Annotated in this window: 50 protein-coding genes and 2 pseudogenes (1 of these 52 only partly in view); 42 read left to right on the plus strand and 10 right to left on the minus strand. The window is 58.1% G+C overall.

Annotated elements, in window-relative coordinates; genetic code table 11:
* Window positions 1-91 precede the first annotated feature (91 nt).
* A complete protein-coding gene (locus CFter6_RS03390) occupies window positions 92-796 on the minus strand; it encodes a glutathione S-transferase N-terminal domain-containing protein (protein ID WP_061538727.1) in 705 nt (234 codons plus the stop codon).
* Window positions 797-921: 125 nt separating this feature from the next.
* On the minus strand, window positions 922-1,545 hold the full coding sequence (locus tag CFter6_RS03395; protein WP_061538728.1) for a trimeric intracellular cation channel family protein: 624 nt from the start codon (window positions 1,543-1,545) through the stop codon (window positions 922-924).
* Window positions 1,546-1,753: 208 nt separating this feature from the next.
* Between CFter6_RS03395 and CFter6_RS03400 the strand changes: the two genes are divergently transcribed.
* The 5 genes from CFter6_RS03400 to CFter6_RS03420 all read left to right on the plus strand — a co-directional run bounded on the left by CFter6_RS03400 (window position 1,754) and on the right by CFter6_RS03420 (window position 8,762).
* The gene (locus CFter6_RS03400; protein ID WP_061538729.1) at window positions 1,754-4,477 is read left to right on the plus strand and encodes a TonB-dependent receptor plug domain-containing protein; all 2,724 of its coding nucleotides are present in this window, start codon (window positions 1,754-1,756) and stop codon (window positions 4,475-4,477) included.
* Between the two features lie 82 nt (window positions 4,478-4,559).
* The gene (locus CFter6_RS03405) at window positions 4,560-6,134 is read left to right on the plus strand and encodes a thioredoxin family protein (protein WP_061538730.1); all 1,575 of its coding nucleotides are present in this window, start codon (window positions 4,560-4,562) and stop codon (window positions 6,132-6,134) included.
* A 91-nt stretch (window positions 6,135-6,225) separates the two neighbouring features.
* Entirely contained in the window at window positions 6,226-6,897 is a 672-nt protein-coding gene (locus CFter6_RS03410; protein ID WP_061538731.1) for a glutathione S-transferase, read from the plus strand.
* Window positions 6,898-6,979: 82 nt separating this feature from the next.
* Window positions 6,980-8,518 (plus strand): AMP nucleosidase, encoded by a 1,539-nt coding sequence (locus CFter6_RS03415; RefSeq protein ID WP_205631439.1) that lies wholly within the window; start codon window positions 6,980-6,982, stop codon window positions 8,516-8,518.
* A gap of 13 nt (window positions 8,519-8,531) precedes the next feature.
* Window positions 8,532-8,762, plus strand: coding sequence for a hypothetical protein (locus CFter6_RS03420; protein WP_061538733.1), 231 nt, complete (start codon window positions 8,532-8,534; stop codon window positions 8,760-8,762).
* A gap of 3 nt (window positions 8,763-8,765) precedes the next feature.
* Here the strand turns inward: CFter6_RS03420 and CFter6_RS03425 are convergent, their stop codons facing one another.
* Together CFter6_RS03425 and CFter6_RS03430 are read right to left on the minus strand one after the other, a co-directional pair.
* Window positions 8,766-9,974, minus strand: a complete 1,209-nt coding sequence (locus CFter6_RS03425) for a YbfB/YjiJ family MFS transporter (protein ID WP_061538734.1) — start codon at window positions 9,972-9,974, stop codon at window positions 8,766-8,768.
* On the minus strand, window positions 9,971-11,065 hold the full coding sequence (locus CFter6_RS03430; RefSeq protein ID WP_061538735.1) for an NAD(P)H-dependent flavin oxidoreductase: 1,095 nt from the start codon (window positions 11,063-11,065) through the stop codon (window positions 9,971-9,973). Before CFter6_RS03430 ends, CFter6_RS03425 begins: the two co-directional genes overlap by 4 nt.
* Before the next feature lie 125 nt (window positions 11,066-11,190).
* Between CFter6_RS03430 and CFter6_RS03435 the strand changes: the two genes are divergently transcribed.
* The 27 genes and pseudogenes from CFter6_RS03435 (at window position 11,191) to tatC (ending at window position 35,967) form a co-directional block, all read left to right on the plus strand.
* Window positions 11,191-12,066, plus strand: coding sequence for a LysR family transcriptional regulator (locus CFter6_RS03435; RefSeq protein WP_061538736.1), 876 nt, complete (start codon window positions 11,191-11,193; stop codon window positions 12,064-12,066).
* A gap of 92 nt (window positions 12,067-12,158) precedes the next feature.
* Window positions 12,159-12,881, plus strand: a complete 723-nt coding sequence (locus CFter6_RS03440) for a transposase (RefSeq protein ID WP_061538737.1) — start codon at window positions 12,159-12,161, stop codon at window positions 12,879-12,881.
* Between the two features lie 179 nt (window positions 12,882-13,060).
* Window positions 13,061-17,748, plus strand: a pseudogene (locus tag CFter6_RS03445) (glutamate synthase-related protein).
* Window positions 17,749-17,848: 100 nt separating this feature from the next.
* The gene (locus CFter6_RS03450) at window positions 17,849-19,312 is read left to right on the plus strand and encodes a glutamate synthase subunit beta (protein WP_061538738.1); all 1,464 of its coding nucleotides are present in this window, start codon (window positions 17,849-17,851) and stop codon (window positions 19,310-19,312) included.
* Between the two features lie 214 nt (window positions 19,313-19,526).
* Window positions 19,527-20,330: an ABC transporter ATP-binding protein gene (locus CFter6_RS03455; RefSeq protein ID WP_082814995.1), complete on the plus strand. Its 804-nt coding sequence runs from the start codon at window positions 19,527-19,529 to the stop codon at window positions 20,328-20,330.
* The gene (mlaE, locus tag CFter6_RS03460) at window positions 20,330-21,130 is read left to right on the plus strand and encodes a lipid asymmetry maintenance ABC transporter permease subunit MlaE (protein WP_014004497.1); all 801 of its coding nucleotides are present in this window, start codon (window positions 20,330-20,332) and stop codon (window positions 21,128-21,130) included. Before CFter6_RS03455 ends, mlaE begins: the two co-directional genes overlap by 1 nt.
* A gap of 163 nt (window positions 21,131-21,293) precedes the next feature.
* Window positions 21,294-21,767 (plus strand): outer membrane lipid asymmetry maintenance protein MlaD, encoded by a 474-nt coding sequence (gene mlaD, locus CFter6_RS03465; RefSeq protein ID WP_014004498.1) that lies wholly within the window; start codon window positions 21,294-21,296, stop codon window positions 21,765-21,767.
* Window positions 21,764-22,498, plus strand: coding sequence for an MlaA family lipoprotein (locus CFter6_RS03470; RefSeq protein ID WP_061538740.1), 735 nt, complete (start codon window positions 21,764-21,766; stop codon window positions 22,496-22,498). Before mlaD ends, CFter6_RS03470 begins: the two co-directional genes overlap by 4 nt.
* A gap of 105 nt (window positions 22,499-22,603) precedes the next feature.
* Entirely contained in the window at window positions 22,604-23,236 is a 633-nt protein-coding gene (locus CFter6_RS03475) for an MlaC/ttg2D family ABC transporter substrate-binding protein (protein WP_061538741.1), read from the plus strand.
* A gap of 21 nt (window positions 23,237-23,257) precedes the next feature.
* The gene (locus CFter6_RS03480) at window positions 23,258-23,551 is read left to right on the plus strand and encodes an STAS domain-containing protein (protein WP_061538742.1); all 294 of its coding nucleotides are present in this window, start codon (window positions 23,258-23,260) and stop codon (window positions 23,549-23,551) included.
* A 164-nt stretch (window positions 23,552-23,715) separates the two neighbouring features.
* Entirely contained in the window at window positions 23,716-24,669 is a 954-nt protein-coding gene (locus CFter6_RS03485; RefSeq protein ID WP_061538743.1) for an ABC transporter ATP-binding protein, read from the plus strand.
* Window positions 24,669-25,424, plus strand: coding sequence for an ABC transporter permease (locus CFter6_RS03490; RefSeq protein ID WP_041742945.1), 756 nt, complete (start codon window positions 24,669-24,671; stop codon window positions 25,422-25,424). Before CFter6_RS03485 ends, CFter6_RS03490 begins: the two co-directional genes overlap by 1 nt.
* 33 nt (window positions 25,425-25,457) lie before the next feature.
* Window positions 25,458-25,700, plus strand: a complete 243-nt coding sequence (locus tag CFter6_RS03495; protein ID WP_061538744.1) for a BolA family protein — start codon at window positions 25,458-25,460, stop codon at window positions 25,698-25,700.
* A 101-nt stretch (window positions 25,701-25,801) separates the two neighbouring features.
* Window positions 25,802-27,052 (plus strand): UDP-N-acetylglucosamine 1-carboxyvinyltransferase, encoded by a 1,251-nt coding sequence (gene murA / locus CFter6_RS03500; RefSeq protein WP_061538745.1) that lies wholly within the window; start codon window positions 25,802-25,804, stop codon window positions 27,050-27,052.
* A complete protein-coding gene (gene hisG, locus CFter6_RS03505) occupies window positions 27,049-27,696 on the plus strand; it encodes an ATP phosphoribosyltransferase (protein WP_014004506.1) in 648 nt (215 codons plus the stop codon). Before murA ends, hisG begins: the two co-directional genes overlap by 4 nt.
* A gap of 22 nt (window positions 27,697-27,718) precedes the next feature.
* On the plus strand, window positions 27,719-29,041 hold the full coding sequence (hisD, locus tag CFter6_RS03510; protein ID WP_061538746.1) for a histidinol dehydrogenase: 1,323 nt from the start codon (window positions 27,719-27,721) through the stop codon (window positions 29,039-29,041).
* Window positions 29,042-29,072: 31 nt separating this feature from the next.
* On the plus strand, window positions 29,073-29,873 hold the full coding sequence (locus tag CFter6_RS03515; RefSeq protein ID WP_061538747.1) for a DNA-methyltransferase: 801 nt from the start codon (window positions 29,073-29,075) through the stop codon (window positions 29,871-29,873).
* 233 nt (window positions 29,874-30,106) lie between these two features.
* The gene (gene hisB / locus CFter6_RS03520; RefSeq protein WP_061538748.1) at window positions 30,107-30,703 is read left to right on the plus strand and encodes an imidazoleglycerol-phosphate dehydratase HisB; all 597 of its coding nucleotides are present in this window, start codon (window positions 30,107-30,109) and stop codon (window positions 30,701-30,703) included.
* Between the two features lie 48 nt (window positions 30,704-30,751).
* Window positions 30,752-31,390: an imidazole glycerol phosphate synthase subunit HisH gene (gene hisH, locus CFter6_RS03525; RefSeq protein WP_061538749.1), complete on the plus strand. Its 639-nt coding sequence runs from the start codon at window positions 30,752-30,754 to the stop codon at window positions 31,388-31,390.
* A 79-nt stretch (window positions 31,391-31,469) separates the two neighbouring features.
* Complete coding sequence (gene hisA, locus CFter6_RS03530; RefSeq protein WP_061538750.1) at window positions 31,470-32,294, plus strand: 1-(5-phosphoribosyl)-5-[(5-phosphoribosylamino)methylideneamino]imidazole-4-carboxamide isomerase; 825 nt, start codon at window positions 31,470-31,472, stop codon at window positions 32,292-32,294.
* Window positions 32,291-33,055 carry an imidazole glycerol phosphate synthase subunit HisF gene (hisF, locus tag CFter6_RS03535; RefSeq protein ID WP_061538751.1) on the plus strand — a complete coding sequence of 255 codons (765 nt, stop codon included), beginning with the start codon at window positions 32,291-32,293 and terminating at the stop codon, window positions 33,053-33,055. The genes hisA and hisF overlap by 4 nt, the downstream gene beginning before the upstream one ends.
* Window positions 33,052-33,447, plus strand: coding sequence for a phosphoribosyl-AMP cyclohydrolase (hisI, locus tag CFter6_RS03540; RefSeq protein WP_061538752.1), 396 nt, complete (start codon window positions 33,052-33,054; stop codon window positions 33,445-33,447). The genes hisF and hisI overlap by 4 nt, the downstream gene beginning before the upstream one ends.
* Window positions 33,448-33,471: 24 nt before the next feature.
* The gene (locus tag CFter6_RS03545; protein ID WP_061538753.1) at window positions 33,472-33,849 is read left to right on the plus strand and encodes a phosphoribosyl-ATP diphosphatase; all 378 of its coding nucleotides are present in this window, start codon (window positions 33,472-33,474) and stop codon (window positions 33,847-33,849) included.
* Window positions 33,850-33,884: 35 nt separating this feature from the next.
* Window positions 33,885-34,256: a histidine triad nucleotide-binding protein gene (locus tag CFter6_RS03550; protein WP_041741129.1), complete on the plus strand. Its 372-nt coding sequence runs from the start codon at window positions 33,885-33,887 to the stop codon at window positions 34,254-34,256.
* Window positions 34,257-34,351: 95 nt separating this feature from the next.
* Window positions 34,352-34,561: a Sec-independent protein translocase subunit TatA gene (gene tatA, locus CFter6_RS03555; RefSeq protein WP_041741130.1), complete on the plus strand. Its 210-nt coding sequence runs from the start codon at window positions 34,352-34,354 to the stop codon at window positions 34,559-34,561.
* A gap of 61 nt (window positions 34,562-34,622) precedes the next feature.
* Complete coding sequence (gene tatB / locus CFter6_RS03560; RefSeq protein WP_061538754.1) at window positions 34,623-35,123, plus strand: Sec-independent protein translocase protein TatB; 501 nt, start codon at window positions 34,623-34,625, stop codon at window positions 35,121-35,123.
* Window positions 35,124-35,196: 73 nt separating this feature from the next.
* Window positions 35,197-35,967, plus strand: a complete 771-nt coding sequence (tatC, locus tag CFter6_RS03565) for a twin-arginine translocase subunit TatC (RefSeq protein WP_061538755.1) — start codon at window positions 35,197-35,199, stop codon at window positions 35,965-35,967.
* 31 nt (window positions 35,968-35,998) lie between these two features.
* Here tatC and CFter6_RS03570 read toward each other — a convergent pair whose 3' ends face one another.
* The gene (locus tag CFter6_RS03570) at window positions 35,999-36,685 is read right to left on the minus strand and encodes a DUF2461 domain-containing protein (RefSeq protein ID WP_061538756.1); all 687 of its coding nucleotides are present in this window, start codon (window positions 36,683-36,685) and stop codon (window positions 35,999-36,001) included.
* Between the two features lie 33 nt (window positions 36,686-36,718).
* Window positions 36,719-37,885 (minus strand): S1C family serine protease, encoded by a 1,167-nt coding sequence (locus tag CFter6_RS03575; protein WP_061538757.1) that lies wholly within the window; start codon window positions 37,883-37,885, stop codon window positions 36,719-36,721.
* A gap of 28 nt (window positions 37,886-37,913) precedes the next feature.
* Between CFter6_RS03575 and CFter6_RS03580 the strand changes: the two genes are divergently transcribed.
* The 7 genes and pseudogenes from CFter6_RS03580 (at window position 37,914) to CFter6_RS03610 (ending at window position 46,499) form a co-directional block, all read left to right on the plus strand.
* Window positions 37,914-38,690 carry a Nif3-like dinuclear metal center hexameric protein gene (locus CFter6_RS03580; protein WP_061538758.1) on the plus strand — a complete coding sequence of 259 codons (777 nt, stop codon included), beginning with the start codon at window positions 37,914-37,916 and terminating at the stop codon, window positions 38,688-38,690.
* A gap of 3 nt (window positions 38,691-38,693) precedes the next feature.
* Window positions 38,694-39,080: an RNA-binding S4 domain-containing protein gene (locus CFter6_RS03585; RefSeq protein WP_061538759.1), complete on the plus strand. Its 387-nt coding sequence runs from the start codon at window positions 38,694-38,696 to the stop codon at window positions 39,078-39,080.
* A gap of 346 nt (window positions 39,081-39,426) precedes the next feature.
* A pseudogene (locus CFter6_RS03590) lies at window positions 39,427-40,097 on the plus strand (TetR/AcrR family transcriptional regulator).
* 26 nt (window positions 40,098-40,123) lie between these two features.
* On the plus strand, window positions 40,124-41,914 hold the full coding sequence (locus tag CFter6_RS03595; protein WP_061538760.1) for an acyl-CoA dehydrogenase C-terminal domain-containing protein: 1,791 nt from the start codon (window positions 40,124-40,126) through the stop codon (window positions 41,912-41,914).
* A gap of 86 nt (window positions 41,915-42,000) precedes the next feature.
* The gene (locus CFter6_RS03600; RefSeq protein WP_061538761.1) at window positions 42,001-44,388 is read left to right on the plus strand and encodes a 3-hydroxyacyl-CoA dehydrogenase/enoyl-CoA hydratase family protein; all 2,388 of its coding nucleotides are present in this window, start codon (window positions 42,001-42,003) and stop codon (window positions 44,386-44,388) included.
* Window positions 44,389-44,405: 17 nt separating this feature from the next.
* A complete protein-coding gene (locus CFter6_RS03605; protein ID WP_061538762.1) occupies window positions 44,406-45,599 on the plus strand; it encodes an acetyl-CoA C-acyltransferase in 1,194 nt (397 codons plus the stop codon).
* Between the two features lie 135 nt (window positions 45,600-45,734).
* Window positions 45,735-46,499, plus strand: coding sequence for an enoyl-CoA hydratase (locus CFter6_RS03610; RefSeq protein WP_061538763.1), 765 nt, complete (start codon window positions 45,735-45,737; stop codon window positions 46,497-46,499).
* A 276-nt stretch (window positions 46,500-46,775) separates the two neighbouring features.
* Here the strand turns inward: CFter6_RS03610 and CFter6_RS26150 are convergent, their stop codons facing one another.
* The 4 genes from CFter6_RS26150 to CFter6_RS03625 form a co-directional block, all read right to left on the minus strand.
* Window positions 46,776-47,501, minus strand: a complete 726-nt coding sequence (locus CFter6_RS26150; protein ID WP_205631440.1) for an SLATT domain-containing protein — start codon at window positions 47,499-47,501, stop codon at window positions 46,776-46,778.
* The gene (locus CFter6_RS03615) at window positions 47,464-49,221 is read right to left on the minus strand and encodes a phospholipase D-like domain-containing protein (protein ID WP_061538764.1); all 1,758 of its coding nucleotides are present in this window, start codon (window positions 49,219-49,221) and stop codon (window positions 47,464-47,466) included. The genes CFter6_RS26150 and CFter6_RS03615 overlap by 38 nt, the downstream gene beginning before the upstream one ends.
* A complete protein-coding gene (locus CFter6_RS03620; protein WP_061538765.1) occupies window positions 49,218-52,784 on the minus strand; it encodes an AAA domain-containing protein in 3,567 nt (1,188 codons plus the stop codon). Before CFter6_RS03620 ends, CFter6_RS03615 begins: the two co-directional genes overlap by 4 nt.
* A 388-nt stretch (window positions 52,785-53,172) precedes the next feature.
* A complete protein-coding gene (locus CFter6_RS03625) occupies window positions 53,173-53,889 on the minus strand; it encodes a hypothetical protein (RefSeq protein WP_061538766.1) in 717 nt (238 codons plus the stop codon).
* A 262-nt stretch (window positions 53,890-54,151) separates the two neighbouring features.
* Here CFter6_RS03625 and CFter6_RS03630 point away from each other — a divergent pair, with 262 nt between their 5' ends.
* The 3 genes from CFter6_RS03630 to CFter6_RS03640 all read left to right on the plus strand — a co-directional run.
* Window positions 54,152-54,424: a SymE family type I addiction module toxin gene (locus CFter6_RS03630; RefSeq protein WP_150118617.1), complete on the plus strand. Its 273-nt coding sequence runs from the start codon at window positions 54,152-54,154 to the stop codon at window positions 54,422-54,424.
* Window positions 54,425-54,799: 375 nt separating this feature from the next.
* A complete protein-coding gene (locus tag CFter6_RS03635) occupies window positions 54,800-57,415 on the plus strand; it encodes a type VI secretion system Vgr family protein (protein WP_061538768.1) in 2,616 nt (871 codons plus the stop codon).
* Window positions 57,415-57,671 carry the 5' portion of an esterase/lipase family protein gene (locus tag CFter6_RS03640; RefSeq protein WP_061538769.1) on the plus strand. Its footprint extends 1,588 nt past the window's final position, so 257 of the gene's 1,845 nt are visible here — the first part of the coding sequence; its start codon is at window positions 57,415-57,417; its stop codon lies beyond the right edge, outside the window. Before CFter6_RS03635 ends, CFter6_RS03640 begins: the two co-directional genes overlap by 1 nt.

The following is a 57,671-nucleotide window of genomic DNA, read 5'->3' on the forward strand; positions in this document are numbered from 1 at the left end:
TCCAAATGTGATGGGATGGGCAATTTTATCGCACCATCCCCGCTTTGAGTAGCCGCCAGGTTCCGCCGGGCTGCGATCTGCCGGGTTGGGCTCAGCCGCGCTGCGGAATCGTCAAGCCTTTTGCCACCGCCGGCCGCGCCACGAATGCCTGGAGCGCCCGCGTGACATGCGGGAAATCCGCAATGCCCACCAGGTCGCCCGCTTCGTAGAAGCCGATCAGGTTGCGCACCCAGGGGAAGGTGGCGATGTCAGCGATGGTGTAAGCATCGCCCATGATCCAGCTGCGCTCGGCCAGGCGCTGGTTGAGCACCGCCAGCAGGCGCTTCGATTCCGCCACATAGCGGTCGCGCGGACGCTTGTCTTCGTAATCCTTGCCGGCGAATTTATTGAAAAAGCCGAGCTGACCGAACATCGGTCCGATGCCGCCCATCTGGAACATTAGCCACTGGATGGTTTCATAGCGGCCGGCCGGGTCCTTCGGCATGAACTGGCCGCTCTTGTCGGCGAGGTAAATCAGGATCGCGCCGGATTCGAACAGCGGCAGCGGCTTGCCATCCGGGCCGTCCGGATCGAGGATGGCCGGGATCTTGTTGTTCGGATTGAGCGACAGGAACTCAGGCGAGGTCTGGTCGTTGCTGTCGAAGCTGACCAGATGCGGCTCGTAAGGCAGGCCGGTTTCTTCCAGCATGATCGAGACCTTGACGCCATTGGGCGTCGGCAGGGAGTACAGCTGGATCCGCTCGGGATGCTGGGCGGGCCATTTTTTGGTGATGGGGAAGGAAGAAAGGTCGGTCATGAAAGCTCCTGGTTTTGATCTGTTTGGAAATGTGCCGGCGCCGGGCGCGGAAAACAGCCAGTCTAATGCAAGCCGGGTAAAGCCGCTCTCAAGGCGGCCGGTGTTTGCCGGGAGCATGCACACTGCTATTCAAAACCGCGGATGCCGCTGCCGTTAAAGCTGGGCAGTTTCCAGTGGAAGCGCAGGGCCAGCAGGCGCACCAGGAAACCTGCGCCGATCGCGATCAGGGGCGCTGCCGACGGATCGACATCCCACCGTAACAATCCGACATACAAGGCGCCGGTAAACAATGCGATGGTCGCATACAGCTCGCGCTGCAGCACCAGCGGAATCTCGTTGCACAGCACGTCGCGCAGCAGGCCGCCGAAGACGCCGGTGATCATGCCGGCCAAGATCACGATGCCGGGCGCCATGCCGGCGGCGCGGGCGACGTCGCAGCCGATCACGCTGAACGCCACCAGGCCGAGGCCGTCGACCACCAGGAACACGCTACGCAAATGGTGCAGGAAACGCGCCACCAGGGCGGTGACTACGGCGGCGCCGATGGTGAACAGCAGGTACTCGGGATGGGCGATCCAGCCCAGCGGATAATTGCCCAGCAAGATGTCACGCATGCTGCCGCCGCCCAGCGCGGTGATGGTGCCGACCACGCAGATGCCGAACAGGTCCATGTCGCGCCGCATGCCCATGATGGCGCCGGACATGGCTTCCGCCACGATCGCTATCAGATAGATGGTGTGTAGCAGCATAGGGCTGGCCTCCGGAAAAAAACAATTTCAGAATCGGCCCGCGCGCCTGCGCCAGCCGAGGACGGAATACACCTTGTTGCATGCATCCAGCGCATATGGATATGTAAAACCATCAGTTTGTATTGCCGCCTGTCTACTATATTCTCGTCTCCCATTAAAGAGCGCAACAGTTCTTTACAAAAGAATACATGGGAAGGAATGGCACTACATGCACAGATTCAAAAACCTGCAGGCGCAAACCGCGCTGTCTCTGCTGATCGCTTATGCAATACCGAGTTTTTGTCAAACAGCTTATGCCCAGGCCGCGGATGAGAGCGCGGCAGCTAGTGACACCAAAGCAGTGCTGGTAACAGGCTCCCGCATTCCGCGCGCCAGCAAGGAAGGACCGACCAGCGTCACGGTGATTACCGGCGAAGATATCGAGAAGCAAGGCTACCGCAATGTGTTCGATGCCCTCAGTTCGCAGACCCAGAATACCGGCATGACCCAGGGCGCCGACTTCGGCAATACCTTCACGCCGGCAGCGAACACCATCAGCCTGCGCGGGCTGGGGCCGAACCATACGCTGATCCTGCTCAACGGCAGGCGCATCGCCGACTATCCGGTGGCTTATGACGGGTCGGTCAACTTCGTCAACCTGGCCAACATCCCGTCGGCGCTGGTGGACCGCATCGAGATATTGAACAGCGGCGCCTCCGCCATCTACGGCTCGGATGCGATTGCCGGCGTGGTCAATATCATCACCAAAAAACAGGTCAGCGGCATCGATTTCAACATCAAGGCCGGCGGCACCCAGCATGGCGGCGGTTCCAACCAGCGGATCCAGCTCACCGGCGGCGGCAGCAGCGGCAACCTGAGCGGAGTGTTCGGGGTAGAACTGAGCCGCACCCAGCCGGTCTGGAGCCGCCAGCGCGATTTCATGTCGTCGACCTCGTCCGACGGCACTGCGCCGACGCGCATATTGTCGCGCCAGAACGTCGACAGCGGCAAGTACGTCGATCCGGGTGCGACCTGCAGCCAGCTCGGCAACCTGTTCTACGACAGCGTAGTCAGGGTGCAGTCGAAATCCGGCGCGTATTGCGGCAGCGGCAAGGCGCAGCCCGCGTTCTGGACCACCATGACCCAGAACGAAAGCGAAAACCTGTTCGGCAGCCTGAGTTACCAGCTAAGCGCCAAGACCGAAGTGTTCAGCGACCTGATGCTGGGTTTTAACGCCACGCAAAACAATACGCGCGGCCCCAGCTGGACTTCGGAAGCAGTCGGCAACAGTTATTTTTTCAACCAGAACAGCGGCGCCAACGAAAGCTGGTCGCGCCGCATTTCACCGGAAGAAATCGGCGCGGCGACACGCTATAATCGCAAATGGAACGACGTCGCGGCCAACCTGACGGTGGGCATACGCGGCGATATCCCGTCGACCAGCAGCTGGAATTATGAAGCGGCTTACAACATTTCCGCTTACACCAGCCGCAAAACCACGCCTTTGCTGCTCAACAGCGTCGACAGCTTTTTCCTCGGCCCGCGCCTTGGCTACGACGCCGACGGCGTCGCCATCTATGCGCCCGATCCCAGCCGGCTGTCCCGGCCCTTGACCCCGGACCAGTTCAATTCGATCACCGGCGAAGCCATCAGCCGCGACAAATCCTGGACTCAGACCCTGAGCCTGAGCGCCAACGGCGAGCTGTTCAACCTGCCGGCCGGACCGGTGCGGCTGGCGGCGGTGACCGAATTCGGCAGCCAGGGTTTCAGCAACACGCCCGATCCGCAGATCAACCAGGGCGTGTTCTACAACCAGGCAGCCGCCAACGGCGCCAGCGGCTCACGCCAGCGCTATGCCTTGGGAACGGAACTGAATATCCCTATCCTCAAGCAGCTGGTTGCCACCGTCGCCGGACGCTACGACGAATACAGCTTCGCCGGCCGCAACGACGGCAAATTCACCTATAACACCGGGCTCGAATTCCGTCCTGCCAAGACCCTGCTGTTCCGCGGTAACTATGCGACCAGTTTCCGCGCACCCGACATGAACTACATCTACTCGTCGACCACCCGCGGTTATTATTCGTCGACTACCGACTATTACCGCTGCCAGCAGGCAGGTCAGCCTTTGGCCGGCTGCGACTACAACAATTATTCGCCGGGCGCGAACTACATCCAGACCGGCAGCAAGGACCTGAAATCCGAGAACGGCAAATCGTGGAGTTATGGCGCAGTATGGTCGCCAAGCTCGAACTTCGACATATCGGCCGATTTCTGGCGCATCCAGATCGACAACCTGGTGACCAATCTGGATCCGGACACCATCCTGCACAACGAAGCCAACTGCCGCAACGGCGAGCTGGACCCCAATTCGCCGACCTGCGTCGACGCGCTGCGGCGGGTGCAGCGCAATCCGGCCAATGCGATCTTCAATCCGAACGCGATCCAGAACATCCTGGTCAATCCGATCAATGCGGCGCAGGAGCGCACCAGCGGCCTGGATATCAGCGGCAAATGGCGCATCAAGGCGGGCGGCGCCGGCGATTTCCTGCTGAAGGCCAACTACACCAAGGTGCTCAGCCACCACTACAAGCAGTTTTCCAACGATCCTGACACGGATGAGCTGAATTCGCTGACCAATGCCGACTGGGGCTCCAAGGTCAATGCCAGCGTCACCTGGCTGCGCGACAAATGGACCAGCACCGTGCAGGTCACGCGCTACGGCAGCTTGCCCAACGCCGACCAGACCGCGCGCGTTTCGCCGTTCGCACTGGTCAACCTGAGCGCCAGTTACCAGATCAGCCCGCAGGCGTCGATCACGCTGATCGTCAACAATGTGTTCAATTCGGTGAAGCAAGACAACAGCGCCGGTTGGCCGTATTATCCTGTAGGTAATTACAACCCCTATGGCCGCCAGGGCTGGGTGGAATTCAATTACCACTTTGGTTCGTAGCAGATATCTGATGGCTGCAACCGGCTAAGGGTCTGTCCCTAAACCGGTTGCGGTTTTAACTGTTTGTTTATATGAGTACAAGATGAAGACTCTACCCGCTACCGCCGCCATGTTGGCGGCCCTGCTGTGCGCTGCCGCGCCGGGCGTCGCGCTGAGCGCGGCCCAGTCCAGGCCGGGAACGGCAGCGACGGCCGCCGCGGTGGACGGCATCAACTGGTACGACGGCGACGTCGATGCTGCTTTCGCCTTTGCCAAGGCGCATAACAAGCCGCTGTTCCTGTACTGGGGCGCGACCTGGTGCCCGCCCTGCAACCAGGTCAAGGCGACGATTTTCAACCGCCAAGGATTCATCGAGCGCTCGCGGTTTTTTGTGCCGGTGCATATCGACGGCGACAGCGCCGGCGCCCAGAAACTCGGCGAGCGCTTCAAGGTGCGCGGTTATCCGACCATGATCCTGTTCAAGCCCGACGGCACGGAAATCACCCGGCTGCCTGGCGAAGTCGACGCCGACCGTTATCTGCAGACGCTGACGCTCGGCATCAGCGCCAACCGGCCGGTCAAACAAACCTTGCAGGCCGCGCTCGGCGGCGGCAAGCTGAGCGCAGACGAGTGGCGTTTGCTGGCTTATTACTCCTGGGATACCGATGAACAGCAGCTGGTCAGCGGCAAGGAACTGGTGCCTGCCTTGAACAAGCTGGCGGCAGCCTGCCCGCCGGGCGACAGCGCCAATCGCCTGGCCCTGAGCGCGCTGGTGGCGGCCGCGACCAAGGGAGGCGATGCAGCAGCCGGCGTCGACAAAACGGCGGCCGCGGCGCAGCTGACCAAGGCGGTGAGCGATGCCCATACCGCGCGCGAGAATATGGATATCCTGACCAACTACCCGGCTGAGCTGGTGCAGCTGGCGACCGTGCCGAAATCGCCGTCCCGCACCAAGCTGATCGCAGCCTGGAACAGCGCCGTGCAGCGTTTGTCCGGCGACAGCACCTTGTCCAAGACCGATCGCCTGGGAGCGCTGGCGGCGCAAGTGTCGTTGGCCCGCATCGATACGCCGGACGGCGCGCTGGCGTCGGCCTTGCTGAAAGATGTGCGGCAGCGGGTGGCGCAAGCCGATACTGCCACTACCGATGCCTATGAGCGGCAATCGGTGATCAATGCCGGCGCCCATGCTTTGAGCGACGCTGGTTTGCTGGACGATTCCGACAGCTTGCTGAAAGCCGAGCTGAAGCGTTCGCATGCACCTTACTATTTCATGCTGAGCCTGGCGTCGAATGCCAAGAAGCGCGGCGACAAGAGCGGCGCCGTCAACTGGTATGAGCAGGCTTACCAGGCAGCGCAGGGACCGGCGACGCGCCTGCAATGGGGCGTGGCGTATCTGTCGGGCCTGCTGGAACTGGCGCCGCAAGATGAAGGACGCATAGAAAAGGTCGCGCATGGCGTGCTGCAGGAACTGGGCGGCACCCAGAATGCATTCTACGAGCGCAATCGTTCGGTGCTGGAGCGTCTTGGGCAAAAACTCAATGCCTGGAACGGCGACGGCAAGCACCAGGCCGTGCTGGGGCGGCTGCGGCAGCAGCTGGACACAGTGTGCGGCAAGCTGCCGGCAGCCGATGCGCAGCGCGCGACTTGCCAGGGTTTGCTGAGTCCGACGCGGGTTTAGGGAGCGTCAGCAAAAACGGGATCATTGGCGGCAAATCGGTTACGCTAGCGGGATTGCAGTTCTTCCCTCCACCTGACCGGGCTTGCCGACCATGATCATCGTTCACCATCTCAACAATTCCCGTTCGCAGCGCGTGCTGTGGCTGCTCGAAGAGCTGGGGCTGGATTATGAAATCAAGCCCTATCAGCGCGATCCCAAAACCATGTTGGCGCCGCCGTCGCTGAAGGCGGTCCATCCCTTGGGAAAATCGCCGGTCATCACTGACGGCGACAATACGATTGCCGAATCCGGTGCAATCATCGAATACCTGGTGCAGCAATATGGCGATGGCCGCCTGGTGCCGGCTGCGGGCAGCAAGGATCGCCTGCGCTACACCTATTGGCTGCACTATGCCGAAGGATCGGCCATGCCGCCTTTGCTGATGAAACTGATCTTCGGCCGCCTGGGCCGGCCGCCGATGCCGGCCCTACTGCGGCCGTTGGCCCGCTCGATCGCCAACGGCGTGCAGCGCAATTACATCGATCCGCAACTCAAGACGCATCTGGATTTCCTGGAAAGCGAGCTCGGCAAATCGACCTGGTTCGCCGGCGAAGAATTCAGCGCCGCCGACATCCAGATGAGCTTCCCGCTGGAAGCATCGCAATCGCGCGGCGGCCTGGATGCCAGCCGTCCCAGGCTGTTTGCTTTCCTGCAGCGCATTCATGCGCGGCCGGCTTACCAGCGTGCGATCGAAAAGGGCGGCAAATACGATTTGCTCAAGTAAGGCTTAGTTCCCGCTTAGTTCCCATTCCCACGCCAATCCCAGTAGAATTGAACTGTAAGGTCCGGATAAATATGTCCGGACCATGACGCCGGCTAGCCCGGCGTACAGATATCGCTACGGAGATTCAATGTTCCCGACTGAGCAATTCACCGACCCCCATGCCGCCGTCGCCCGCGTGCATGAAATCTACGAGCATCACACCGCTTTGCTGCGCGAAGCTTTCAAGCGCTTTGCCAACGGCGAAGTGATGACCGAGCGGGTGCGCGCCTGTTATCCGTTTGTACGGGTGACGACCGAATTCAACACCCGTGCCGATACCCGCCACTCCTTCGGTTTTGTGTCCGGTCCCGGCGTCTACGAAACTACGCTGACGCGGCCGTCGCTGTATACCAACTACCTGGTCAGCCAGTTCAAGCTGCTGCGCGATAACCATGACGTGCCGCTGGAAATCGGCGTCAGCGACATGCCGATTCCGGTCCACTTCGCCTTCCCGGAAGGCATCCACGTCGAGGGCAATCTCGACCCCGATCATTTGCGCACCTTGCCGGATGTGTTCGACTTGCCGAACCTGGCGACCATGGACGACCGCATCGTCAACGGCACCTTTGAAGAACTGCCGGGCGATCCGCATCCGCTGGCCTTGTTCACTGCGCCGCGCATCGATTATTCGCTGCACCGCCTGAAGCACTATACGGCGACCTCGCCCGACCGTTTCCAGCGCTACGTGCTGTTCACCAACTACGCGTTCTACGTCGACGAATTCATCCGCATGGGACGCGAGCTGATGCAAGCCACCAACGATCCGGAGCAGCGCGCCTACCGTCAGCAATACACGGCCTTCGTCGAACCGGGCGACCTGACCACCTGGAACGCCAACCTCGACGACCTGCCGGCCGACCGCGCCCTCACCGGCGTTGCGCCGGCGCGGCAGCCGCAGATGCCGGCCTACCATCTGCAACGCGCCGATGGTTCCGGCATCACGCTGATCAACATCGGCGTCGGTCCGTCGAACGCCAAGACCATCACCGATCACGTCGCGGTACTGCGTCCGCACGGCTGGATCATGCTGGGCCATTGCGCCGGCCTGTCGACTTCGCAGCGCATGGGCGACTATGTCCTGGCGCATGCTTACGTGCGCGACGACCACGTGCTGGACGACGACCTGCCGCTGTGGGTGCCGGTGCCGGCGCTGGCCGAGGTGCAGCTGGCCTTGCAGGATGCGGTGGCTACGATCACCCAACTGGAAGGCTACGAGCTGAAGCGCATCATGCGCACCGGTACGGTGGCGTCGATCGACGACCGCAACTGGGAGCTGCGCGACCATCGCAAGCCTTTGCTGCGTTTCAATCAAAGCCGGGCGATTGCGCTGGACATGGAAAGCGCGACAGTGGCCGCCAACGGTTTCCGTTTCCGCGTTCCTTACGGCACGTTGCTATGCGTCTCGGACAAGCCGCTGCACGGCGAAATCAAGTTGCCGGGCATGGCCAACCGGTTTTATGAACAGCGCGTCAACCAGCATCTGAAGATCGGCATCAAGGCGCTGGAACTGCTGCGCAACCAGGGCGTCGAGCAGCTGCACAGCCGCAAGCTGCGCAGCTTCAGCGAACCGGCGTTCCGCTGATTTTCTCTGACTAATGGCGACCTTCATCAAGCACCGGAAAATAAAAATCGTGACCCTGGCCGCAGGTGAGGCAATCGCCGATCACTGCAGCGCAGGCGATATCGCGCTGGTGCAGGATGCGGCCGGCTGGTGGACCCACTTTGTCGGCGAGAACGGCGCTATCGACAGCTACGATGCACCGTTCGCCAGTTACAACAAGGCGCTGTGGACGGCCAAGGCGGCCGCCGAATTTTCCTCGGAATAGAAATCAGGCAGCCGCTTTGCGGCTGTATCGGTACATGGCGCCCAGCAAGGCGGCGCCGGCCAGCAGCGCCAGCGCCGCCACGCTCAGCGATGAGCTGAAGTTGCCGCTGCCTTGCACCAGGCGGGTCGCCAGCGGCGGTCCGATGATCTGCCCCACGCCATAAGTTGCAGTCAGCAATCCCATCAGGCTGCGCGCATGGTCGCCGCGCAGGCGGCGGGCGTCGCGCATCGCGAACAAGGTAATCGCGGTGAACGGCAGGCCGAGCAGGATGCTGCCGAGCGCGAAGCCAGCCACGCTGGGAGAGACCAGGCCGATGATGATGCCGCATGCCTGCAGCAGGTAACAGGCGGCCAGCAGCAGGCGGTTGTCCCAGTGTGTCGGCAGCCGGGTCGCCAGCAGCGCGCCGATCGAGACGCAGATGCCGAACAGGGGCCAGAACAAATCCGGCCAGTTCGAACCTGGCAGCGCCTGACGCGCGATCACCGGCAGGAAGGTGGCGGTGATGATGTAGCCGAAGCCGGCCAGCGCATAGGCGATGGTCAGGCCGCGGGTCTGGCGCGCCACCTGGACCGGTTCAAGTCCATGCGTTGCCGGTGACGGCGTGATCGCCGCGGCCGCCGATCCCGAGAAGGTCGACCATACCAGCGCCGTCAATATCAAGGCCAGCAATCCATACAGCAGCCAGCCGTGTTCGGCTCGCCAGTGCTGGCCGATCATGGCGCTGGTCGCCAGCCCGGTGATCAGGATGCCGAGGCCGGGGCCGCAATAAATGATGCCGCCCAGGGCCGGCGCCTGCAGCTGCGCCAGGCGTTGCAGACACCAGCCCGAAGCGAATACAAAGGTGCAGGCGCTGCTGATGCCTGCCAGCGTACGCAGCAACAGCCACAATGCGGGCGACTGCAGCCATCCCATTGCCAGCGTCAGCAGCACCGTGCTGACCAGTCCAAGCTTGATGGCGCGAGTGGCGTCGATCCGCAGCACCATGCACAGCAGGGCGCCGATCAGGTAGCCGATATAGTTGGCGGTCGCCAGCCAGCCGCCGGCAGCCAGGTCGATGACGCCATCGTGCAGCATCATCGGCAACAGCGGCGTGAAGGCGAAGCGGCCGATCCCCATTGCTACCGCCAGCGCCAGCAACCCGGCCAGCGCCACGCGCCATGCGGCGCGCCGCTGGTCTGTCTCTAGTACGCTGGCTTGCAGGTTTTTACTCAAGTTGTTTCTTCCCGAGGCTGATGATTGGCGACCGCTTGCAATTCAGCCGCCAGCGTTGCCACCAGCTGTGCTGCGGGCATGGGCCGCGTCATCGCCACCCCTTGGCCGGCCCACAGCGACATGAATTCCGGACGCCCCTGTCTGGCCGCGGCCTGGCGGATCTCGCCGCTCAGCGCATTCTGGACCGGATAAGCCGGCAGCGCGTTTTCATGCGGCCGCATCTGTTCCATGAAGGCATTGACGATGCCGCGTGCGTACCGGCCCGAGAAACTGCGGGTCATGCGCGTGCTGTCGTCTTTGGCGCCGGCCAGCTGCTCGCGCCAGGCCGGCGCTATGCCCGATTCGGGGCTCGCCAGGAAGGCGGTGCCCAGCTGCGCCGCCTGCGCGCCGAGCAGCAGGGCGGCAGCGATGCCGCGGCCGTCCATGATGCCGCCGGCGGCGATCAGCGGCACTTTGACTGCCGCCGCCACTTGCGGGATCAGGGTCATCAGGCCGATACAGGATTGCTCGATGTCGCCCAGGAAAGTGGCGCGATGGCCGCCGGCTTCGCCGCCCTGGATGCAGATGAAATCGGCGCCGGCCTGTTCCCATGCCAGCGCTTCGGCAACGCTGGTGACCGTACCGATGACCTTGCATCCTTTGCGCTGGAATTGCGCCACCGTGGCGGCGTCGAGTATGCCGAAGGTGAAGCTGACTACCGGTGGCGCCGCTTCCAGAAGGGCGGCCAGCTGGTCCCTGAAGTTTTCGCTGAATTTCTGCGGCGTGACCGCCGGTCCCAGGCCGAGCTCGGTACGGAACGGCAGCAGCAAGGCCTGCGCCACTTCGATTTCCGCGGCGCTGGGCTGGACCTGCTCCAGGATGAACAAGTTGACGTTGAACGGCTGCGACGTCAGGCTGCGGATTTTTTTCACCGCTTCAATGATCGCCGCCGGCGCCAGCAGGGCAGCGGCGAACGAGCCCAGGCCGCCGGCATTGCTGACGGCCGTCGCCAGCTCGATCGGTGAAGCGCCGTTCATCGGCCCTTGCACGATCGGATGACGGATGCCGAGCGCGGCAGTGAATGTTTCGGGATTTTTATTGATGGCAGACATGTTGATATTCCTGATAACTGATAAAGATCGTGTTGCTTACAGCCAGTATGGCTCATGCTACCTTGACAGGAATGTTCTGAAAAATGAATAATAAAAATGTTATCCATCTTTATATGAGATGAATTATGGATTTGTTATCTCTTGAAATCTTCCGCACCGTGGTCCGCGAGGGCGGCATTACCCGTGCCGCCGAGCAACTGCATCGGGTGCAATCGAACGTGACGACCCGCATCCGCCAACTGGAAACATCGCTGGGCGTGTCCCTGTTTTCCCGCAATAACAAGCGCCTGGTGCTGACGCCGGCCGGCGAGACCTTGCTTGGCTACGCTGAACGCCTGCTGAACCTGGCCGGCGAAGCGCGCGAGGCGGTGCAGCCGGCGGTGCCGCAAGGGCGCTTGCGCATCGGTTCGATGGAAAGCACCGCCGCCAGCCGCTTGCCGCTGCCCTTGGCGCGTTTTCACCAGGAGTGGCCGGCGGTGCAGCTGGAACTCAGCACCGGCGCCACCCAGCAACTGATAGACCGGGTCCGCGCATTTACCCTGGATGCTGCCTTGGTCGCGGGGCCGCTGGATGACCCCCTGTTTGAAATGCTGCCCCTGTATGCCGAAGAGCTGGTAGTGCTGGCCGCCCGCAACCATCCGCCGATCACCGGCCCCGACGATGTGCAAAGCCGCACCCTGATCGCCTTCGAACACGGCTGCGCCTATCGCCGCCACGCCGAAAACTGGCTGGCCTCAGGCAGCATCCCCGGCCGCCGCCCCGACCGTATCCTCGAGCTAGGCTCCTACCACGCCATGCTAGCCTGCGTCGCCGCTGGCGCAGGCATTGCCCTGGCCCCTCGCTCCGTACTGGAACTGCACAACAACACCCAAAGCCTGGCCACCTACCCCATAGGCCCCGCAGGCCAAGTCACCACCTACCTGATCCGCCGCCAAGACTACAGCTCCCCAGCCCTCGACGCCCTAAGCCACATCCTGCAAACAGAAGCCGCCAATAATTAGGGTCAGAGTCAAATTGTTTAAGGAGAATTAAATAGGGTCAGAGTCGAATTATTCGATAAAATGCGGGCATCATCAGATCACTTCCTTTTGCCATGGCCCGCCTGCCCAGACTTGTCATTCCCAACCAGCCGCACCACCTGATCCAGCGTGGCGTTGATCGCCAGGCCATCTTCCGCGAGACGGAAGATTACGTGAATTTCCTTGTCCGCCTGCGCGAAGCCGCCAAGCAATACAAGGTGGCTATCCATGCTTATGTGCTGATGACCAACCATGTGCATTTGCTGGCAACGCCTTCCGACGCGGAGGGGCTGGCTCGGATGATGCAATGGGTGGGGCGCTTTTACGTACCTTATTTCAATCAGAAATACGGACGGGTAGGGACTTTGTGGCAAGGACGCTACAGGGCCACGGTGATAGATTCCGAACCCTATTTCATGTTGTGCAGTTGCTACATCGACCAGAATCCGGTGCGTGCCGGCATCACGGCAACAGCCGGCGAGTACCCTTGGTCAAGCTACTTGCACCATGTCGGGATCAAGGCCGACCCCCTTGTGGTGGATCACGCCCTGTATTGGGCATTAGGCAATACTCCCTTCGATCGCGAGGCTGCTTATAAGCAAATGGCAGAGCAAGCACTCACCCCTATCCAGGCGAAGCAGCTGGTGGACGCCACCAACAAGGGCTGGCCGCTGGGCACGGAAAAATTCAAATCAAACCTCGAGAAGCAGGGCAGTCTAAGGGTACGCCCGGCCAGGCGCGGACGCCCCTTCAAGACCCAGTCCGATGTAGCGGATCCGCAGGCCGACGACAAATAAAAAAATGACACGTAGGGCAACAAAACCATCAAATGCACTAAATTGACTCTGTCCCTATTTAATTTTGGTGCAAAAATAGGGCCAATTAATTTGACTCTGACCCTATTTATTGTGATTGAAGTCTGGGAGCGTCTGCACTATTCTTAATATCCTTACTCTCAAAGTGGTGGAGCAACGTTATGCATGCGCAAGGTTTATACGATCCGGCCAATGAACATGATGCCTGTGGCGTCGGTTTTATTGCTCACATCAAAGGCAAGAAGAGCCACTCGGTCATTGAGCAGGGTTTGCTGATCCTGAAGAATCTCGATCATCGGGCGCGGTCGGTGCGGATAAGTTGATGGGTGACGGCGCCGGGATACTGATCCAGGTGCCGGACCAGTTCTATCGCGAAGAGATGGCGAAGCTGGGCGTGATCTTGCCGCCGCCGGGCGAATTTGGCGTGGGAATGGTGTTCTTGCCAAAAGAGAACGCTTCGCGCATCGCTTGCGAACAGGAAATCGAACGTGCGGTGCTGGCTGAAGGCCAGGTCGTGCTGGGCTGGCGCGATGTGCCGGTGGATATCGAGATGCCGATGTCGCCCACCGTGCGCGACAAGGAACCGGTGATCCGCCAGATCTTCATCGGCCGTGGCCCGGACATCATGGTCACCGATGCGCTCGAACGCAAGCTGTACGTGATCCGCAAATCTTCCGGTCACGCGATCCAGGCTTTGAACCTGTTGCACGGCAAGGAATTCTTCGTGCCGTCGATGTCGGCCCGCACCGTGGTCTACAAGGGCTTGCTGCTGGCCGACCAGGTCGGCGTCTATTACAAGGACCTGCAGGATCCGCGCTGCCTGTCGGCACTGGCGCTGGTGCACCAACGCTTCTCTACCAATACTTTCCCGGAATGGCCGCTGGCCCATCCGTACCGCCTGCTGGCGCACAACGGCGAGATCAATACCGTCAAAGGCAACTTCAACTGGATGCGCGCGCGCGAAGGCGTGATGAAATCGCATGTGCTGGGCGACGACCTGCAGAAGTTGTTCCCGCTGATCTATGAAGGCCAGTCCGACACCGCCTGTTTCGATAATGCGCTGGAACTGTTGCTGATGGCCGGTTATCCGATCGCCCAGGCGATGATGATGATGATCCCGGAAGCCTGGGAAAACCACGCCACCATGGATGACAACCGCCGCGCCTTCTACGAATACCACGCCGCGATGATGGAACCATGGGATGGCCCGGCCGCGATGGCGTTCACCGACGGCCGCCATATCGGCGGCACGCTGGACCGCAACGGCCTGCGTCCGGCGCGCTACATCGTCACCGACGACGATTTCGTGGTGATGGCGTCCGAGTCCGGCGTATTGCCGATTCCGGAATCGAAGATCATCCAGAAATGGCGTCTGCAGCCAGGCAAGATGTTCCTGATCGACCTCGACGCCGGCCGCATCATCGACGACAAGGAATTGAAAGACACTTTCGCCAACGCCAAGCCATACAAGCAGTGGATCGAATCGGTGCGCGTCAAGCTCGACGAGCTGAAAGCGGAACCGTCCGAATCCGGTTCGACCATCCCGCTGCTGGACCGCCAGCAGCTGTTCGGCTACACCCAGGAAGACATCAAGTTCCTGATGTCGCCGATGGCGGCTGCCGCCGAAGAAGCGATCGGCTCGATGGGCAACGACTCGCCGCTGGCGGTCATGTCCAACAAGAACAAGACCCTTTACCACTACTTCAAGCAGCTGTTCGCGCAAGTCACCAACCCGCCTATCGATCCGATCCGCGAAGCGATGGTGATGTCGCTGGTGTCCTTCATCGGACCCAAGCCGAACATGCTGGACACTAACAACATCAACCCGCCGATGCGGCTGGAAGTGACGCAGCCGATCCTGAACTACGACGATATTGCCAAGCTGCGCAATATCGGCGCGCACACCGGCGGCAAGTTCAAGTCGTACGAACTGAACATCTGCTATCCGGTAGCCTGGGGCAAGGAAGGCATCGAAGCGCGCCTGGCGTCCCTGTGCGCCAAGGCGGTCGACGCCGTCAAGTCGGGCCACAACATCCTGATCGTTTCCGACCGCAAGGTCGATGCCGAGCAGGTGGCGATCCCGGCGCTGCTGGCTACTTCGGCAATCCACCAGCATCTGGTGAGCAAGGGCCTGCGCACCTCGACCGGCCTGGTGGTCGAAACCGGTTCGGCGCGCGAGACGCATCATTTCGCACTGCTGGCGGGTTATGGCGCGGAAGCAATCCATCCCTACCTGGCGATGGATACGCTGACCGAACTGGCGCACGGCTTGCCGGGCGCGCTGTCGCCGGAAAAAGCGATCTACAACTTCCAGAAGGCGATCGGCAAGGGCTTGCTGAAAGTCATGTCGAAGATGGGCATTTCGACCTACATGTCGTATTGCGGCGCGCAGATTTTCGAAGCGATCGGTCTCAACAAGAGCATGACTCAGAAGTATTTCAAGGGCACCGCATCGAACGTCGAAGGCATAGGCGTGTTTGAAGTGGCGGAAGAAGCCTTGCGCCTGCATCGCGCTGCCTTCAGCGACGATCCGGTGCTGGCCAACGCGCTCGACGCCGGCGGCGAATACGCATTCCGTATCCGCGGCGAAGAGCACATGTGGACGCCGGATGCGATCGCCAAGCTGCAGCACTCGACCCGCGCCAACAACTTCAACAGCTATAAAGAATACGCGCAGCTGATCAACGACCAGTCCAAGCGCCACATGACGCTGCGCGGCCTGTTCGAATTCAAGGTCGATCCGAGCAAGGCGATTCCATTGGACGAGGTCGAACCGGCCAAGGAAATCGTCAAGCGCTTTGCTACCGGCGCGATGTCGCTCGGTTCGATTTCGACCGAAGCGCACGCCACGCTGGCGGTGGCGATGAACCGCATCGGCGGCAAGTCGAACACCGGCGAAGGCGGCGAGGACGAGAACCGCTATCGCCAGGAATTGAAAGGCATCCCGATCAAGCAGGGCGAAACCCTGGCGTCGGTGATCGGCAAGGACCGCATCGAAGTCGACATCCCGTTGCAGGCCGGCGATTCGCTGCGTTCGCGCATCAAGCAGGTGGCGTCCGGCCGTTTCGGCGTCACCGCGGAATACCTGATTTCCGCCGACCAGATCCAGATCAAGATGGCGCAGGGCGCGAAACCGGGCGAGGGCGGCCAGCTGCCAGGCCACAAGGTGTCCGAGTACATCGCCAAGCTGCGTTTCTCGGTGCCTGGCGTCGGCCTGATTTCACCGCCGCCGCACCATGACATCTACTCGATCGAAGACCTGGCGCAGCTGATCCATGACCTGAAAAACGTCAATCCGCGCGCTTCGATTTCGGTCAAGCTGGTATCCGAAGTCGGCGTCGGCACCGTGGCCGCCGGTGTGGCCAAGGCCAAGTCGGATCACGTGGTGATCGCCGGCCATGACGGCGGCACCGGCGCTTCGCCTTTGTCGTCGATCAAGCATGCCGGCTCGCCTTGGGAACTGGGCCTGGCGGAAACCCAGCAGACGCTGGTGCTGAACGGCTTGCGCAACCGCATCCGGGTGCAGGCCGACGGCCAGATGAAGACCGGCCGCGACGTCGTGATCGGCGCTTTGCTGGGAGCGGATGAATTCGGTTTTGCCACCGCGCCGCTGGTGGTCGAAGGCTGCATCATGATGCGCAAATGCCACCTGAACACCTGCCCGGTCGGCGTCGCCACGCAAGATCCGGTGCTGCGCGCCAAGTTCTCCGGCAAGCCGGAACATGTGGTCAACTTCTTCTTCTTCATTGCCGAAGAAGTGCGCCAGATCATGGCGTCGCTGGGCATCCGCAGTTTCAATGAACTGATCGGCCGCGCCGACCTGCTGGACAAATCGCGGGCGATCACGCACTGGAAGGCGCAGGGCCTGGATTTCAGCCGCATTTTCTACCAGCCTGTATTGCCTGAAGGCGGCGTGTATTACCACACCGAAGAACAAGACCACGGCCTCGACCGCGCGCTCGATCACAAGCTGATTGCGCAAGCCAAGGCCGCGCTGGACAAGGGCGAGCGCGTCTCGTTCATCTCGCCGATCAAGAACCTGAACCGCACCGTCGGCGCCATGCTGTCGGGCGAAGTCGCAAAAAAATACGGTCACGAAGGCCTGCCCGACGACACCATCCACATCCAGCTGCAGGGCACAGCAGGCCAGTCGGCAGGCGCGTTCCTGGCGCATGGCGTGACGCTGGACCTGGTTGGCGAGGGTAATGACTACGTCGGCAAGGGTTTGTCGGGCGGCCGCATCATCGTCCGTCCGAACACCGAGTTCCGCGGCCGCGCAGTCGACAATATCATCGCCGGCAATACGGTGTTGTATGGCGCGATTGCTGGCGAGGCTTTCCTCAACGGCGTCGCCGGCGAGCGCTTCGCGGTGCGCAACTCTGGCGCGATTGCAGTGGTGGAAGGCACCGGCGACCATGGCTGCGAATACATGACCGGCGGTACGGTAGTCGTGCTGGGTGAAACCGGCCGCAACTTCGGCGCCGGCATGTCTGGCGGCCTGGCTTATGCCTACGATCCGGACGGCACGTTTGCGGCGCAATGCAATATGTCGATGGTGACGCTGGAGCAGGTGCTGAGCCAGGGCGAGCAGGAAGCCACGATCGACAAGGCGATCTGGCACAGCACCGTGCGCGGCGGCGAAGTGCAGGCCGACGAGGCGATCCTGAAGGGGCTGATCGAACGCCACTTCAAGTACACCGGCAGCACCCGCGCCCGCAACCTGCTGGACAACTGGGTTGCCTCGCGCAGCAAATTCGTCAAGGTGTTCCCGACCGAGTACAAGCGGGCGCTGGGCGAGTTGAATGCGGTGCGCAGCACCACGCCAGCCAAGGAAAAAGTCGCCGCGTAATCGACAGATTGCGTAACCGTCAGCCAAGTAACGATAAGGATCGCCGCCGGTCTGGAATGCCAGATCGTGGTGGGTCCTGTAGCTAAAATGTGAGTGAAAAATGGGAAAAGTAACAGGATTTATGGAATTCCAGCGGGTCGGGGAAACGTATGAAGCTCCGGTGGCGCGCAAGAAGCATTACAAGGAATTCATCCTCAGCCTGAGCAACGACGAAGCCAAGACCCAAGGCGCGCGCTGCATGGATTGCGGCATTCCGTTCTGTAATAACGGCTGCCCGGTCAACAACATCATCCCCGACTGGAACGACCTGGTGTATCGCGGCGCGTATCACGAAGCGCTGGAAACCCTGCATTCGACCAACAACTTCCCGGAATTTACCGGCCGCATCTGCCCGGCGCCATGCGAAAGCGCCTGCACCCTGGGCATCAACAGCGACCCGGTCGGCATCAAGTCGATCGAGCATTTCATTGTCGACAAGGGCTGGGAAAACGGCTGGATCGTGCCGCAGCCGCCGCTGGTGAAGACCGGCAAGAAAGTCGCGGTGGTCGGTTCCGGTCCTGCCGGCCTGGCGGCGGCGCAGCAGCTGGCGCGCATCGGCCATGACGTCACCGTATTTGAAAAGAGCGACCGGGTCGGTGGCCTGCTGCGTTACGGCATCCCCGATTTCAAGATGGAAAAATCCCATATCGACCGCCGCGTCGAGCAGATGGAAGCCGAAGGCGTGACCTTCCGCACCGGCGTGCTGGTCGGCAAGGATTTTCCGGCCAATGTCAATAACTGGGCCAAGAAGACGGTTTCACCGGAAGAACTGAAAGCCGAGTTCGACGCCGTGGTGATTGCCGGCGGCGCCGAGCAGCCGCGCGATTTGCCAGTGCCGGGGCGTGAGCTGAAGGGCGTGCATTTCGCCATGGATTTCCTGCCGCAGCAAAACAAGATCAACGCCGGCGACAAGGTCAAGGAGCAGATCCTGGCCGGCGGCAAGCATGTGGTGGTGATCGGCGGCGGCGATACCGGCTCCGACTGCGTCGGCACTTCCAACCGCCAGGGCGCGGTATCGATCCAGCAGTTCGAGCTGATGCCGCAACCGCCGGAACTGGAAAACAAGCCGCTGGTATGGCCTTACTGGCCGACCAAGCTGCGCACCTCGTCGTCGCACGAAGAAGGCTGCGACCGCGACTGGGCGGTGGCCACCAAGCGGCTGGAAGGCAAGAACGGCAAGGTCGAGAAACTGATCGCTGCCCGCGTCGAGTGGAAGGACGGCAAGATGCAGGAAGTGCCGGATTCGGAATTCGAAATGAAGGCCGACCTGGTGTTCCTGGCGATGGGTTTTGTCTCGCCTGTGGCGCAAGTGCTGGAGGCATTCGGCGTCGACAAGGATGCGCGCGGCAACGCCAAGGCCACTACCGATGGCGACGGCTGCTACAAGACTTCGGCCGACAAGGTGTTCGCCGCCGGTGACATGCGGCGCGGCCAGTCGCTGGTGGTGTGGGCTATCCGCGAAGGCCGCCAGTGCGCGCGGGCAGTCGATGAATACCTGATGGGAGCATCGGTTTTGCCGCGGTAATACTATTTAGTCTTTTTGCTGTTATTAAAGAAAGAGCATGTCAGTGGCAACACCGGCGTGCTCTTTTTTCTGCTGTGCATGTTTTGTTCATGCTTCCAGGCAATAGTCAAACTGTTGTAATACAGGCACATATCAGTCTGTCTACTATTGCTGGGCTCTGAACGATTGTCGCATTTGCACTACAATAGCCCCTTTGATTTATTCGGTGGATGGTGTGGCAAATATCGTCGAAATTCGTGATCTGCAGTTTGGCTATGGGGAGAGGTCGATTTTATCGGGTCTCAACATGGACTTCGCACGCGGCAAGGTGATCGCCGTCATGGGCGGCTCCGGCTCCGGCAAGACCACCATATTGCGGCTGATCGGCGGCCAGCTGAAGCCGCAGGCCGGCAGCGTCAAGGTTGACGGCGAAACGGTGCACACCCTCTCGACCTCGGGCTTGTATGCCTTGCGGCGCAAAATGGGCATGCTGTTCCAGAGCGGCGCCTTGTTTACCGACCTGACTGCATTTGAAAACGTCGCCTTCCCGCTGCGCGAACACACCAACCTGTCGCCGGAACTGCTGAACAACCTGGTGCTGCTGAAGTTGAATGCGGTCGGCCTGCGCAACGCCGCGCAGCTGAAACCGTCCGAGATTTCCGGCGGCATGGCGCGGCGCGTGGCGCTGGCGCGCGCGATCGCGCTGGATCCGTCGCTGATCATGTATGACGAACCGTTCGCCGGGCTGGACCCGATTTCGATGGGCGTGACCGCCAACCTGATCCGCAAGCTCAACGATGCGCTGGGTTCGACCAGCATCCTGGTGTCGCATGACGTCAATGAGTCGTTCAGCATTGCCGACTATGTGTATTTCCTGTCGCAAGGGCAGATCGTGGCGCAAGGCACGCCGGCAGAGATGCAGGCGTCGACCCATCCGTACGTGAAGCAATTCGTCAACGCCGAGCCTGACGGTCCGGTGCCGTTCCACTATCCCGGCAAGTCGCTGGCCGAGGACCTGGGTCTGAAGGGGCGCGGCTGATGCTGAACGCTGTAACCAAGTTTGTAAGCAATTGTCTTGCCGCGGTGGGACGCACCGTACGCGAATCGATTGCCGGCCTGGGCCTGGCCGCGCGCATGTTCTTTGCGATCCTGCGCGCCTCGCTCGGCCTCTGGCGGCGTCCGCGGCTGATTACCGACCAGATCCATTTCATCGGCAACTATTCGCTGGTCATCATTGGCGTCTCGGGCCTGTTTGTCGGTTTTGTGCTGGGTTTGCAGGGCTATTACACGCTCAACAAATATGGTTCCGAGCAGGCGCTGGGCTTGCTGGTGGCGCTGTCGCTGGTGCGTGAACTGGGGCCGGTGGTGACGGCGCTGCTGTTCGCCGGCCGCGCCGGTACTTCCCTGACGGCGGAAATCGGGCTGATGAAAGCCGGCGAACAATTGTCGGCGATGGAAATGATGGCGGTCGATCCCATGCAACGGGTAGTAGCGCCGCGTTTCTGGGCCGGCGTGGTGGCGATGCCGATGCTGGCAGCCTTGTTCAGCGCCCTCGGTATTTTTGGCGGCTACCTGGTCGGCGTCAAGCTGATCGGCGTCGACGACGGCGCGTTTTGGTCGCAGATGCAAGGCGGTATAGATATCTGGCAAGATATCGCTAACGGTGTCCTGAAAAGCATCGTATTTGGCGTCGCCGCGACGTTTGTTGCGGTATGGCAGGGTTATGAGGCGAAACCGACGCCGGAAGGCGTTTCCAGGGCTACCACGCGCACCGTGGTGATCTCGTCGCTGGCGGTATTGGCGCTGGACTTCCTGCTGACCGCTTTGATGTTTAACTGATTTTTGCGCGACTCGGGCGCTTATTGGGCACTTGTTGGGCACTTGTTGGGCACTTGTTGGGTGCTCAAGCAGCCGGGGTCAAGCCGTAGCAGCGCGTTTTACTTCTCGTTACTATTTTCTCCTCGGGAATTTGTTCGCGGTGGTATTTTTAAGGTGATGAATCATGCAACAGAAAACTGTAGACGTATGGGTAGGCATATTTGTGCTGATCGGCGTGCTGGCCTTGGGCTTCCTGGCGCTGAGAGCGGGCAACCTGAGCAGCGCGACTTTCAACAAGACCTATCCGGTAATTACCAAGTTCGACAATATCGGCGGCTTGAAAGTACGGGCATCGGTCAGGAGCGCCGGAGTGGTGGTGGGGCGTGTTGCTTCGATCAATTTCGACGACAAGAACTTCCAGGCGATAGTTACCTTGAACATGGACCAGCGTTACCAGTTCCCGGAAGACAGTTCGGCTAAGATACTCACTTCAGGTTTGCTGGGCGAGCAATACATCGGTATCGAAGCGGGCGGCGCGACCAAGAACCTGGTTGCCGGCGACCGTATTAAATTAACGCAATCCGCGATTGTGCTGGAGAACCTGATCAGTCAGTTCCTGTACAGTAAAGCTGCGGATGTAAAGGACACAGAACAATGAAAACCCTGATTCACCTTCGCCTGAGCTCGCTGGCCCTGGTTGCCGCGCTGGCCGGCTGCGCCACCACCAGCAATCCGCAAGACCCGCTGGAAGGGTTCAACCGCGCCATGTTCAGCTTCAACGACACGCTCGACAAGGTCGCGCTGAAGCCGGTCGCCACCGCTTACCGCAACTGGCTGCCAAGTTTTGTCCAGACCGGCGTCAACAACTTCTTCGGCAACCTGGGCGACGTCTGGAGCTCGGTCAACGGTTTCCTGCAAGGCAATGTTGCAGACGGTACTTCGGATGTGATGCGGGTTGCGGTCAACTCCACGCTCGGCCTGGGCGGGTTGCTGGATATCGGCTCGGAAGCCGGTTTGCAGAAACATAACAAGGATTTCGGCCAGACCCTGGGCAAGTGGGGCGTAGGCTCCGGTCCTTACCTGGTGCTGCCGCTGTTCGGGCCGTCGAATATCCGCGACACGGCGGCATTGCCGGTGGACATGTACGGCGATATCTGGTCCTACAAATACCCGGTGCGCTGGCGCAATACCGGCTCGGTGGTGCGCCTGATCGACAAGCGCGCCAACCTGCTGGATGCAGGCGGCCTGCTGGACGATGCCGCCCTCGACAAGTATGAATTCGTGCGCGACGCCTACACCCAGCGCCGCCAGAGCCAGATCAGCGGCAATAACGACGATAGCGACGACAAGGCGGACAAACCTGTCAACAGCAAGCCCGCCGAGCAGTGATTATCGGCGCCGGCCGGAACCGGCGCTTGAAATTGCCGTCTTAGGACGCATATACCCCGCGTCTGAGACGTCTTCTAACAACCATTAAGATTGTTAAAAAAACATATGAAAATCCTGAAAAAATTCCTGACGCTGTCGCTGACTGTCGGCAGCCTGTTGTTCACAGCGGCAGCTCAGGCGCAAGAAGCGCCTGACGCGCTGATCAAGCGCATCAGCCAGGACGTGCTGGATACCGCCAAATCGGATAAAAACATCCAGGGCGGCAACCAGCAGCGCATCCTGGCGCTGGTTGAAGAAAAGATCATCCCGTATGTCGACTTCGAGCGCATGACCAGCATGGCCATGGGCCCTAAGTGGCGTGACGCAACTGATGATCAAAAGAAACAGTTGATCACCCAGTTCCGCAGCCTGCTGGTCTATACCTATTCCGGCGCGCTGTCGCAAGTGCGCGACCAGCAAATCGATTTCAAGCCGCTGCGCGCCGATCCGGCCGATACCGACGTGATCGTTCGCTCGCAGGTGATCCAGCCGCGCGGCGAGCCTATCCAGCTCAATTACCGCGTGGAAAAAGCAGGCGCGAGCTGGAAGATCTATGATGTCAACGTACTGGGCGCCTGGCTCGTTGATTCATACAAGGGCACCTTCACTTCCGAAATCAACCGTTCCGGCATCGACGGCCTGATCAAGGTGTTGTCGGACAAGAACAAGGAACGCGCTGCCCGCGGCCTTAAGAAATAATCAGTTGATTGACTAACTAACATGTTCAGACCATCTCATTCGCTTACTGTCGGCAACGCCAAAGTCACTCTGGAAGAGGGCTTGCGCGCGATCGCCGGGGGCGAGACCGAGATTGACCTGGGCGATGTGGTGGCGGTCGATTCGGCCGCCGTCGCCACCTTGCTGGCTTGGCAATGTGCAGCCCTGAACCAGGGGCTGAACCTGCATTTCTCCAGTTTGCCCGCCAACCTGGAAAGCCTGATCGATTTGTACGGCGTGACAGAGTTGCTGGCGCCTGCCGGCGTCACTGTTGCCGCCAGTACATTGCATCATTGAGCCCTACCTTCCCCTTTCCTCGTAGCATCCCGGGTTTGTCGCTGTCGCCCGGCCCTCGCAGCAAAAATCCAATATAATCAAGGGTTCCGCCACCGGCCAGCATGGCTTGACAGATCGGCAGCATTGCCGCGGCGTTCCAATTAAAGAATATTTAGCAAGGCACTATGGCGGCCATCCAAATCACCAATGTCAAGAAGCGTTACCAGTCCTTGCAGGCGCTGGGCGGCGTTTCCCTGACCATCGAAGAAGGCGAGTTCTTCGGTTTGCTGGGCCCTAACGGCGCCGGCAAGACCACCTTGATTTCGATCATCGCCGGTCTTAACCACCCGGATTCTGGCAACGTCACGATCCACGGCCACGATGTCGTCAGCGACTACCGTGCCGCGCGCCGCAATCTCGGCGTGGTGCCGCAAGAACTGGTGTTCGATCCGTTTTTCACGGTGCGCGAAACCTTGCGCATCCAATCCGGTTATTACGGCCTGAAGAACAACGACAAGTGGATCGACGAGGTGATGGAAAACCTCGACCTGACCAACAAGGCCGACACCAACATGCGCGCGCTGTCGGGCGGCATGAAGCGGCGCGTGCTGGTGGCGCAGGCGCTGGTGCACAAGCCGCCGGTGATCGTGCTGGACGAGCCGACCGCCGGCGTCGACGTTGAATTGCGGCAAACCTTGTGGCGTTTCATTTCACGCCTCAACCGCGAAGGCCACACCGTGGTCCTGACCACGCACTACCTGGAAGAAGCGCAAGAGCAGTGCACCCGCATCGCCATGCTCAAGCTGGGGCAGGTGGTGGCGCTCGATTCCACCTCGGCGCTGATCAAGCGCATCGCCGGTTCGCAATTGCTGGTCAACCTGTCCAGCGGCAGCTTGCCGGCGGCGCTGCAGCCTTTGGTGCTGCACGCCGACGGCAGCAAATTTGCGCTGCGGGTCAATGAATATGCCGATGTCGAACCGATCCTCGGCGCCTTGCGCCATGCCGGCGCGGTGATCGAGGACATGCAGCTGCAGCAGGCCGACCTGGAAGACGTGTTCCTGCAGATCATGGACAGCAAGGTCAGCGCTAGCGGCTTTAATGTCTTTGCCGACGAATACAGCGCAGGCGGTGTCAAATGATGATCGGTTTCCAGACCCTGTTCTACAAAGAGGTGCTGCGCTTCTGGAAAGTGGCGACGCAAACCATTGGCGCGCCGATCCTGACGGCGATGCTGTACCTGCTGATTTTCGGCCATACCCTGAAAGACCACATCGAGGTTTATCCAGGCGTGCAGTACACCGCGTTCCTGATTCCCGGCCTGGTGATGATGAGCGTGTTGCAAAATGCCTTCGCCAATACTTCGTCGTCGTTGACACAGTCGAAAATGACCGGCAATCTGGTGTTTGTCCTGCTGACGCCGCTGTCGCACTGGGAGCTGTATGGCGCTTATGTGCTGGCCTCGGTGGTGCGCGGCGTGGCGGTCGGCCTGGGTGTATTTGTCATTACCGCCTGGTTCGGCAACCTGTCTTTCGTGGCGCCGTGGTGGATCGTGATTTTTGCCTTCCTGGGAGCGGCGCTGCTGGGCACCATGGGCCTGATTGCCGGCGTGTGGGCCGACAAGTTCGACCAGCTGGCGGTGTTCCAGAATTTCCTGATCATGCCGGCGACCTTTCTTGCCGGCGTGTTTTATTCGATCAAATCGTTGCCGCCGTTTTGGCAGGCCGTATCGCATTTGAATCCGTTCTTTTATATGATAGATGGATTCCGCTACGGCTTTTTCGGGCAGTCAGACATCAACCCTCTGATCAGCCTGCTGATCATTTGCATATTCCTGGCGTTGTTGTCGGCGGTAGCGGTGCAGATGCTCAAGCGCGGCTATAAGCTAAGACACTGAGCGCGTCACCAAGAAAACAATTGAGAAAATATTATGTTCCCTACACCCGATCTCGTTAAAAGTTACATCGCCGCCGGCCTCGATTGTTCGCACCTGGATGTCGAGGGCGACGGCCAGCATTTCAAGGCGGTGATCGTGTCGACCGCCTTTGCCGGCAAGCGTCCGATACAGCGCCATCAGATCGTCTATGCGGCGCTGGGCGACCGCATGCGCGAAGAAATTCACGCCTTGTCGATGAAGACGCTGACACCGGAAGAATTTCGGGACAATAACTAAGAAGTAGGGTGGGCAAGTTTTTTTGCCCACGAAAATTCTACCGCGTGGGCACGGGTGCCCACCCTACAAGAAGCAACGACTAATTACAGCGAGAAGTCACCATGGATAAATTATTGATACAAGGCGGTAACCGCCTTTCCGGCGAGATCACCATTTCCGGCGCAAAAAATGCGGCGCTGCCTATCCTGTGCGCCGGCTTGTTAAGCTCCGACCAGCTGCTGCTGAGCAACGTGCCGAACCTGCACGATGTGTCGACCATCCTCAAGCTGCTGCGCCAGATGGGATTGAAAGCGACCCAGGACGGCCATTTCGTGACCTTGCAAGGCGACGCTATCACCAATCTGGAAGCGCCTTATGAAATGGTGAAAACCATGCGCGCATCGATCCTGGTGCTGGGCCCGCTGCTGGCGCGCTTCGGCGAAGCCCGGGTGTCGCTGCCGGGCGGCTGCGGCATCGGCTCGCGCCCGGTCGACCAGCACATCAAAGGCTTGCAGGCGATGGGCGCCGAAATTTCGATCGAAGCCGGCTACATCCATGCCAAGGCCAAGAAGCTCAAGGGCACACGCGTCGTGACCGACATGATCACCGTCACCGGTACGGAAAACCTGCTGATGGCCGCGACCCTGGCCGACGGCGAGACAGTCCTGGAAAACGCCGCGCGCGAACCGGAAGTCACCGACCTGGCCAACCTGCTGGTAGCGATGGGCGCCAAGATCGACGGCATCGGCACCGACCGCCTGGTGATCCAGGGCGTGGACAAGCTGCACGGCGCCGAGCATGCAGTGATCGCCGACCGTATCGAGACCGGCACCTTCCTGTGCGCGGTGGCGGCCACCGGCGGCGACGTCATGCTGAAAAACACCCGCAGCCACATTCTGGACGCGGTGCTCGACAAGCTGCGCGAAGCGGGCGTGATCCTGACTTCCGGCGACGACTGGATCCGCGTGCAGATGGCGGCGCGGCCGAAGGCAGTCAGCTTCCGCACCACCGAATACCCTGGTTTTCCGACCGACATGCAAGCGCAGTTCATGTCGCTGAACAGCATCGCCGAGGGCACCAGCCACGTCACCGAAACGATTTTTGAAAACCGTTTCATGCACGTGCAGGAAATGAATCGCCTCGGCGCCGCCATTGATGTGCAAGGCAATACCGCCATCATCAAGGGTGTCGACCACCTGGTCGGCGCGCCGGTGATGGCGACCGATTTGCGCGCTTCCGCCTCGCTGGTGATTTCCGGCCTGGTGGCGCAAGGCCAGACCATGATCGAGCGCGTGTATCACCTCGATCGCGGCTACGACCAGATGGAACGCAAGCTGTCGGCCGTCGGCGCCAACATCGAAAGAATCAAATGAGCCAGAAGCTGACCCTGGCCTTGTCGAAGGGCCGCATCTTCGAAGAGACCTTGCCGCTGCTGAAGGCAGCCGGCATCGAGGTCACCGAAGATCCGGAAACTTCGCGCAAGCTGATCCTGGCGACCAACGATCCACAGGTCAACGTGATCATCGTGCGCGCCTCCGACGTGCCTACCTATGTGCAATACGGCGCAGCGGATTTCGGCGTGGCGGGCAAGGACGTGCTGCTGGAGCATGGCGGCGAGGGACTGTACCAGCCGATCGACCTGGATATCGCCAAGTGCCGCATGTCGGTGGCGGTCTCGGCCGGTTTCGACTACGCCAGCGCGATCCGCCAGGGCGCGCGCCTGCGGGTCGCCACCAAATACCTGCTGACCGCGCGCGAGCACTTCGCCGCCAAAGGCATGCACGTCGACCTGATCAAGCTGTACGGCTCGATGGAACTGGCGCCGCTGGTCGGGCTGGCGGATGCGATCGTCGACCTGGTCAGCACCGGCGGCACCTTGCGCGCCAACAAGCTGGTCGAAGTCGAACACATCATGGATATCTCTTCGCGGCTGGTGGTTAACCAGGCCGCCTTGAAACTGAAGCGCGAACGCTTGCAGCCGATCCTGGAAGCTTTTGAAAAAGCTTCGATTCAATAAGACGCAGCAAACTGGAAGCAACATGATAGCAATCAGAAAACTCGATGCAGGACTGCCGGATTTCCAGGCGCACCTGACTGCGCTGCTGGCTTTCGAGGCCAGCGAAGACGAAGCCATCGACCAGGCCGCGGCGCGCATCCTGGCTGACGTCAAGGCGCGCGGCGACGCCGCCGTGCTGGAGTACACCAATCGTTTCGACCGCCTCGGCGCAAACAGCGTCAGCCTGCTGGAAATCGGCCAGCAGGAATTGCAGGTCGCGCTGGCCGAGCTGTCTCCTGAACGCCGCAGCGCCTTGCAGACTGCGGCCGACCGCGTGCGCAGCTACCACCAGCGCCAGAAAATCGAATGTGGTTCGGACGGCTTCAGTTACACCGAAGCCGACGGCACCGTGCTGGGGCAGAAAGTCACGCCGCTGGACCGCGTTGGCATCTATGTCCCCGGCGGCAAGGCGGCTTATCCTTCGTCGGTGCTGATGAATGCGATCCCGGCCAAGGTTGCCGGCGTGCAGGAAATCATCATGGTGGTGCCGACTCCGGACGGCGTCAAGAATCCGCTGGTGCTGGCCGCCGCGGCTATCGCCGGCGTCGACCGCGTGTTCACCATCGGCGGCGCGCAAGCGGTGGCGGCGCTGGCCTACGGCACTGCCACCATTCCCCAGGTCGACAAGATTGTCGGCCCCGGCAATGCCTATGTTGCGGCTGCCAAACGGCGCGTGTTCGGCACGGTCGGCATCGACATGATCGCCGGCCCATCGGAAATCCTGGTGTTATGCGACGGCACCACCGATCCCGACTGGATTGCGATGGACCTGTTTTCGCAAGCCGAGCATGATGAACTGGCGCAGTCCATCCTGCTGTGTCCGGATGCGGCTTATATCGCCGCCGTCGAAGCCAGCATCAACCGGCAGTTGCCGCTGATGCCGCGCCAGGAAGTGATACGCACCTCGCTGGTCAACCGCGGCGCGCTGGTGAAAGTGCGCGACATGGAACATGCCTGCGAGATCGCCAACCACATCGCGGCCGAGCATCTGGAAATTTCCGCCGAAAATCCGCAGCGCTGGGCTGACCGCATCCGCCATGCCGGCGCCATGTTCCTGGGCCGTTTTTCGTCTGAAGCCCTGGGCGATTATTGCGCCGGCCCGAACCACGTGCTGCCGACTTCGCGCACCGCGCGTTTTTCGTCGCCGCTCGGCGTCTACGATTTCCAGAAACGTTCCAGCATCATCAACATCAGCGAGGCCGGCGCCCAGACCCTGGGCCAGGTCGCGGCCGAACTGGCTTACGGCGAAGGTTTGCAAGCGCATGCCCGGTCCGCCGAATACCGTTTGAAAGACAAGCCGCAATGACAGCCTGTAATGGCAACGGCGCGTGCCAGCAATGAGCGACGACTGGATCGATCGTATCTATGGCGAGGACGCCCTGCAGGGCCTGCAGCGCATCCCTGACGGTTCGGTCGACCTGCTGCTGGCCGATCCGCCCTACGGCCTGGGCAAGGACTACGGCAACGATTCCGACAAGCTCGACACCGCGGCTTACCTGCGCTGGACCGAAGAATGGATAGACGCTGCCTTGCCGAAACTGAAACCCAACGGCAGCCTCTACATTTTCCTGACCTGGCGCTTCTCGCCCGAGATTTTTGTCATGCTCAAGCAGCGCATGATCATGAACAACGAAATCATCTGGGACCGGCGGGTCCCTTCGATGGGCGGCGGCACCCGGCGCTTTTCCTCGGTGCACGACACGATAGGCTTCTTTGCCTGCGCCAAGGACTATTACTTCGACCTCGACGCCATCCGCATTCCCTACGACGCCGAAACCAAGAAAGCCCGTTCGCGCTCGATTTTCGTCGGCGCCAAGTGGCTGGAACTGGGCTACAACCCGAAAGACGTCTGGAGCGTCTCGCGCCTGCACCGCGAACATCGCGAGCGGGCCGACCACCCGACCCAAAAGCCGCTGGAAATCGTGGAACGCATGATCAAGGCTTCTTGTCCGCCGGGCGGGATCGTGCTCGATCCTTTCATGGGCAGCGGCACCACGGCAGTGGCGGCGCGCCGCTGCGGCCGCCGTTTTGTCGGTTTTGAACTCAATCCCGAGTATTGCGCGCTGATTCAACAGCGGCTGGCGCAACTCGACGAGCAGGTCTCCGGCGAACCGCCGCTGGCTGAGCGTTCGGCTTGAATAGCAACGCTGATAGCGATTATCAGGACCGCTATTAGCGGGAAAACATGAAAATGTCGGTAAAATGGCGGTGCGGCCCAAAAAGCTGCCTTGGCCAGGCTTCACTAGTGACTAACGGAGAAGCGGAGAAGCTGCAACAATCCCGATCTTAAATCCGATCGTCGAATAATTTAGTACACTTACCTCCACGGCGCCTGTGCGCCACCACCTAGCAAATTGGTCTCAAGCTCAACATGTCTACGCCTCGAACTGCATCGATCACGCGCAATACCAACGAGACGCAAATCCGCGTCTCCATCAATCTGGACGGCAGCGGCCAGCAAAAGCTGAATACCGGCGTGCCGTTCCTGGACCACATGCTGGACCAGATTGCACGGCATGGCCTGATCGACCTCGATATCGAAGCCAATGGCGACCTGCATATCGACGCCCATCACACGGTGGAAGACGTCGGCATTACCCTGGGGCAAGCGTTCGCCAAGGCCATCGGCGACAAGAAGGGCATCCGCCGCTACGGCCATGCTTATGTGCCGCTGGATGAAGCGCTGTCGCGTGTAGTGATCGATTTTTCCGGCCGTCCAGGCCTGGAATTCCATGTGCCGTTCAAGCGCGCCATGATCGGCGGCTTCGACGTCGACCTGACCCACGAATTTTTCCAGGGTTTTGTCAATCATGCACTGGTATCTTTGCATATCGACAACCTGCGCGGCGAAAACGCCCATCATCAATGCGAAACCGTCTTCAAAGCGTTTGGCCGGGCGTTGCGCATGGCCACAGAACTGGATCCGCGTTCCGCCGGCACCATTCCTTCGACCAAAGGCAGCCTCTAAGGTTGAGCTTATTTACCCGGACTTCCTCTCGGGACTTGAATCTTTATCATGAACAAAATTGTTGTGGTTGACTATGGCATGGGCAACTTGCGCTCCGTAGCGCAAGCCCTGCGCCAGGTGGCGCCGGAAGCCGAGGTCCTGATCTCCGGTACGATTGCCGATATACGGTCGGCCGATCGCCTGGTCTTGCCAGGCCAGGGCGCAATGCCGGATTGCATGCGCAGCCTGCGCGAATCCGGGCTGCAGGAGGTGTTGCTGGAAGCTGCGCGCAACAAGCCGCTGCTGGGCGTCTGCGTCGGCGAGCAGATGTTGTTCGACCTGAGCGAAGAGGGCGATACCGCAGGCCTGGGCTTGTTGCCCGGCAAGGTAGTGCGCTTCCGCCTGGACGGCCGGCTGCAGGACGACGGCTCGCGTTTCAAGGTGCCGCAGATGGGCTGGAACCGAGTGCGCCAGACGCAGTCTCATCCGCTCTGGCACGGTATTGCCGATCAGGATTATTTTTATTTCGTCCATAGTTATTACGCAGCGCCGGCCGCTGCTGCGCATACCTTCGGCGAGACTGAGTACGGTGCGGCGTTTAGCTGCGCGGTCGGTCGTGATAATATTTTCGCGACGCAGTTCCATCCCGAGAAAAGCGCCAGCGCCGGCTTGCAGCTGTACCAGAATTTCGTGCAATGGAAACCCTGAACATAAACCGGCATTTCTTCCGGTTTATATGGATTTTTATTCAGATTTTTAACTGACTTCACCTCATACAATTGTAGCCATGCTGCTGATACCTGCCATCGACCTCAAAGACGGTCACTGCGTACGCCTGAAACAGGGCGATATGGACCAAGCCACCGTGTTTTCCGACGATCCGGGCGAAATGGCCCGCCATTGGCTGATGCAAGGCGCACGCCGCCTGCACCTGGTCGACCTGAACGGCGCGTTCGCCGGCAAGCCGAAGAACGAACCGGCGGTCAAGGCCATCATCAAGGCCGTGCGCGAGTTCGCCCTGCTCAACGGTGTCGAAGAAATTCCGGTGCAGCTGGGCGGCGGCATCCGCGACCTCGACACCATCGAGCGTTACCTGGACGACGGCCTCAGCTACATCATCATCGGCACCGCCGCAGTCAAGAACCCCGGTTTCCTGCAAGATGCCTGCAGCGCGTTTCCCGGCCAGATCATCGTCGGCCTCGACGCCAAGGACGGCAAGGTCGCGACCGACGGCTGGAGCAAGCTGTCCGGCCACGAAGTGATCGACCTCGCCAAGAAATTCGAAGACTACGGCTGTTCTTCCATCGTCTACACCGACATCGGCCGCGACGGCATGATGGGCGGCGTCAATATCGAAGCCACCGTCAAACTGGCGCAAAGCATGACGATCCCGGTGATCGCTTCCGGCGGCGTCCACAATGTGCACGATGTGGAAGCCTTGTGCGCGGTGCAGGACGAGGGCATCGAGGCCGTGATCTGCGGCCGCTCGATCTACGAAGGCACGCTTGACCTGCGTTCGGCGCAAGAGCGCGCCGACGAATTGAGCAACGGCGTGGCTGACTATATCGATGGCCAGGATTTATCGGAGCAGCCCGCCGCTGACAAGCCATGACCCTCGCCAAACGCATCATCCCTTGTCTGGACGTGACCAATGGCCGCGTCGTCAAGGGCGTCAATTTCCTGGAGCTGCGCGATGCCGGCGATCCGGTCGAGATCGCGCGCCGCTACGACCAGCAGGGCGCCGATGAGATCACCTTCCTCGACATCACCGCTTCCTCCGACGGCCGCGACCTGATCCTGCCGATCATCGAAGCGGTCGCCTCGCAGGTGTTCATTCCGCTGACGGTAGGCGGCGGCGTGCGTGCGGTGGAAGACGTGCGGCGCTTGCTGAATGCCGGCGCCGACAAGGTCGGCATCAATACCTCCGCCGTCACCAATCCGCAGCTGGTGGCGGACGCCGCCGCCAAGTACGGATCGCAATGCATCGTGGTCGCCATCGACGCCAAGCAGGTCGCGCCCGGCAAGTGGGAAGTGTTCACCCATGGCGGGCGCAAGGCCACCGGTCTTGACGCAATTGAATGGGCGCAAAAGATGGAGCAGCTGGGCGCGGGCGAAATCCTGCTGACCAGCATGGACCGCGACGGCACCAAGGTCGGTTTCGACCTAGCGTTGACCAGCAGCGTCTCCAACGCCGTGACGATACCGGTGATTGCCTCCGGCGGCGTCGGCGGTTTGCAAGACCTGGCTGACGGTATCAAGATCGGCCGCGCCGATGCGGTGCTGGCGGCGAGCATTTTCCACTATGGTCAACACACTGTGCAGGAAGCCAAGCAGTTCATGGCGGCACAGCAGATCCCGATGAGGCTAGCATGAGCAGCGTGAGTTGGTTAAACAAGGTCAGATGGGATGAACACGGCCTGGTGCCGGTGATTGCCCAGGAGCTAGGCTCGAACGATGTCCTGATGTTCGCCTGGATGAACCGCGACGCCCTGGCGAAGACGGTGGCGCTGGGCGAGGCGGTGTACTGGAGCCGCACCCGCAAGAAACTGTGGCACAAGGGCGAAGAGTCCGGCCATGTGCAGAAAGTGCACGAAATCCGCCTCGATTGCGACGAAGACGTGGTGCTGCTGAAAGTGACCCAGGCCGGCGACATCGCCTGCCATACCGGCCGCCATTCCTGCTTCTTCCAGAAGCTGGAGAACGACAGCAAGAGCTGGGAAACGGTCGAACCGGTATTGAAAGAGCCGGATGAGATTTACAAGTAAGCAGATAAATAAGCGGATCCGATCATGAGTGAAACCCTGAAGCGCCTGGCGGCAGTCATCGAGTCGCGCAAGCCGGCTAACGGCGGCGACCCCGAGACTTCGTACGTGGCCCGTCTGTTCGCCAAGGGCGACGACGCGATCCTGAAAAAAATCGGCGAGGAAGCGACGGAAACCGTGATGGCGGCCAAGGATGCGCGGGTGGACGGCGACGTTTCGCATGTGCTGTACGAGTGCGCCGACCTGTGGTTCCACTCAATGATCATGCTGGCCCAGTTCAACCTGACGCCGCAAGACGTGCTGCAGGAACTGGCGCGGCGCGAAGGCCTGTCCGGCATCGAGGAAAAAGCCAGCCGCAAGCTGACTGCCCGTGAACAGCAGGAAACCGACCAAGGCAAGATCTGAAGCAGGATCTGAATCGATCAAGACCCGGAGATAATTTGGAAAATTGTATTTTTTGCAAAATTGCAGCCAAGCAGATTCCCTCGAAAGCGATCTATGAAGACGACGACCTGATCGCTTTCCATGACATCAATCCGGCCGCGCCCATCCATTTCCTGATCGTGCCCAAGCAGCACATCCCGACTTTGGCCGATTGTACTGAGGCGCACGCCGCTTTGTTAGGTAAAATGGCGCTGCTGGCGCCGCGCCTGGCGCAAGAACAGGGCTGCGGTTACCAGCTGGACGAGCAGGGCCAGGCCAGCGGCGGCTACAAGACGATCTTCAACGTCGGGCCTGACGGCGGCCAAGAGGTGTACCATTTGCATATGCACGTCATCGGCGGACCAAAGCCGTGGCGCGGGCAGCGCTGATTGCAGCGGACTGGTGTCCGGCGGCAACGGAGCTGGGATTAACGGTTAATTTGACTTAGCAGGATCGGGCAGGTTTGCCCGACAAGGAGAAAAAAATGGGTTCGTTCAGCATTTGGCACTGGTTGATCGTGCTGGTTATCGTCATGCTGGTGTTTGGCACCAAGAAAATCGGCAACATGGGTTCCGACCTGGGCAAGGCGGTCAAGGGTTTCAAGGATGGCGTCAAGGGCGAGGAAGAAAAGCAGGCCGCCGACAAGGCGACGATTGACGTCGCCGCCAAAGAAAAGGACAAGTCCGGCAACTGAGTCACGGCTGCCGGCGTGCATGCATGACGCCGGCCTGCCCTGAGGCTTGCCGCCACTCCTCATGATCGATATTGGTCTTACTAAACTTGCACTGATCGGCGTCGTTGCACTGGTTGTCATCGGGCCGGAGAAATTGCCGACCGTGGCCCGCATGGCGGGCTCCCTGTTCGGCCGTGCGCAGCGTTACATCAACGAGGTCAAATCCGAAGTCAGCCGCGAGATCGAGCTGGAAGAGCTGCGCAAGATGCAGAAAGACGTGCGGGAAGCCGCCAGCGACATCGAGCAGAGCTTCGCCAGCACGGTCGCCGACACCAAGCAGTCGCTGCATGCTGCCTGGGACGACGGCAGCGCCGGCGTTGCCGACAATTTCCGGGTCGAGCAGCTGGCGCAGACGCTCAAGGCCAAGAGCTTCCGCAAGAAGAAACTGGCGCGCACCAGCGCCATTCCTGCCTGGTACAAACAGCAAAGCGGCCAGAAGGCGCGCGTCCTGTCGGGCGCCGCACGTGTCGCAAAATACCGTCCGGCCGGCCAAAGCAAGGCTTCCGGTTCATTTTTTTCATGATTTCATGCTTCGCCTCTAGCCAGGCCAATGCTGAAATCGGCCAATCCGCCTGTTTGCAAAACACCTTGCTCCCATGACTGAAGAACAAAAGACCAGCGGCGTCGAAGAGACGTTCATTTCGCACCTGGTGGAATTGCGCAATCGCATCATGAAGGCGTCGATCGCCGTGATCGTGGTGTTCCTGTGCCTGATGCCTTGGGCCGCGCATATCTACGACCTGCTGGCGGCGCCTATGCTGGCCGCCCTGCCGGTGGGCGCCAAGATGATCGCCACCGGCGTCATCACGCCGTTCCTGATCCCGGTCAAGGTGACCTTGCTGCTGGCTTTTGTCATCGCCCTGCCATGGGTGCTGTACCAGCTATGGGCGTTTATCGCGCCAGGCTTGTATGCGCATGAAAAGAAACTGATCGCGCCGCTGGTGATTTCATCGTCGTTATTGTTCATTATGGGCGTAGCGTTTTGCTACTACCTGGTATTCGGGGTGATTTTTCACTTCATCAACAATTTCGCCCCGAAATCGGTCTCGGTGGCGCCGGACATCGATAGCTATTTCGATTTCGTGATGACCATGTTCATTGCCTTCGGCATGACATTTGAAGTGCCGATCGTGGTGATCGTACTGGTGCGCATGGGCCTGGTTTCGGTGGAAAAGCTGAAGTCGATCCGTCCCTACATCATTGTAGGAGCTTTCGTGATTGCTGCAATCGTGACGCCGCCGGACATCATGAGCCAGCTGCTGCTGGCCGTGCCTTTATGCCTGTTGTTCGAGATAGGCCTGCTGGTGGCGCCGCTGTTCGTCAAGGCGACCCAGGCGCCGGCGGAAGAGCCGGAAAAAACCAGTTGAATTAAACGGGTGGCGCCATGCCGCCCGGGTTTTACTCGGCGATCGGGGTCTTGATCTGCCGCAGCCAGCTTACCAGCGGGTAAGCGTCTTTAAAGCCGGACACCAGTTCTTTCTCCAGCGCGTCCGACAGCATCTTCTTCACTGACTGCTCGTTCCAGACGATAAAGTTTTTCATCTTGATGTATTCGATGTGCGGCGAGTCGGCGTCGAACCCTTTGGGCGGACGCTTCAGCTGACCCTCGGTCTGCAGGTCGCCGTAAGTCTCCACCAGCTTCTTGTTTTTCAGCAGCTTGCCAAAACCGTTGGCATCGGCCACCACTTGCTGGCGGATCGCCCGCAGGCGGTCGGCAGGCGGCATGTATTCGCCGCTTGCGATGAGCAAAGTGCCGCTGGCGTCGATATGGAAATAATAAGCCGGACCGCCGCCCTGGCTCGGTTTCTTCAAGCCGCTGGCGGTGATCGATGCCGAGAAATAGGATTTGTACGGGCTCTTGTCGTGCGAGAAGCGCATGTCGCGGTTGATCCGGAACAGCGCTTTCTTCGGATTGCAGCCGGCGATTGCCGGATCGAACTTGCTGACCTGGGCGATCAGGCGCACCACCAGTTCCAGGAACTCCGCCCGCAAGATATCGTAGCGCGGCTTGTTCATGACAAACCAGGCCCGGTTGTTATTCTCCGCCAGTTCGGCGAGGTATTGGGTCAGGTCGCGTACGTGCATTACCGGTTTCCTTTTATGCGGGTTTATTCGGGTTTACTCTGGCTCTCGCTTCATCGGCGGCCGCTTGCCGATAACGGCTTCTACCGTGGTTTCCTGGGTCTTGCGCAATACCGTCAGCTTGGCTTTGCTGCCGGGCTGCAGCTGGGCGATCAGGTTGGTCATGTCGGTGCTGTCGGTGATCGGCTTGCCTTCGATCGCCACCAGGATGTCGCCTGGCTTCAGGCCAGCCTTGTCGGCCGGGCCATTCTTGATTACGCCGGCGATGATGGCGCCGGTGCTGCGGTTCAGGCCGAAGCTCTCGGCCAGTTCGGGCGTGATGTCCTGCGGTTCGACGCCGATATAACCGCGCACCATGTGGCCGGTATTGATGATTGATTCCATCACGGTCTTGGCGGTCGTCATGGGCACGGCAAAACCGATCCCGAGCGAACCGCCGGTGCGCGAATAGATCGCGGTGTTGATGCCGATCAGGTTGCCGTTGGTGTCGATCAGGGCGCCGCCGGAATTGCCGGGGTTGATCGCAGCGTCGGTCTGGATGAAGTTCTCGAACTGGTTGATGCCGAGATGGCTGCGGCCCAGCGCCGAAATGATGCCCATCGTCACCGTCTGGCCAACGCCGAACGGATTGCCGATAGCCAGCACGACATCGCCGACGCTGGCCTGGTCGGCGCGGCCCAGCGTCACCGCCGGCAGGTTCGGCAACTCGATCTTGATCACGGCCAGGTCGGTTTCGGGATCGGTGCCCACCACCTTGGCGGTAGTGGTGCGGCCGTCGGCCAGCGCCACTTCGATTTCATCGGCCGCTTCCACCACATGGTTGTTAGTCAGGATATAACCCTGGGCGCTGACGATGACGCCCGAGCCGAGGCTGGACTGCTTGTCGTCGTCGGCGTCGCCGCGGTCGCCGAAGAATTTCCGCAGCAGCGGATCTTCCGGCATGTCAGGGGTGACCGGCTTGGCGTCCTTGCTGGTGAAAACATTCACTACCGACGGCATGGCGCGCTGCGCAGCCTGGCGGTAGGAGCCCGGCGTCGGCGTGCCCGGAGCGGCTTCCTGCAGAGGCACCTTGGAGGCGGCGATATGCAGCGGCGAACTGGTCAAAGCGCCATTTAGCCAATCCGGCTTCAAGGTCGCTACAATGAACCAGATCGCTAAACCGATGGTGATGGTTTGCGCAAATAACAGCCAGAAACGTCGCATAGTGAAGATCTTAGAAGGAGTAGGAATCGTGAATCAAGAATCGGTGAAACCGGTGGATCGTATTGAACTGGCGAAATATCTTGCCGAAGCGTTAAATATTACACAGTTCCGTGATTATTGCCCAAATGGCTTGCAGGTGGAAGGACGTGCTGAAATTAAGCGCCTGGTGAGCGGCGTCACCGCCAGCCTCGCCCTGCTGGAAGCGGCCGTGGACAGCGGCGCGGACGCTATCCTGGTGCACCACGGCTATTTTTGGCGCGGCGAAGATGCGCGCGTCGTCGGCCCCAAGCACAAACGCCTGAAATTGCTGCTGACGCACGACATCAACCTGTTTGCCTACCACCTGCCGCTCGATGCCCACCCGGAATTCGGCAACAATGTGCAGCTGGCGCAGCAACTGGGCCTGGCGCCGAACGGCCGGTTCGGCGACGACAGCCTGGGCTGGCTGGGCAGCGCCAGCGATCCGCGGGTAAGCACGGTGGGCGACCTGGCGCAGGTGATTGAGCGGCAGCTGAAACGCGCCCCGGTTCTGATCGGCGATCCGTCCCAGCGCCTGGGGCAAATCGCCTGGTGCACCGGCGCCGCGCAAAACCTGCTGGGCGATGCGATTGCCGCCGGCGCCGGGGTCTACATCAGCGGCGAGATTTCCGAGCCGACCGTGCACCTGGCGCGCGAAACCGGGGTAGCTTACCTGGCGGCCGGCCACCACGCCACCGAGCGTTACGGCGTGCAGGCGCTGGGCCGGCACCTGGCCGAGCGTTTCGGTCTGCAGCATCAATTCATCGACATCGACAACCCGGTTTAATGTATGAGTAAAACAGTCGAAGCAGTACGTATCGACAAATGGCTGTGGGCGGCGCGGTTTTTCAAGACCCGCACGCTGGCCAGCGATGCCGTCGACAACGGCAAGGTCAGGTTGAACGACGAGCGGACCAAGCCGGCACACAGCCTGAAAGCCGGCGATATCCTGGCGATCGACAACGGCGCCAGCGTGTGGGAGGTGGCGGTACTGCTCCTGAGCGATACCCGCAGCTCGGCGGCGGTTGCGCAGACGCTGTACCGGGAAACCGAGCAAAGCATAGCGAAACGCGCGACGCTGGCAGAAGACAGGCGGTTTTTCCGCGAGCCGACCATGCAGCTCAAAGGGCGGCCAACCAAGCGCGACCGCCGTCTGCTGGACAAGACGCAGTCCTGATAATCTTCCATAGCGATTTGACATCGCTTGCGTCCGCTTTTCGCGCTAGCGTGGAGCTGCCAGGACGTTTTCCTCAGGTGCGGCCGGCCAGGTGCGACTACTGTTTCCGGGAGTCAGGGCGGGTAAATGGAACCCGCTCCGGATTTCGAAGGAATTCTCGGTAGAACGGCCCCTCTAAGTCGCTGTTTGACATTTCGATTCTGGTGCATAATAGTACGAGCGTTCGCATTCTTGCCGGCAGCCGCCGTCTAGCAAGCCAACGCCGGATATTTCCAGACGAAGATTTCCAAATACGACCAGACAGGACAGGACTATCGTGGCACATACTGACATGCCGCCGAAATTCATGCGTAAAGGCGAAATGACGCGGCAGCGATTCTCGACGTTGCCATCACGCTGGCGAGCCGTGACGGCCTTGAAGGTCTGACGATCGGCTTGCTGGCTGAAAAAATGAACATGAGCAAATCCGGCGTGTTCGCCCATTTCGGCTCGCGCGAGGATCTGCAGATCGAAGTGGTGAAGCTGTACCACCGCCAGTTCGAGCAGGAAGTGTTCTATCCGAGCATCAAGGAAGCACGCGGCCTGCCGCGCCTGGAATGCATGTTTGGCCGCTGGATCCGGCAGGTGACGATTGAAATCGCCTCCGGTTGCATCTATATCAGCGGCGCCGTCGAATACGACGACCGGCCGGGCGAGATCCGCGAGCAGCTGGTGACCATGGTGCGCACCTGGCAGCAGGCTTTGCATCGCTGCACGCTGCAGGCAATCGAAGCCGGCCACCTGCGCGCCGATACCGACGCTGACCAGCTGGTCTACGAGATGTACGGCCTGATCCTGGGTTTGCATCACGACGCCCGTTTCCTGAAAAAAGCCGGCAGCGTGGAGCGCGCGCAAAAAGGCTTTGACCGCCTGATCGACAGTTACCGCTCTACACAGGCGGCGCACTCAGCTAGCAAGAAATCCTCGCAAACGAATCAAAAAATCGCTGCCAAGCCGGCAGCTAGATCAATCCAGTAAATACAAACAATCATCAGGAGAGCACCATGGGTCAATACGTCGCGCCACTGCGGGATATGCAATTCGTCATGCACGAGCTGCTGCATGTAGAAGATGAACTGAAACAATTGCCGAAGCATGCCGAGATCGATGCCGACATCATCAATCAGGTGCTGGAAGAAGGCGGTAAATTTACCTCCCAGGTACTGTTCCCGCTGAACCATTCGGGCGACCGCGAAGGCTGCCACCACGACAAGGCCACGCACACCGTCACTGCACCGAAGGGTTTCAAGCAAGCCTACAAGCAGTACGTGGAAGCCGGCTGGCCATCGCTGTCCTGCGATCCTGAGTTCGGCGGCCAGGGCTTGCCGCTGGTGATCAACAATTCGTTCTACGAAATGATGAATTCGGCCAACCAGGCCTGGACCATGTACCCGGGCTTGTCGCACGGCGCCTACGAGTGCCTGCACGCACACGGCACGCCAGAGCAGCAGGCCCTGTACCTGCCTAAGCTGGTTTCCGGCGAATGGACCGGCACCATGTGCCTGACCGAATCGCATTGCGGCACCGACCTCGGCATGCTGCGCTCGAAAGCCGAGCCGCAGGCTGACGGTTCCTACAGCATCACCGGCAGCAAGATTTTCATCTCGGCCGGCGAGCACGACATGTCGGAAAACATCCTGCACCTGGTGCTGGCGCGCCTGCCAGGCGCACCGGAAGGTTCCAAAGGCATTTCGCTGTTCCTGGTGCCGAAGTTCCTGCCGAATGCAGACGGCTCGCTGGGTGCGCGCAATCCGATCACCTGCGGCGCCATCGAAGAAAAAATGGGCATCCACGGCAACTCGACCTGCCAGATGAACCTGGACGGCGCCACCGGCTGGATCATCGGCGCTCCGCACAAGGGCTTGAACGCGATGTTCGTGTTCATGAACGCTGCCCGCCTCGGTGTCGGCATGCAAGGCCTGGGCTTGACTGAAGTGGCTTATCAGAACGCGCTGGTGTACGCCAAGGACCGCATCCAGATGCGCAGCCTGTCGGGCATCAAGGCGCCGGACAAGCCGGCCGATCCGATCATCGTCCATCCAGACGTGCGCCGCATGCTGTTGACGGCAAAAGCGTATGCCGAAGGCGCGCGCGCTTTCTGTTCTTACGTCGCGCTGCAGCTGGACAAGGAACTGAACCACCCGGACGAGCAAGTGCGCAAGGACTGCGCCGATGAGGTTGCCCTGCTGACCCCTGTGGTCAAGGCCTTCATCACCGACAACGCCTGGACAGCGACATCGGAATGCATGCAGGTCTACGGCGGCCACGGTTTCATCGCCGAATGGGGCATGGAGCAGTATGTGCGCGACGCCCGCATCAACATGATCTACGAAGGCACCAACACCATCCAGTCGCTCGACCTGCTGGGCCGCAAGGTATTGATGGACAACGGCGCCAAGCTGAAGAAATTCGGCGCCAAGGTGCAAGCCTTCATCGAAGAAAACGGCGCCGACGAAGCCTTGTCGGAATTCATCACGCCGCTGGCCGACCTCGGCGACAAGGTCAGCAAGCTGACCATGGAAATCGGCATGAAGGCTTTCCAGAATCCGGACGAAGCCGGCGCTGCAGCCGTACCTTACCTGCGCGTAGTTGGCCACCTGGTGTACGCCTATTTCTTTGCGCAAATGGCAAAGATCGCTTTGGCCAAGCAAGATTCAGGCGACAAGTTCTACGTTTCCAAGCTGGCGACCGCACGTTTCTACTTCGCTCGCCTGCTGCCGGAAACCGCAATGCTGATTCGTCAGGCGCGTTCCGGTTCGGGCAGCTTGATGGCGCTGGACGCAGATTTGTTCTAATGGATTTGTTCTAAATAAGCCGTAAGGCGGGCCTGGCGCCATCGGCGCGGGCCTGCACTCCCAACAGACTGACCAAGGAGAAACAAGTGTCGAATTTCATCGTTAAAAAAGTCGCCGTGCTCGGCGCCGGCGTGATGGGTGCGCAAATTGCCGCCCACTGCCTGAACGCCAAGGTGCCGGTAGTGCTGTTCGACCTGCCTGCCAAGGAAGGCCCGAAAAACGGCATCGTCCTGCGCGCTATCGAAAACCTGAAGAAGCTCAGCCCTGCGCCGCTCGGCAACAAGGATGACGCCTCGCTGATCGAAGTCGCCAACTACGAAGACAACCTGGATGTGCTGGCCGGCTGCGACCTGATCATCGAAGCCATCGCCGAGCGCATGGACTGGAAGCATGACCTGTACAAGAAGGTCGCGCCGCACATTGCGCCGAACGCGATTTTCGCATCCAACACTTCCGGCCTGTCGATCACCGCCTTGTCGGAAGGTTTCGACGCCGAACTGAAAGCACGCTTCTGCGGCGTCCACTTCTTCAATCCGCCGCGCTACATGCACCTGGTGGAACTGATCCCGACCGCCACCACCAAGCCAGAGATCCTCGACCAGCTGGAAGGCTTCCTGGCGACCACGCTGGGCAAGGGCGTGGTCCGTGCTAAAGATACCCCTAACTTCATCGCTAACCGCGTGGGTGTGTTCGGGATTTTGTCGACGGCTCACCAGGCTGAAAAATTCGGCCTGTCGGTCGACGTTGTCGATGATCTGACCGGCGCCAAGCTGGGCCGCGCCAAGTCGGGTACTTTCCGTACCGCCGACGTGGTTGGCCTGGATACCATGGGCCATGTAATCAAGACCATGCAAGACACCCTGAAGGATGATCCTTTCTACGGCGTGTACGCAACGCCGCCGCTGCTGGCCAAGCTGGTCGAAAAAGGCGCGCTGGGTCAAAAAACCGGCGCCGGCTTCTACAAGAAGGTTGGCAAGGACATCCTGCGCATCGACGCCGCCACGGGAGAATACGTTACCGGCGGCGGCAAGGCCGACGAACTGGTGGCGCGCATCCTGAAAGACAAGGATCCGGTCAAGCGCATGAAAACCCTGCGCGAATCGACCAATCCGCAGGCGCAGTTCTTGTGGGCCATCTTCCGCGACGGCTTCCACTACATCGCTGTCCACATGGAATCGATTGCCGACAATGCGCGCGACATCGATTTCGCCATGCGCTGGGGCTTCGGCTGGAGCGTAGGCCCATTCGAAATCTGGCAAGCCGCCGACTGGAAACAGATCGCCGGCTGGGTCAAGGAAGACATCGATGCCGGCAAGGCGCTGTGCAATGCACCGCTGCCAGCCTGGGTATTCGACGGCCGCACCGGCGTGCACGCTGCCGACGGTTCCTACTCGCCAGCGAAGAAAGCCAATGTCGCCCGCTCCACTCTGCCAGTCTACGAGCGCCAGGTATTCCGCGCACCGTTGCTGGGTGAAGGCGTGGCCGACGGCAAGACTGCCGGCACCACCGTATTCGAGGATGACTCGGTACGCGCATGGCACCAGAACGACGACGTCCTGGTCCTGTCCTTCAAGACCAAGATGCACGTGATCGGACCTGGCGTCATCGCCGGCCTGAACAAGGCAGTCGCCGAAGCAGAAAAGAACTACAAGGGCCTGGTGCTGTGGCACGCGGATGCAGCCGAAGGCGGCGCATTCTCTGCCGGCGCCGACCTGCAATCGATGCTGCCTTTGTTCATGTCGGGCGGCGCCAAGGCGATCGAACCGATGGTCGCCGAATTGCAGCAGGCATTCATGGGCCTCAAGTATGCGAGCGTGCCGGTGGTTGCCGCGGTGGCTGGCCTGGCGCTGGGCGGCGGCTGCGAGCTGGCCCTGCATACAGCCAAGCGCGTAGCCTCGATCGAGTCGTATATCGGCCTGGTTGAAGTCGGCGTCGGCCTGATCCCGGCCGGCGGCGGTTTGAAGGAGGCGGCAGTACGCGCCGCCAACGACGCCAAGGGCAACGACATCCTGCAATTCCTGAAGACCTCTTTCCTCAACGCTGCCACCGCCAATGTCTCGAAATCGGCCTTGCAAGCGAAGAGCATGGGCTACCTGAAGGCCGACGACGTGATCGTGTTCAACGCCTACGAGCTGCTGCATGTGGCCAAGGTCGAAGCGCGCGCCATGTTCGACGCCGGCTATCGTCCACCGCTGAAAGCGCAGATCGCAGTCACAGGCCGTTACGGCGTCGCCACCATCATGGCGCAGCTGGTCAACATGCGCGATGGTGGTTTCATCTCGGCGCATGACTACAAACTGGGCACCATGATCGCTAACATCGTATGCGGCGGCGAAGTGGAAGAAGGCAGCGTGGTGAATGAACAATGGTTGCTGGACCTGGAACGCAAAGCGTTCGTCGAACTGCTGAACAACCCCAAGACGCAAGAGCGGATCATGGGCATGATGCAGACCGGCAAACCAGTGCGCAACTAATCAAACAGGAGCAGGAAATGACTAAACAACTTCAAGATGCGTACATCGTCGCCGCTACCCGCACGCCAATCGGCAAGGCGCCGCGCGGCATGTTCAAGAACACACGCCCGGACGACCTGCTGGTGCGCGTAATGCAATCGGCGCTGGCGCAAGTGCCAGGCCTGGATCCGAAACTGATCGAAGATGCCATCATCGGCTGCTCGTTCCCGGAAGGTGCGCAAGGCCTGAACATGGCGCGCAATGCCATTATTCTGGCCGGTTTGCCGAATACCATCGGTGGCGTCACCGTCAACCGTTATTGCGCTTCCGGCATCACCGCGGTAGCGATGGCGGCTGACCGCATCCGTGTCGGCCAGGCCGACGTCATGTTCGCCGGCGGCGCCGAATCGATGTCGATGGTGCCGATGATGGGTTTCCATCCATCGGTCAACATGGAAGTGTTCAAGGACGAAAACGTCGGCCTGGCCTACGGCATGGGCCTGACCGGCGAAAGAGTGGCGCAGCAATGGAAAATCTCGCGCGAAGCGCAGGATGCATTCGCGCTGGAATCGCACCGTCGCGCACTGGCGGCGCAAGCGGCCGGCGAGTTCAACGACGAAATGACTTCGGTCGAGATCATCGAGCGCTTCCCTAACCTGGCGACCGGCCAGATCGATACCAAGACCCGCACCGTCGATCGCGACGAAGGCGCCCGCGAATCCACCATGGAAGGCCTGGCCAAGCTGAAGGCAGTGTTTGCCGCCAAAGGCACGGTCACCGCCGGCAACTCTTCGCAAACTTCGGACGGCGCTGGTGCGCTGCTGCTGGTCAGCGAAAAGATCCTGAAGCAATTCAACCTGACGCCGCTGGCGCGTTTCGCCTCGTTTGCAGTGCGCGGCGTACCGCCGGAAATCATGGGTATCGGTCCTAAAGAAGCGATCCCGGCAGCGTTGCGCGCCGCCGGCATCACCCAGGACCAGCTGGACTGGATCGAACTGAACGAAGCATTTGCAGCGCAATCGCTGGCAGTGATCCAGGACCTCGGCCTGGATCCGGCCAAGGTCAACCCGATGGGCGGTGCGATCGCCCTCGGCCATCCGCTGGGTGCGACCGGCGCCATCCGTTCGGCGACCACGATCCACGCCATGCGCCGCCACAACCTGAAGTACGGCATGGTGACCATGTGCGTCGGGGCCGGCATGGGCGCCGCGGGTATTTTCGAGCGCATGTAATCACGCATTTAATCAATTAATCAGATTGTCATAAGCAATCGTCAAAAACGAAAAAGCCGTACAGCTACCGCCGTGCGGCTTTTTTGTCTCTTTGAATCAAGGCGCTGCACGCTGCAGGCCGAACCGGAGTAGCAGATGGATATATTGACCAGCAAGGAAAACGGCATCCTGACGATCGAATTCAATCGCCTGGAAAAGAAAAACGCGATTACCGCCGCCATGTACCAGACCATGGTCGACGCACTGAAAGATGCGGAGAGCGACAGCACGGTAAGAGCGATCCTGTTCACCGGCAAGCCGCAGATTTTCAGCGCCGGCAACGACCTCGAAGATTTCATGAAGAACCGGCCGACCGGTTCCGACAGCCCGGTGTTCCAGTTCCTGTGGCAGATCAGCCATGCCAGCAAGCCGCTGGTGGCTGCGGTAGCGGGTGCTGCGGTCGGCATCGGCACTACCTTGCTGATGCATTGCGACCTGGTGTATGCGGCCGACAATGCGCGGTTTTCAATGCCCTTCACCCAGCTTGGCCTGTGCCCGGAAGCAGCCTCCAGCCTGATCCTGCCGCAGATCGCCGGTTATCAGCGCGCAGCCGAAAAGCTGCTGCTGGGCGAAGCCTTCACGGCGGAAGAAGCCGCGTCCATGGGCTTGGTCAACAAGGTCTTGCCGGCGGAAGAACTGCTGGCGTTTGCTCAAGCGCAGGCGGCCAAGCTGGTGGCTTTACCTGCAGCGTCGATCCGCGTTACTAAGCGGTTGATGAAGGGCGGCCAGATTGCTGAGGTGGAAGCGCGGATGGCGCAGGAGGTCGAACACTTTGGCGCGATGCTGGCGGCGCCTGAGGCGGCTGAGGCGTTTACTGCGTTCTTTGAGCGGCGTAAGCCTGACTTCAGCAAATTTTGCTGAGCAGCGATTTCATCGCGATCGTAAAAAACCGACTGTATGTCGGTTTTTATGAGCACTAAGGATATGTGTATTGGTACAGATGCATCATTGCAGACGCCCAACTGGAACTATAGTGGAGATTATCTAATACTCTTTGCAAGTTATTTTCTACGAAACACAATATATTGCGCTTGCAGTTCCACCCAACATCTGCCCAAATTCTTTCTTTAGTCACTCAAGAAGAGTTCGCTTATTCTTCTTCGTGGACATCGGCAGAAAATCATAATTGGTCACCAATTATGACTGCGTTTCGGGTGCTTTGTACGGCGATATTTCCGATGCACTTCTCGCTTTTTGCAAATCCTTTGGACTTGTAGGAAATGCTTCTGCTTCAGTATTTATTTGATGATAATCAGAATAGAGCTTATCGTACTCGGTCCACAAATCTGCCGACGAATACGGTACGTCTAGATGTTTTTGTTGCAGGCCCTTACATTGTCTCGAAATATGGACATAACGATTTCCGATGGCGCGGTGTCCTTCTGACGCCTTATGAAAATTAAAAAAAGTCTGAATCCCGCTCAAGCTAGCAGCTCCAAACGCCAAAAAAATAGAAAATATGCCAAGCCATCCGTTGGGAATAGAATGGTGTGGTTCTGCTGATGGTGTTTCTTGCATTCGATCAGTATTTTTACTGATAACAGACGTACCTTGATCATCGATTGCAATCGTCGAATTTAGAGGTGTCGTAGATACCGATGCCTTGGATGGTTTTTCCAATGGTGTCAATAACGGAGGACTTGTCCCTTGAAGACTTACAAGAACGATGCCTACGAATAAATTGGCTATTATCACGGGCACTCCGTAGAATCGATGCCAAAACATCTTTCGATCACTTGCGTTGAAATGCTTACTTTTTCCAATCTTTGAGTCGATTCGCAACTCATCAATCGCCGCCAGCGCACCAGTATTTGTATTTGCCATCTTAGCTTTTGCTCCAATTTGATTGTTGTAAAACGCCATTAGCTCGCCGCAATAATTCAATGGCTATGCCTTTTCCTGAGATTGCTATTCCAATTTCAGAGCATGAGTTATCCATTGGGTCGGCGGAAAGCCAGTTCTGACTCGTTATCACAATATTGTCGTCATCCCACGTTAAAAATTTCGCATGCAAGCTAGGTGCAATGATCTTATTGAAGATCAAATTTTCCGTAGTATTGTTTTTAATTAATTCTTCGACTAAAGCGGCGTCCGAGATGCCGGAAAGGAGCTCGTAATATAGATTTACTTTGACTCCATTAGCATTTATAGCAGCCATAGCGGGTACGAACACAAGAGTATCGGCGTTTAAGCTAACGCGATGGCTGACGACATTTATACTATTGATGGCCTCATCCCTCGCTTGTAGCATATACTCGTTATGGTCCGAGCCAAGAACGATAGAGGCGGTGAAAGTCTCATTTGAATGGTGTATTTCGGCGTGCCTGGTTAGATTGGCTGCCTGTGCAGCCAAGTCTCCTGCTAAATTCGACCAATGCCCACTCTTTCCGATAGCCAGTTTTGAAAGTTTAGCGGCAATATCTCCTACAATTTGCGGTGACGAAAACACAATGGAGACATCAAAACTTCTAAAGCTTGAACTGAGCCAGTTGCACGAGCCGATACAACCGATCATTTTTCCATTGCCATCGTCGGCAAACAATATTTTTGCATGAGAGTCTGTTGTGTGCCTGTGCAGCCGAATACGCTCCAACATCACTTCGTCGTGCAGCATATTACGGCACGTTGCGACCTCGTCCTGAATTTTATTGGTACCGTCTGGATCAGTCGATTTTCCCCATAAAATATCGATACGAACGCCGCGTCTCGCCGCAGCCTCCAAGATTTGCAAATGTTCTTCGAAACGAAGAGAATTAATGAACGTTGAATGTAAAACTATCCAAGATATTGCCTTGTTGATCGTCTCGACAAAGAATTTTTTGTGCTCATCGCCACCGACGATAAGATCACGATTATTAAAATCAATTTTGAATATTTTTCTCACGGAATAATCGGGAGAAAGAATTTCTTCTTGATGAGTAATATCAGTTTCTGTCGAGGCATTTGCGAATACAGCATTCCTAATTCGCTTGTGAAGCTCCTGAGGGGCGGATGGTGGTAACCCCTCTATTTCGCCATCAGATATAGTCACAATTGCAAATCGGTCTAGAAATCTGGACGCCAAGGGCTCTACACCTCTGCAATGCTCGTCCTCATCCAAAAGTGTTGAAATTATTTCGTCGAGTTCAAGTTTGTCCGCGCTCTGTTCAATTGGTAGCTCAAGAACAGCTGTGTGGTCTGTTAGTTTATTGAGTTGGGTTCTGCTGCGAAGTGTTAAATCGCGTGCTCGAAATACTGTCCCTGTAATGCCGTCAATTACAAAGCTTGATCGCTTTGATATCTGGCGCGTTACGGCCGGTAAAGTGTCGTTCGACACCACGCTTTTTCCGGCATTAGTAATCTTGAACGCAATATCATCTTTACGATTCACTATTTCGACCCATCCTACTCGCATGAGTCGGCTCATTACCTCGACAACTAACCGCCATGGTAAACTTGTGTTCGTGACTGTTTCTGCGGCGCTCTTCGGTTCAGCGACAAGTGAAAATAGGAGTAAATGCTCAACTGCATTCCACTTCCGGCCCTTGTCGACATACAGCCGTACAGTGGCAAATCGAAGCGGTATCGCAACAGTAATACTCATAATTTTCCCGAGAGAATATTGTCAGATCTAATTACTGTCGCCAGAGATATTGAATTCTGATCTTTCTCGCTTTCCAAGATACGGAGCGTCTCGAAAATCTTCTTCAGAAAATATTGGCGATCTGATTTTGAAATCGTTTCGGTAGATAGGCGTCGTTGCAAAAAATCGAGGCTACCGACTATTATCAGCTTCCACTTAGCTCTGCTCAGAAGCACATTCATTCTTCTGGGATCCGATAGGAATCCAAGAGCGCGGAGACCACCGTGATGATTATTTCTAACCAACGACAATATTACGACGTCTGCTTCGCTTCCTTGAAATGAGTCGACGGTACCCACCGGTGTTTCAGAGTTGCCTTCAAAGTCAAAATCAACCAAATGACTAAGCCTGGTTGAAGAGTTGCGCCTTATTTGGTTTTCGAGGCGACGCACTTGCTGTCGGTAGGGGCTAAGAACCGCGATGGTAGGTTTTTTTGCACCGGCGGTATTGGCGCGAAGTTGCGACATTATCTCAATGACTGCATCTACCTCTGTTGGATTGTGATAGTTTGGCTTTTTCTCGCCGTTAGCAGAATTTTTAGTTGCTTGGCCAAAGGGCATGTTAATAAAAATTATCGGAGAATCTGGCATGACGCTTTTATGAGCAAATCGAACTGGTGATTCGTCTACTTCAAAGCGAAGTTCACATGCTGGATCAGTAAGTAGTTTATCGTCATAGAAGGCGGCAGAAACCAATCGCGCAATTGCTGGATGCATTCGGTGCTGAAAGGTCAGTTGGCGACCAATAGGGATCCGAATTTTTCCACCGCCTGGGTTAACTAGCTCCCCTTTGACTAGAGTTTCAAATAATGTGAGAGCAGATGCTGCCTCACCGCAGACAGTTTGCAGTTCGTCTATTTCCCCGGGTTCATTTGATAGCTCTTCCATATCGATATCTCGCAATTGCCGGGATATAAGGCTGCGTCCGATTTCAAGGGCTTCACGTACTTTTTCCGGATGCTCCAAGAGTTTTTTGATACGTTCTTCACCATAAGGGGGCAATTGTTCATGATCTCCGATCATCAGACGCCTGTGCGACAACAGAAGTGGTGGAATCAGTTCTACGCCTGTCGCTTTTGCAGCTTCCTCGACAATAGTCCAATCGAATTGCGCACGTTCATCGATTAATCGTTCTATATCTCCAGAGTTCGTCGATGAAAAAACGACGTTGGCCGATCGCAATAGAAGAGCTTCCAGTGAGCGGTCGCGTGTTCGTTTACCCTTGTGTTCATTCTGTGCTTGATGATAAGTTTCTCGTAGGGTGTTTAGCGCCCCCTTTATATTTCCTGGGGCCGTACTAAAAGTTTTGCTTGAGATCAGTCGATCTATAACAAGACGCGCTTGAGGGCGCACGTCATACACATCTTCTGACGCACCATTTTCCTTTGGTCTACTTCGGACCATGAGGGGTTGGTCTGCCGGGTCGACATCTAAAAATAACTTTTTAACTTCATCCAGTAGGTGATCGACCGCATGATGACTTTGGGCGCTCAATAAAATACGAGTACTAGGATCACTCCGAAGTGTGCGATCGACTAGTTCGGTAACCAAGCGAGTTTTCCCTACCCCTGGTGGTCCTTGAACTAGGAACAGCGGTAACACTGCCCACATTTCGCGTAACGCATTCTGTTTGGATGCGTCTAATCGCTGAAATGAAATATCCTCGATAATGGCATCGTGGGTCTTTCTTATGCGGCGTCGAGGATCCGCCAGCATTTCTAGAAGCTCTGAATGATCTTTCAACGAACGCAGTGCTTTTATACGGCGCCGTAGCAAACTTTCATTTCCCACATAATCGCTCTTCCTTAGGAACAATTGTTCTGAATTTTCGAGCGGCCCAGGGCCTTCGAAGAAAACTTGCTGTTTCCCATTCTCCTCATTTGTTTCCACAAACCGCCAACGTGCGGTTTCGTCATCAGTGCCACCGAGGACACCAACATCACTTATTTTCCAATAACCATCTAGAGAAACCTGTTCGTCATTAAAAATCTCGGCCATTCTTATAGCTGGCGATTTGAGGTTTAATTTTATAGATAAAGTTTCTCTACTTTCGTCGCTACGCGACTGCACACAAATCTTTATTCCGTCATTAGTCTTTTGAGACCCTACAACTACAATTGGAAAGATATCGGCGGCGCTTACCAGCGTTTCGAGAAGTTGAAGCAGCAAGAGTCCACGGTATTGTCGAATTGCCGGATCATTGCTATTTTGCGATTCCTTTGGGACAATCTGCTGATCCCAATGTAGCGTTCTCCCTTGTAAAGCGGCGAACCGTTTTGTAACTTGACTCAGCGGAATAAGCTCAAGTTCTGAATATGAAATATTTTGCTGACCCAATATTTCACGTGGCGATGGACGCTGTGCTGTGTTTTCGCAATATGCAAGTGCCCAAGTCGATTCTCCACGGTTTTGTGGACGGTATGGATTCAGCACATAGGTTAGTGAACGTCCGGCAAGAAGAAAGCGACTCTCTCTACTTTGTCCGTACGAGACTTCAATCAAGAGAGGCTCTGACGCAATATCAAGACGAATAAATTCAAGCATTGCATCTATATCCGTGATATCGAGAGATCGCTCGGCGGCGTCATAAACCGCTTGAGCGAGCCTACTTGACGGGGCGACATTACACGTGAAATGCAGGGTGGCTAGGCGGTTGCCCGCCATCGTTCTGAGGCTTTGCAAAATCGAATCAATTTTCTCGCAAACGAACGGCCCGTCAATTCGTGATAGTGTGTCACATCGCAGCAGCAATAGTAGAAGATCGCGTTCGGCGGGTATGAGATATGGCGCTGCGTCTATTTCGTCAGCGTTTCGCTTGCCAGTTAGGAACGTCTTGTGTTCCACTCCCAGCAACTGAGCCGCAACCCTCCCATATGCGCGCCAGTCCTCTAAGAACGAATAGACGGCCGAATCTTCTTCAGCGAATTTTCGAAGAAGTGTATGTTTTCTGGCGGCCACACCTGTAAGGCGAACGGACCATTCAAATCCACTGAGTTGGAAATCGGCGATGTCATCTCCTGCGCTGAAGATCGCCCATGTGTCAAGATTTCGATGTAGTAATCCTTGCGTATGCAGTATGTCCAACCCTGTAGCGACTCGGCGTAAATTGTCCCAAAGCCTCTGGCGGTTGGCCGGTAGTCTGGGATGGCGTAGCCAGTGAAATTCTGTAATTCGAGTTAATAGCGCTTCGATAGGCAAACGCTGGTTTGGGCTTAGAACAAGATAAAACCCTTCTGCGTCTTCACCCGAGTCGGACTGTTCTACCATAAATTCGCGTGCTCCAGGACAACCCGCGAGCCGATGGAGTTGCCTGATTTCCTGACGCCATATTTCTTTGAGCGTGTCTTTGGATACTACAGAATCTCTTCGCCACTGTTTAATTACAACACGCTCCCCCGTTTCTTTGTTCTGCGCACCGATCATTTTTGCGCGACCGCTCTTGATATCGCCTCGTTGAAGCGCTTTATTGTCTAACTTGAATCGTCCCAAAAATTCTTGTCGATCACGATTTAATTTGAGAGACATAGGTTGGCTTTTGAAGATGGGGTGCAAGAATTCTACTTGATATTTGGCAATTGTTGGCAAATAGTCAAATCCCTTTTTTCGGAAACGAGGCTATTGCTCGGAGACGGATATTGGGATCGTTTTTGAGCTGTCTCTGAAATTTGGCCTTCTATAGATGACGTAAAATTAACCTTACTTTGAAATCGGTTTTTTAAATCAATTAGTATGTGCGCATTTTTTTAGACATGTTTTCTACTAAAAATCGCATGCAATGACTAAAGAGAATGGCAATCGCATCAGAATGTCGGGACATTGCGGTGGTGCCGATTTCCGTGACTCACGTTGATGGTGGAGTATCCAAAACTGAGCGGCCACGATATGGGCGCCTTATTTTCCCAGCAGCTTCACCTTATTTTCCCAGCAGCTCCAGAGAGTGATTCCATTCCGTAACCCATCCGAATAAAAAATCATGCGCATTAAATGCCCTTCTCAGATGTGGTATTGGCACCCGATACACATCGTTTAATCCCAGCGCCAAGGTGACCGGATTCCACACAGCCTTGTTCTTTGCCCTTTTAGCGCTGCCCTTAACCCTCGCTCCTTCATCACCGAATATGCCGCCGGCATCGCTAAGAGCCTGCGCCAGATCAATCTTCACCAGGCTGGAAAATGCGATCAGCACTTGCTCTCTGTTGATGCCAGTCTGTGATTCCACTGCCGCTTCGATTTTGACTGGTTCGGACTTGGCCTCGGCCTCGCGCTTTAGCTTACCTGGCATGCGCTCCAGATCCTTTTTCAGAAAACGCAACTCATGCAAAGCCCTGCGAAAGCCTGGCGGTTTGAGTTGCGCCACGATTTTGTAGACGTCTTTGGTGATCGTGATGAGCACATCTTCGCTTCCGGCTGCGAGCCGTCTGGTGTCGCCTTCGAAAAAGATCGGTGCCGCATAACCGCCGTTAGCGTCGCCGAAGAGTTCTGGATAGTCGGCGTCATAGTCCAGCCAGACGTAAGGGATCAAACCATTTTCTATCATGCGCGCCAATGTCCATGGCTCGCCGGTCTGCTGTGCAAGCCAGTGGCAAGCCTGCTCAGTTGTTGCGCGAAAAGGTAATTCGTTGTTGGTCATTTTTTCTTTCAGGTGCCAGCTTCAATGCCGGCATTGCTTCGCGCGTTTATGGGTACGTGCCACGCTCCACCCGGCGCTATGCTTTTTCTTAAATATCGGCTAAGCGCATTTTAAATGCTGCTTATTTTTTAGACGATGCTAATGTATTGAGTGCTGGGTTTGCATCGTTGAACAGGAAAAGATTGTCCCTGAATGATGAGGTGAACGCAGTGCTTGCACCTTGCCTGCGCAGCATTGGCGGGCGAGGCAAGAAGCGCGGCACGTGGATGCTACCAACATCAACGCGCCGCTAACCACAAACAACTTAAAGACTATGGAGTTGAATATGGCTAAGCGCAATCATACGCGAGACCTCCGCACGCCCACAACCGATGATCCGTCGCAACGGCTCACCGTTTCTTTCTACCAGCACGACAATCCCGACGCACTCTGGATCAAGCTATGCGGGACCGGCCTCAAACAAGCCGGCTTTGCACCGCAGTCCTCCGTGCGTGTCAGGATCATGCCCGGCTGTCTGCTTATCACCAGCAACTGACGCCGACGCCTGAGCTATCCGCGCAGGCTAAGCCGCTTTCCCGATTCCGTGCATGCAGCGGTAACGGAAAGCGGCTTTTTATCCTCAAGTCCTCCTCAACCGATTGACGATTGCAAAAATAAGCTTTTTCGCATTTTTAGTTCGCCCTCGCACACCACGACAATCTGCAATCGTCCAGATCTCCAGCGAAGCTGTCTCACAATCCCCGTAAAGTGTGAACTCTTGCAAATTTCGTTACTTTTATGCATTGCACTGTGGAAATTAAAGATGTTGTCGGTTATGATTTGGTTAAATATTTATCAAGTAGAATGCGAAGACATTGCCTTGCTAAAAAGACTATTTTATTGCTGATGAAATAATTTTCAGGGACCACGCATGAGTAGCCTGCTTCAATCCATAGCGGCCTTAATTCAGGGGCGGCAGCATAATCGAATCCTTCGACTGTCATTTCCACATGGCGATGGTCCGCAAGCCCAACTGTTGGTCAATAAGCTGGATGCGGTTGAAAGCCTGTCACGAGATTTTGAGTTCAAAATTGAACTATTGTCAGATGACCCTGCGCTGGCGCTGAAGGATCTGCAAGGCAAGCTGTTCTGCGTAGAACTTGTCCGCGCGGACGGGACGCTTCGACATTTCAGTGGTTTTTGTTTTGAATTCCGTTCAGTCCGTTCCGACGGTGGAATTACTTTCTACCAAGCTAAATTAGGCCCGTGGCTTCAATATTTGCATCTGCGCAAAGACAACTACATTTTTCACGGCAAGACATTACACGAGCAAATAAGCAGCATTTTCGAAGATTACGGTACGTTGCCCGATTGGGACTTCAGGGTCGGCGGGGAAGACGCCGCAATGACAGATGCCTTTCAATATGAAGAAAGTGACCATAACTATCTTCACAGGCGTCTTGAATCCAAAGGCTGGCTGTACTGGTATGAACATACTGCTCAGGGCCATAAACTCATTGTCACGGACGACTCGACGCAGGCGGCGCCAATGGATGGTGGCCCGGAGATTGGTTTTCAACGACATGGCGGTGCAACTGAAGAAGACGGAATAGCCCAATTTTCGCCTGTGCGCCAGATTGTGGCCGGTTCTGTGTCGCTCTCGGGATTCAATTTCAAGAGTCCCGTACCAATCAACGCGGGCGTGCCGACACTGAACAAGCAAGGCGATGTGCTCGACATAGAATCCTATGAATATACCGGTGCATATGGCGTTAAGAACACTCAAGACGCCGACAAGCTGTCTCGACTGCGCATGGAAGAGATCGAAGCCAGTGGCAAGCATTTTGAAGCGGCCGGCAACAATCGCTTCGTCATTCCTGGACGCTGGTTCCGTTTGACCAATCATTTTTCCTTCAATTCTTTTGGCAGCCATGACGAGGCCAGCAAAAGTGAATTCCTCATTCTCTCCGTACATCACAAGGCGTCCAATAATTATCTGCAAGACGCTACCGAGAAGGCCGAATACGACAGTACTTTGACATGCATTCGGAAGATTATTCCATGGCGACCAGGTCGCAACTTCAATAGCGTCGACACCAAAATCATTTCCCCGCAAACCGTCACGGTAGTCGGCCCTTCAGGCCAGGGCAGTATTTTTACCGACGAATATGGTCGTATTCGTGTGCAGTTTCATTGGGACCGCATTGGCAATAACGATGAAAAAAGCTCGGCCTGGGTTCGCGTCGCCAGTTCTTGGGCCGGCGGCGAGCTTGGTGCAAAGATGATTCCACGGGTTGGGTCGGAAGTGATTTCGCAGTGGCTCGATGGCAATCCTGACCGTCCTATCATTACTGGCAGCGTGTACAACCAGCGCAATATGCCGCCATGGAAATTGGCGACCCAGCAATCGCTCATGGGTTTTCGCAGTCGTGAGTTAACTCCCGACGGAGGCAATCAGCCTGGCGGCCGCAGTAACCACCTGATCCTGGATGACTCCAACGGAAAAATCCAGGCCCAAATCAAGAGCGATCACCAACATAGCCAGCTGAGTCTGGGACATATCACCCGCATCGAAGACAATGCGGGCCGTAAAGACGCGCGCGGCGAAGGCTGGGAACTGCGTACCGACGGTCATGGCGTGGCGCGCTCAGCGCAAGGCATGCTGATCACGACCGAAGGCCGTAGCAATGCCGCATCGCACATGAAGGACATGGGTGAGACGGTGCAGAGGCTCACTTCGGCGCGTGATCAGCACGAAACGCTGGCCGATATGGCGCAGCAGGCCGGAGCTCAGGAAAAGCAGGGGCAGCAAGCCGATATTGCGAAAGTCCTTAAAACCCAGAACGATGCCATCAAGGGCGGCGGTGCTGGCAGCGACGGCACTTTCCCTGAACTGTCCGAACCGCATCTGGTGCTGGCTAGCCCTGCTGGCATTGAGAGCACCACTGCCCAATCGACCCATATCTCTAGCGACCAGCATACCGCCATCACTACTGGCAAGAGCCTGTCCATTGCCACTGGCGACAGCCTGTTTGCCAGCATTGCCAATACCTTCCGTCTGATGGTCCAAAAATCTGGCATGAAGATGGTCGCTGCAGCAGGGGATATCGATCTGCAGGCGCTGAAGGACAGCATCAATGTTTTGGCGAAACTCAATATTACCCAAACCGCCAATCGCATCACGATCACGGCCAAGGAAGAAATCGTGATCAATGGCGGCGGTAGCTACGTCAAATTCAATGCGGGTGGAATCGAACACGGCACAAATGGCATCTTCGTCGCTCATGCCGCCACGCATAGTCTTCCAGGGCCCAAGAATCGTTCAGTTGACCTGCAAAATTCTGCGACTCCTGCGCCGTTCGACAGGGAAGTGGTCTTTCATCACATGGACGACCAGAACAGTACTGCTGCCAAACAGATGTTCAAACTCGATCGGGACGGCGCTGGCGCGACTGGGCCTGTCACGGGATCGGACGGCAGTACTCAAATGCAACGCTCCGATGGCCCCGAATTCTACAAAGTCCGCTGGCTTGGGAGGGCCAAATAATGACGGTTCAAGGTGATGACCAAGACATCTGGCTCGATTTCACCCTAGGGGTAAACCAGTCTGCCGAGGTTGGTGTTCAAACCACCCCGACTAACGATAAACGCAGGATTAGAGTACGCGTGCCTCCGGGCAAACTGATTCCGATCATATTCTTTCCTGGCATCATGGGCAGCAATTTGCGCCTGTCCAAAAAACGCCAGGCAGAGATACAGCGCCAGGATAATCGTTCCTGGCGCCCCGATGACAAGGGCGATGC

Origin of the sequence: Collimonas fungivorans (assembly GCF_001584145.1) — a bacterium.
GTDB lineage: Bacteria > Pseudomonadota > Gammaproteobacteria > Burkholderiales > Burkholderiaceae_D > Collimonas > Collimonas fungivorans.

What these genes read in the sequence shown, in the direction of transcription:
- CFter6_RS03390 (WP_061538727.1), bottom strand. Translation starts at nt 796, where the DNA reads ATGACCGACCTTTCTTCCTTCCCCATCACCAAAAAATGGCCCGCCCAG.
- CFter6_RS03395 (WP_061538728.1), bottom strand. Translation starts at nt 1,545, where the DNA reads ATGCTGCTACACACCATCTATCTGATAGCGATCGTGGCGGAAGCCATG.
- CFter6_RS03400 (WP_061538729.1), top strand. Translation starts at nt 1,754, where the DNA reads ATGCACAGATTCAAAAACCTGCAGGCGCAAACCGCGCTGTCTCTGCTG.
- CFter6_RS03405 (WP_061538730.1), top strand. Translation starts at nt 4,560, where the DNA reads ATGAAGACTCTACCCGCTACCGCCGCCATGTTGGCGGCCCTGCTGTGC.
- CFter6_RS03410 (WP_061538731.1), top strand. Translation starts at nt 6,226, where the DNA reads ATGATCATCGTTCACCATCTCAACAATTCCCGTTCGCAGCGCGTGCTG.
- CFter6_RS03415 (WP_205631439.1), top strand. Translation starts at nt 6,980, where the DNA reads ATGACGCCGGCTAGCCCGGCGTACAGATATCGCTACGGAGATTCAATG.
- CFter6_RS03420 (WP_061538733.1), top strand. Translation starts at nt 8,532, where the DNA reads ATGGCGACCTTCATCAAGCACCGGAAAATAAAAATCGTGACCCTGGCC.
- CFter6_RS03430 (WP_061538735.1), bottom strand. Translation starts at nt 11,065, where the DNA reads ATGTCTGCCATCAATAAAAATCCCGAAACATTCACTGCCGCGCTCGGC.
- CFter6_RS03435 (WP_061538736.1), top strand. Translation starts at nt 11,191, where the DNA reads ATGGATTTGTTATCTCTTGAAATCTTCCGCACCGTGGTCCGCGAGGGC.
- CFter6_RS03440 (WP_061538737.1), top strand. Translation starts at nt 12,159, where the DNA reads ATGGCCCGCCTGCCCAGACTTGTCATTCCCAACCAGCCGCACCACCTG.
- CFter6_RS03450 (WP_061538738.1), top strand. Translation starts at nt 17,849, where the DNA reads ATGGGAAAAGTAACAGGATTTATGGAATTCCAGCGGGTCGGGGAAACG.
- mlaE (WP_014004497.1), top strand. Translation starts at nt 20,330, where the DNA reads ATGCTGAACGCTGTAACCAAGTTTGTAAGCAATTGTCTTGCCGCGGTG.
- mlaD (WP_014004498.1), top strand. Translation starts at nt 21,294, where the DNA reads ATGCAACAGAAAACTGTAGACGTATGGGTAGGCATATTTGTGCTGATC.
- CFter6_RS03470 (WP_061538740.1), top strand. Translation starts at nt 21,764, where the DNA reads ATGAAAACCCTGATTCACCTTCGCCTGAGCTCGCTGGCCCTGGTTGCC.
- CFter6_RS03475 (WP_061538741.1), top strand. Translation starts at nt 22,604, where the DNA reads ATGAAAATCCTGAAAAAATTCCTGACGCTGTCGCTGACTGTCGGCAGC.
- CFter6_RS03480 (WP_061538742.1), top strand. Translation starts at nt 23,258, where the DNA reads ATGTTCAGACCATCTCATTCGCTTACTGTCGGCAACGCCAAAGTCACT.
- CFter6_RS03485 (WP_061538743.1), top strand. Translation starts at nt 23,716, where the DNA reads ATGGCGGCCATCCAAATCACCAATGTCAAGAAGCGTTACCAGTCCTTG.
- CFter6_RS03490 (WP_041742945.1), top strand. Translation starts at nt 24,669, where the DNA reads ATGATCGGTTTCCAGACCCTGTTCTACAAAGAGGTGCTGCGCTTCTGG.
- CFter6_RS03495 (WP_061538744.1), top strand. Translation starts at nt 25,458, where the DNA reads ATGTTCCCTACACCCGATCTCGTTAAAAGTTACATCGCCGCCGGCCTC.
- murA (WP_061538745.1), top strand. Translation starts at nt 25,802, where the DNA reads ATGGATAAATTATTGATACAAGGCGGTAACCGCCTTTCCGGCGAGATC.
- hisG (WP_014004506.1), top strand. Translation starts at nt 27,049, where the DNA reads ATGAGCCAGAAGCTGACCCTGGCCTTGTCGAAGGGCCGCATCTTCGAA.
- hisD (WP_061538746.1), top strand. Translation starts at nt 27,719, where the DNA reads ATGATAGCAATCAGAAAACTCGATGCAGGACTGCCGGATTTCCAGGCG.
- CFter6_RS03515 (WP_061538747.1), top strand. Translation starts at nt 29,073, where the DNA reads ATGAGCGACGACTGGATCGATCGTATCTATGGCGAGGACGCCCTGCAG.
- hisB (WP_061538748.1), top strand. Translation starts at nt 30,107, where the DNA reads ATGTCTACGCCTCGAACTGCATCGATCACGCGCAATACCAACGAGACG.
- hisH (WP_061538749.1), top strand. Translation starts at nt 30,752, where the DNA reads ATGAACAAAATTGTTGTGGTTGACTATGGCATGGGCAACTTGCGCTCC.
- hisA (WP_061538750.1), top strand. Translation starts at nt 31,470, where the DNA reads ATGCTGCTGATACCTGCCATCGACCTCAAAGACGGTCACTGCGTACGC.
- hisF (WP_061538751.1), top strand. Translation starts at nt 32,291, where the DNA reads ATGACCCTCGCCAAACGCATCATCCCTTGTCTGGACGTGACCAATGGC.
- hisI (WP_061538752.1), top strand. Translation starts at nt 33,052, where the DNA reads ATGAGCAGCGTGAGTTGGTTAAACAAGGTCAGATGGGATGAACACGGC.
- CFter6_RS03545 (WP_061538753.1), top strand. Translation starts at nt 33,472, where the DNA reads ATGAGTGAAACCCTGAAGCGCCTGGCGGCAGTCATCGAGTCGCGCAAG.
- tatA (WP_041741130.1), top strand. Translation starts at nt 34,352, where the DNA reads ATGGGTTCGTTCAGCATTTGGCACTGGTTGATCGTGCTGGTTATCGTC.
- tatB (WP_061538754.1), top strand. Translation starts at nt 34,623, where the DNA reads ATGATCGATATTGGTCTTACTAAACTTGCACTGATCGGCGTCGTTGCA.
- tatC (WP_061538755.1), top strand. Translation starts at nt 35,197, where the DNA reads ATGACTGAAGAACAAAAGACCAGCGGCGTCGAAGAGACGTTCATTTCG.
- CFter6_RS03570 (WP_061538756.1), bottom strand. Translation starts at nt 36,685, where the DNA reads ATGCACGTACGCGACCTGACCCAATACCTCGCCGAACTGGCGGAGAAT.
- CFter6_RS03575 (WP_061538757.1), bottom strand. Translation starts at nt 37,885, where the DNA reads ATGCGACGTTTCTGGCTGTTATTTGCGCAAACCATCACCATCGGTTTA.
- CFter6_RS03585 (WP_061538759.1), top strand. Translation starts at nt 38,694, where the DNA reads ATGAGTAAAACAGTCGAAGCAGTACGTATCGACAAATGGCTGTGGGCG.
- CFter6_RS03595 (WP_061538760.1), top strand. Translation starts at nt 40,124, where the DNA reads ATGGGTCAATACGTCGCGCCACTGCGGGATATGCAATTCGTCATGCAC.
- CFter6_RS03605 (WP_061538762.1), top strand. Translation starts at nt 44,406, where the DNA reads ATGACTAAACAACTTCAAGATGCGTACATCGTCGCCGCTACCCGCACG.
- CFter6_RS03610 (WP_061538763.1), top strand. Translation starts at nt 45,735, where the DNA reads ATGGATATATTGACCAGCAAGGAAAACGGCATCCTGACGATCGAATTC.
- CFter6_RS26150 (WP_205631440.1), bottom strand. Translation starts at nt 47,501, where the DNA reads ATGGCGTTTTACAACAATCAAATTGGAGCAAAAGCTAAGATGGCAAAT.
- CFter6_RS03615 (WP_061538764.1), bottom strand. Translation starts at nt 49,221, where the DNA reads ATGAGTATTACTGTTGCGATACCGCTTCGATTTGCCACTGTACGGCTG.
- CFter6_RS03620 (WP_061538765.1), bottom strand. Translation starts at nt 52,784, where the DNA reads ATGTCTCTCAAATTAAATCGTGATCGACAAGAATTTTTGGGACGATTC.
- CFter6_RS03625 (WP_061538766.1), bottom strand. Translation starts at nt 53,889, where the DNA reads ATGACCAACAACGAATTACCTTTTCGCGCAACAACTGAGCAGGCTTGC.
- CFter6_RS03635 (WP_061538768.1), top strand. Translation starts at nt 54,800, where the DNA reads ATGAGTAGCCTGCTTCAATCCATAGCGGCCTTAATTCAGGGGCGGCAG.